Source organism: Streptomyces sp. AN091965 (genome assembly GCF_022698285.1).
In the GTDB taxonomy this organism is placed as follows: Bacteria; Actinomycetota; Actinomycetes; order Streptomycetales; family Streptomycetaceae; genus Streptomyces.
The window spans coordinates 803,310-858,703 of the sequence record NZ_JALDMY010000001.1 but is presented as its reverse complement, the minus strand read 5'-3'; the positions used below and the strand labels follow the sequence as shown (position 1 = coordinate 858,703).

Sequence of the window (55,394 nt, the reverse complement as noted above, 5' to 3'; positions counted from 1 at the left end):
AGGAGGTCGTCGGCAAGCTGGCCATCCCGGTCCTCCTCGCCGTGGCCACGGGATGCGGACGCACCCTGTGGCGACACCGCCGGGTGCGCCGCCGCGCCCACCGCGCCCTGAGCGGCGCGCCCGAGACGACCGTCGTGGTCCTGGACGACCGCGTTCCGTACGCGTACGCGCTGCCCGGCGGCAGGGCGCGCGACCGGATCGTGGTGTCCCAGGGCCTGCTGTCCTGTCTCCAGGCGCCGCAGCGCCGGGCCCTGTTCGCCCATGAACGGGCCCACCTCGCCGCCCGGCACCACCGGCATCTGCTCGCGGTACAGCTGGCCGCCCGCGCCAACCCCTTCCTGCGCCCGCTGCGGACGGCCGTCTCGTACACCACCGAGCGATGGGCCGACGAGGAGGCCGCCCAAGCCGTGGGAGACCGCAGGGCCGTGGCGCTCGCGATCGGCAAGGCCGCACTGGTCTCCAAGGGCGCCCCGGCCCCGACCCTCGCCGGGCTCGCGGCCCCGGGGCCGGTGCCGCGCCGGGTCGCGGCCCTGCTGCGCCCGGCGCCCGCGGCCCGCAGCTGGCCCTCGGTCTTCACCTCCGTCGGGCTCGCCGCGTGGACGGCGGCGGTGGGGACGGTGGCCTCGGCCATGTCCTCGGCGAACTCGACGGTGACGATGGTGCTGATCCTGCACGCGGCCACGCCCCTCTGACGGGCGCGGGGTCGCGCCGACGGGGGCCCGGTGCTGACGGGGAGGGCCCGGTGCGCCGCACCGAGTCCCCTCCCGCCGGGCGCTGGTCACCCTTCCTCTTCTTCCTCCCCTTCGAAGAAGTCCCCGACCTCGTCCACGACTTCGGCCGCGACCATGCCGCCGACGACGCCGACCGCGAGCCCGGCGGCTCCCGCGGCGACGACGGTGCCCATGCCCGGCCCCGCGCGGTGCTGCGAGCCGTGGCCGTGGCCGGTGTCGTGGAAGCCAGGGGCGGCGTGGGCGTCGTGGAAGGAGTGACTCCCGTACGAGGCCCGGTGCTCGACGAGTTGCCGCACCCAGCCGTCCACCACCGCGTTCCAGTCCTGGTGCTCGACGCCGTCGTGGCCGACGGTGAAGCGCGCGACCGCGTCGTGCCCGGAGGAGAGGAACCCGCCGCGCTTGTCGGCCTCGAGGACCACCTCCACGCCGCCGGGACGGGCGAGGAAGGTCACCTCGATCTCGTTGACCGTCTGGGCGTACCGCGGGGCGGGGGTCAGTTCGAGCTCCTGGTAGAAGGGGAGCCGCTGGCCGGTGCCGCCGATGTGCCCGAGCTCCAGATCGGCGGACCTGAAGCCGAAGCCGAGCTGCCCGAACGCTTCGAGGACCGCCTCCTGGACCGGCAGCGGGCCCACCGCGAGCGCGTCCAGGTCGCCCTTGTCCTTGCCGCCCGCCACCGCCAGCTCGGTCCGCACGCCGAGCACGATGCCCAGGTCCTGGCCGTACAGCTCCGTGACAGGTGTCTCCCACGGCAGGGTCAGGGAGAAGGGCACGCTGTGGTGCTGCCCCTCGCCGAGCCGGAAGCCGCCGCCGACCGTGCTCCGGTCGAACACCACGAAGCCCTCGTGCTCCCCGCCCTCGTGCTCGGCCTCCACCCGGGCCACCAGCTCCAGCGTGATGTGCTCGATGTCGAAGTCCGCCTTGCCGCCCTGGAGGTGGACCTGCCCGCGCACCGGTCCGCCGGGCCGTGCCGCACCGGGCTCCAGCACCGTGTCCACCGAGGGGCCGCCCACACCGAGCGAGCCGAGCAGTCGTTTGAACACCATCGCGGCGTTCACTCCTTCGCCTGAGTACCTGTGAGTATCCGTCAGAAGCCCTGCTCTACAGGGCTGTAGAGAGAATACGCGCAGGCGGGGGTTTCGGTGGCTCTCGGCGCGGTAGCTCGTGCAGACGTCCAGCAGCGCGTACGAAGGTGCTGAGCCGTCGGAAGAGGAGCGTGACGTGACCGAGCGCAGGAACGAGACACCGGGTGAGAGCGAGCAGCCGATTCCGCGAGACCTTCCCGATCAGCAGGCGGGTGCCGGGAGTGATCCGCTGGAGGACGACCGGGATCAGGTGGACCGCGAGGACGTGCCGAGCCCGGACGAGCCCGGGGCCCGGCGGAGCGGGGAGGAACGCTCCGACACCGTGCATCCGGAGCATCCCGACCCCGAGGAGCCGACGGACTGACCGACGGCTACGGCTACGGCTACGGCTACGGGTACGGCTACGGCTTCCGGGCCCGACTTCGGCGAGGCCTAGGGCTCCGCTCCTGCGAGGCCTTGATGGTGGCGAGGCCCCGAGGGCGACGAGGCCCCGATGGTGGCGAGCGGATTCACCGCCACGCGCCGCGCACCAGGCGCCACAGCCGTCGGTAGCGGCCCATGAGGTGGGCGCAGGGAGGGGTTCGGGAGCAGAGCTCCACGCCGGTCTCCTCGGACATGGCGCGGAAGAAGGCGCGTCCTTGGCGGGACTGCGTCGTCGTGTTCCAACGGTAGCCGGGTGCCTGTGCGAGGGCGGTGTGGAGGGCCTGCCTGCCGAGCCCTTGGCGTTGCCAGGTCTCGGTGATCCAGATCTGCTGGATGCGGCCCGTGCGGCAGGCGTGGCAGAGGCGGAAGTCGACCTGGCCGATGAGGGGGCCCCGCTCCAGGTGCAGGGCGATGGTGGAGGGCGCGTGCGGGGCCGGGGGCGCCAGGGCCGTCAGCCTCACCGCCTCGCTGTCCTGTGCGGGGGCGCCGTGGCCGAGGGGGAGCCACGCGCTCAGCGGGTTGGCACGCACGAACCATCCTTCCCAGGATCCCCGTTGGGCGACCGAGCCTCGGCATCGTGGCACACCTGCCCGCGCGCGGGCACCGGAATCCCGGTCGCGGTACTCCGTACGGGGGGCGGGCCGGAGTCGCGGGGGCGCGATGCGATCTCGTGCATCAATGCGACCGTCAGGGCGGCTTCGGCTGGAGGTAGCGGGCCAGCAGGTCGTCCAGGGTGACGAGGCCGGTCAGGCGGCCGGAGTCGTCGCAGACCACGGCCAGGGAGGCACGCCGCTGGCGGAGCTGTTCGACCGCGTGGGCGAGCGTGGTGTCCGCCGGAAGCTCGGGCAGCGGGCGGGCCAGCTCCCGCGCGCTGGTGCCGCGCCCCTGGGACTGGGCGACGAGGGCGTCGCGCGCGTGCACGGAGCCGAGGACCCGGGCGCCGTCGCGTACGAGCAGCCGGGTGCGGTCGTGCGCGGAGGCGATGCGCAGCACGTCCTCGGGTGTGGCCGAGGCGTCGACGGCCGTGATGGCGGCGGCCGGGGTCTGGAGGTCGCCCACCGGCGTCAGCGGTTCGGTCAGGGAGCGGGTGATCAGCTCGGAGTCGTCCCGGCTGATCAGACCGAGGCGCTGGGACTCGGCGACGAGGTGGGTGAGCTGCTCGCGGTTGTGCACGGACGTCAGCTCCTCGCGCGGTTCGACCCGGCACAGGCGCACCAGGGCGTTGCTGACCTTGTTCAGGATCCAGATGAGCGGGCGTACGGCCTTGACCGTCGTACGGAAGGCGGGGGTGAGCAGCATCGCGGAGCGCTCGGGGTGGGCGATGGCCCAGGATTTGGGCGCCATCTCGCCGATCACCATGTGCAGGAACACCACGATGATCATCGCGAGCGCGAAGGAGACGCCGTAGCTGACGCCGCTGGGCAGGCCGATGCGGTGCAGCAGCGGGTCGAGCTCGTGGGAGATGGCGGGCTTGGAGACGGAGCCGAGGCCCAGTGTGCAGACGGTGATGCCGAGCTGCGCGCCCGCCAGCATCAGCGACAGCTCGCGCATTCCGGCGAGCACGGCCTGGGCTCCGCGCCGGCCCTCCGCGGCGGCCTTCTCCACGCGGTGGCGGCGGGCGGCGACGAGGGCGAACTCGGCGGCGACGAAGAATCCGCTGCCGATCAGCAGCAGCACGGTGACGAACAGCGCCATGGGGAAGCTCATGAGCGGGTCTCCTCGGGGCGGGCCTGCTCGTCGGTGCCGGTGCCGGTGCCGGTGGCGGGCCGGAGCTCCAGGCGCACGCGCTCGGGGACGTGCCGGTCCAGGGTGCGGACGTCGACGGTCACGCCGGTGCCGTCGGGCAGCTCCAGGGTGAGGTGGTCGCCGATGGCGGGGAAGCGTCCGAGCCGGTCGACGACGAGACCGGCCACGGTGTCGTAGTCGTCTTCCTCGGGCAGGTGGATGCCGGTGGCGTCGGCGACCTCGTCGAGCCGGCGGCCCGCGTCCACGAGCCAGCCGTGGCCGTCGCGGACGGCGACCCGCACCACTTCGTCGGTCTCGTCGGCGATGTCCCCGACGAGTTCCTCGGCGATGTCCTCGTACGTGACGATGCCCGCGACCCCGCCGTGCTCGTCGAGGACGACGGCGAACTCGTCGTCGCGCTCGCGCATCTGCCGAACGGCGTCGGGCAGTTCGAGGGTCTCCGGGAGCAGCAGGGCGGGGCGGGCGAGGGTGTGGGCGGTCGCTTCCGGGAGGCGGTCGGTGGGGGTCCGCATGAGCTCGCGCACGCCCAGGACGCCGGTGACGTCGTCGGGGTGGTCGCCGAGCACCGGGTAGTTGGAGTGGCCGTGCCGGGCGATGAGTGCGACGGCTTCGGCGGCTCCGGCGTCTTTGCGGACGAAGACGGCGTCGACGCGCGGCACCAGGACTTCGCCGAGGGTGCGCTCGGAGAAGTCCAGGGCGCGGTCGAGGAGGGCGGCGGTGTCCTCGGGCAGCTCGCCGCGCTCGTGGGACTCGCCGATGAGGTGGCCGAGCTCTTCGAGGGTGGCGCCGTGGTGCAGCTCTTCGACGGGCTCGATGCCCATGCGGCGCAGCAGTCGGTTCGCGGCGCTGTCGAAGATCCGTACGACGGGGCCGACGACTTTCAGATAGGCGAGGGTGGAGGCGGCGAGGGACTTGGCGAGGCGCTCGGGGACGGCGAGGGCGAGGTTCTTCGGTGCGAGCTCGCCGAGGACCATCTGGACGACCGTGGCGAGCACGAAGGCGAGGGCGACGGAGGTGCCGGTGACGGCGCCGTCGGGGATGCCGATGCCGGTGAGGAGCGGCCTGAGCAGGGCGGACAGGGAAGGTTCGGCGAGGAAGCCGACGACCAGGCCGGTCACGGTGATGCCGAGCTGTGCGCCCGACAGCATGAAGGAGAGCCGCTCCAGCACCTTCAGGGCGCGGGCGGCGCGGCGGTCGCCCGCTGCGGCCTCGCGGGCGAGGGCGAGCCGGTCCGCGGAGACGTAGGCGAATTCCTGGGCGACGAAATAGCCGGTGCCCGCCGTCAGGACGAGGACGGCGAGCAGGCCGAGCGCGGCACTCATCGGACACCATCCCGCAGGGTGCCGCGGTCGGCCGGGGCGAGCGGCTGGTGCGCGGCGGCCGAGGTGGGGCGGGATGGTCCGGGACAGTGCCCCGGGGGGTCCGTCGGGCTGGCGGACAAGGGGTGGCTCCTCGTGCTGGGGTGTGTGCCAGTGCAACGATTGTCATCGCGCCCGGGTTCCCCCGCCAGCTGCCGACCGCCGGGACCTGCCCCTCCGTGGACCGGCCCACGCGGGATGCGCGTGGGCCGGTCCGGGGTGTTGCGCCACGGCCTGGGGTCAGACGTTGACGCCGAAGTCCGAGGCGATGCCGCGCAGGCCGGAGGCGTAGCCCTGGCCGACGGCGCGGAACTTCCATTCGGTGCCGTGGCGGTAGAGCTCGCCGAAGACCATGGCGGTTTCGGTGGAGGCGTCCTCGGAGAGGTCGTAGCGGGCGATCTCCTGGTTGTCGGCCTGGTTGACGACGCGGATGAAGGCGTTGCGGACCTGGCCGAAGCTCTGGCCGCGGTTCTCGGCGTCGTGGATGGAGACCGGGAAGACGATCTTGGTGATGTCGGCCGGGACGGTGGCCAGGTTGACCTTGACGGCCTCGTCGTCGCCCTCGCCCTCGCCGGTGAGGTTGTCACCGGTGTGCTCGACCGAGCCGTCCGGGCTCGTGAGGTTGTTGTAGAAGATGAAGTGCTGGTCGGAGATCACCTTGCCGGAGTCGTCGCACAGCAGAGCCGATGCGTCGAGGTCGTAGTCGGTACCCGTCGTGGTCCGCACGTCCCAGCCGAGGCCGACCAGTACGGCGGTCAGGCCGGGCGCCTCCTTGCTCAGCGAAACGTTGCCACCCTTGGACAGGGAAACACCCACTGCTCATCCTCCATCGCTTGTCGCGGCGCGCTGGTGTGCGTCGTCCTCCGGCAAGGACGCCGGTCGGCCCACCCGGGTTGCGTCCGACCGGCATGGAGCGCACTTCGTCCGATTACCCCGTGTCCTCGGGCCTCACCTCGGTCAGGCAGCCGAGGAGGAACGGCATGACACCCCGCTCCAGGAGGGCCATGTGCCAGGCGGTGCGGGCCTGTTCGATGGCGCGGTCGGGTGTGTGCCGACCGGCGCCCGCCGGTGCCGGGTGCCGACGTCGCGCGTGCCCGGACAGCCGGGCGAGATCCGGGAGGACCGACCCCACGGCCACGGTCGCGGCGATGAGGCCCACGGTCATGAAGGCCTCCGGGAGGTACTGCCGTTCGGTGAAGGCGGCCAGGGCCAATCCGGTGAGGAGGAGCACCTCGGCGGTGACGGCGGAGAGCACCGGGACCAGCGTGGAGAGGAGCGCGGCACCGCCGCCGGTCCGGCACGCCGTACCGGCGCATCGACTGCGGGGCCGGTGGGGAGCGGCCGTGGCCCGCGCCCGCAGGTAGCGGGAGTACTCCTCCTCCGCCTTCGCCAGGATCGCCCGGCGGGCCCGGCGGGCGCGCGTACGGAGCTGCACGGCGTTCGGGACGTTGTCGCTGCGTCCGGCCGCGGCCCTGAACTCGCGGGACCGAAGGGCCTGTTCGAGGGTGCGCTCAAGGGCGGCGGAACTCTCCGACATCTCGGCGTGAGGCAATGGCTTCTTCCTTCGACGTGCCCGCGTCCGGCCCCCGGCGAAGACGTCGCGCCGAGGGCTCCTTCCGGAGGGAGATCGCGAAGGAATCTACATCAGTGTAGAAGTGGTGAAGGGGTGGATCGCCGCTAATTCACCGTGATGAAGGGTCTGTCGGGGCCGTACGGGAACGAGTCGCGCCGGAACCCGGGCCTGACGGCGGGAGAACGGGAAGGGCGTGCTCCGGGCCGCCGACCGCACGGGCGCTGCCCGCATCCCAGCGGCACCCCGCGCCACACCGCCGTGTGGGAGCCGGTCGTTCCGTGTGTCGCATTCGGCCAGCCGTGCGCTCCTGCTGTGCCCGTGAATTCCGGTGCTGTCAGCGTCCGTTGCCGAGTTGGTCAGAGCAGTGCCCCGGTGGAGCACAGCAGTGACCCTGTGGAGGGTGGCACGCACAGTGACTTACGGCGGTACGGGATCCCGGCCGCCGCTCTCTCGCTTCTTCTCCTGACTTCCCTCGCCCCCGGCTCGGCGTCCGCCGAATCCCCGGGGCGGGCTCCGCTGTCCCAGGCCGACCTGGACCGCATGACGGGCCGGCAGAAGGCCGCGGTCCTCAACCCGCTGCGGCTCGTCGGCAGCACCGCGCAGCAGGTCGGCAGGGAACAGCGCCAGGACGTGTTCACGGGCGTACGCATCGGACCCGGCCACCGCACGGTGGAGCTGTTCCTCACCGACCCCGGTGAGAAGGACGCGTTCCTGGCCCAGGTGAAGCGGCGCGCGCCGAAGGCCGACCTCGGGCTCGTCGAGGTCAGGGCCGCACCGTCGAGCCGTACGGAACTCCTCCGGCACATCAACCGCCTCAAGGGCCTCGGATCCCGGCTTCCCTTCGAGATCCAGGGCATCGGGCACTCGGTGGACGGCACCTCGATCAAGGTCATGGCCGGCGACGCCGCCAAGGCGGACACGTACTTCGCCACCGCGCCCGCGGCCCGCCTGGCGAACGGCGACACCCCGCGCTACGACGTCCTGCAAGGCCAGCGACGGGGCTCGGACCCCCTGTTGTACACGCGTCAGGACGACTCCTCGCCCTTCTACGCGGGTGCGGCCCTGGACAACGCGGGCAACCCCCAGTCGCACTGCACCTCCGGCATCCCGGCGGTCAGCACCTGGGACGGCCTGGACGCGACCGGCTGCACGCGTTACCTCAACGGCGTGTGCAGCAACCTCGTCAACGACGAGGTGTGCCAGCTCGGTTGCAACTCCAAGGTGGTCTGCGGCATCCGCGTGACGAACGTGGAGTTCGACCACGGCGGGGTCATCACGACGGTCGGAGTCCAGAAGGACGGCGCCACGGCCGCACGCGGCGGCGACAGCGGTGGCCCCGTGATCACCATCAACCACCCCGACTCCCGCGAACTCAACGGAATCGTCCGCGGAGGATGGACGGGATACCCGACCTGGGTCGTCTGGGTCGACGTCTGGGACATCTTCAACGCCTTCGCCATCAAGCTCAACCCGTCCTGACCCGAGCCGCCACGACCCGCGGCCTCCCCCGGCTGGAACGGCCGGGGGAGGCCGACGCGCGGGCACGGTGCGGCAGCACGCTTCCGTCGGTCTCGGGCCGTGTCCATACTGCCCGCATGGAGTCCGCGTCATGGGTGGCCACCGCCCTGAGCATGCTGGTCGCCATCTCAGCCCTGGTGGTGTCGCTGTGGTCCGCCCGTCGGCAGGCCGCCGACGCCCAGAAGGCGGCCATCATGCGCTTGGTGGCCGAGTTCATCGTCAAGGTGCCGCACGGAAGACTTCCAGGCTGCCCAGCGGGCCGTGGTGGCGGCTTTCCGCAGGCGCACTTACGTCGCCTGAACCGGCCGACCGGCCGGTGCTCCTTTCCGCCGCGGACGCCGGGATAGGGTCCCGTGGGAGGTGAAGGCCATGAGTTTCCGGCTGGCCGCGTACGCCGTGTGTATGGAGGGGCGGCGGGTACTGCTCGCCCGGCACGTTTCCCCGGAGGGGGAGTCCACCTGGACGCTTCCGGGTGGGAGGGTGGAGCACGCGGAGGATCCGTTCGACGCGGTGGTCCGGGAGGTCGCCGAGGAGACCGGCTGCGCAGCGGTGGTCGAACGCCTGCTGGGCGTGGACTCCAGGGTGATCCCCGCGGCCGAAGCCCGCGTCGGCGTCGAGCACCAGAACATCGGTGTCTACTACCGGGTCCGTGTTGTCGGCGGCAGGCTCCGGCCCGAGCTGGAGGGCGACGTCGCCGAGTCGGTCTGGACACCGGTCCCCGACGTGGCTCGGCTGCGCCGGTCATCGCTGGTCGACGTCGGGCTGGCGCTGGCGCGGACCGCTCCGGCAACGGGCCACGTCGCTCCCGTACCGGTCGGCGGTCTGATCCAGCACTGAGCCACGCCCCATGGCCCCCCTCGCAGGCCCGGCAGCGAGGCCCCGCACACCGGGGCATCGCGCCGGGCGTGCCTCGTCGCTAGGCCCACGTCACCTGTGCGGTGGCCGGTGCTGAGCGGGTGCCGTCCGGGGATACGGCCACCAAGGCCAGGGTCGTGGCCGTCTCGGTGCCGTCGCGGGTGAGGGACTTGACGTAGTGGACGTCGTCGTAGACGCGGCCGAGGGGCTCCGGCGTGCCGTCGGCGCGCAGGCGCCACACGTCGTAGTACCAGACGCCCGAGTCCGCGAAGTCCCAGGCGAGGAAGGCCTCGGCCGTGGTGCGTGCCGCGTCCGGGTGGGCCTTCTCGACCGTGAAGCCGGTCGGCCTGGCGGGGGGTCGGGAGGAGCCTGCGGGGAGCAGGGCCAGTTCCCCGAGGTTGAGGCGGTACGCGTCCCCGGCCGGAGGTGAGACGCGCAGGTGCAGCGCCGCGACGGTCCGGCCCCGGAAGGCGTCCAGCGGCAGCGTGACCGTGGTCCAGCCGGAGGCCGCCGCGCGACCGGCCGCGAGCCACGACGTGCGGTCCGGGGCGTCCTCGAACACGAGCCCCAGTTCGAGACCGCTGTCCTGGCCCGGCCGGTCGGTGCGGAACACCAGGCGTGCGCTCTCCCCGCCCGTGACGCGCAGCCCCGTCTTGAAGAGCCGGACGGTGGTGGCGCGGGCGGCCCCGCGCGCCGCGGAGATCAGGAGGGAGGAGCCGCCGTCGTACGCCGTCGTAGGGTCGTAATCGACGGTGGCGGGCGCGCCGTCGCCCTCGCCGCGCACCCACCACTGCCAGGTGGGCAGCAGGTCCTGGGCCCCGGCGTTGTTCCACTCACGGTCGGAGCGGCGTACTCCGTCGAGGAAGAACGCCCGGCCGTGCCCGGTGTTGAAGCGGGTGACGAAGGGGAAGGCGCCGATCACCGACCGCTCGGCGATGTAGTGCGCGACACCGTCCCACTTGCGGTGGTTGTCGGGGTCGTTGGGCCGGCCGTTGTCGGGCCAGGGGACGTACTCGGTCCTGCCGGTCCGGGTGGGGTCCTCGTTGGGGCCCGACCAGTAGCGCCGCTCGCGCACGAAGGTGTTCTGCTGCTTGTCCGGGTCGCCGCGGTCGGGGTTGTTCGCCCAGGCCATGTGCGTGCCGAACAGGGCCCAACTCGCCTGCGCGCGGCCGCCTTCGGGGAACACGAGCCGGGTGTCGTAGGGCGGGTTGAAGCCGTACTTCTCGTTCTCGGTGCCGAGGTACACCACGTCGTGGACCTTCATGCCGAGCCGCTTCGCGGTGGCGACCGAGGCGGCCACCCGGGAGGCGTTCCAGGCGTAGTTGATGAAGATGCTGTGGTTGACGGGGGTGCCCTGGTGCCGCACCCAGGGGGCGTTGGCGTCGTTGAACTGGTTCTGGTAGGCGAGCTGGCCGCTCGTGGTGAGCGAGTCGTACCACTGGAGGTGGAACCCCGCGGGGGCCTTGGCCCGCAGATACTTCAGGAACGCCATCAACCGCGTCGCGTCCGGGCCGGATATGGACGCCTCCTGATTGATGAAGTAGCCGTCGAAGCCGAAGTAGTCGGCCATCTCCAGGAGCTTGTCGGCAACGGGGAACGAACCGTCGGACCGCTGCTCCAGATAGGCGGAGAAGGAGCCGTTCCGCGGCCAGAACCACCCCGCGAGCGACTTCACGCCGTTGCGGTGCGCGGCGTCGGTGTACGCAGGGTTGGGCAGGTTGATGAGCCCGTGCTCGGGGTCGGTCGTGGACGAGCCCGCCACCGGCATGCCGTGCCAGGAGCTGTACAGGTCGCTGTACTGCCAGAACCTGAGCAGCCTGCGCGCGTACTGGTCGTTGTGGCGGTAGGCCGTGAAGAAGGCGTTGTCGTAGTCGTAGGACATGTTCATGACCTGGGCCTCGGAGGCCAGGGCGGGGCGCGCCTGCGTCGCGGCGAAGGGGGCGATGCGGGAGGCGAGCGGCACCCGCGAGCGGAAGTACCGCGCGTACGGATCCGACGCGGGGGTCCAGGACTTGAGCCCGGCCGCGTTGTACCCGTGCATGTACGGCTGGTGGGGCGCGCGGACCCGGCCCTCCTCGGCGGCGTACGCGACCCCGGCCGCCCCGGCGAGCGACACCGTCCCGGCCAGGCCCACGGTCACCCCCGCGGCACCGAGCATCTTCAGGAAAGCGCGTCGCTCAACGGTCGCCGCCGTCGGTCTCTGTTCCATGGCCGTCTCTCCTCGCACCGCGGTGATGACAACGCTGTCAAATGGTGTGTCCGGAGTTCCTATCGCAGGCTGGGACGGACGTCAATCACGGGGTGGGGCGGGGCGGTTGGTCACGGGGCCGGGGCTGAGCGGGCCGGGGGGGGCTCAGGAGTCGGCGGCCATTCCCACGGGTCGCTCGCGGAGCCGTCGGCTGCCAGGCCGAACCGCAGATACGTCTCCTCCTCCGCGCCCCGCAGCCGAGCCAGCGCGAGCAGGGCCGAGGCCACTCGGACGTCGCCGGTGTCCGCCGCCATGAGGTACAGCTGTTCGGCTCGTTCGCGATCGCCTGCCGCTTCCTGGAGCCGGGCCAGGCTCGTCATGGCCTCGCTGTCGGCCTCGGCGTCGACGGCCTGCCAGTAGAGGGCCTCGGCGCGGGTGATGTCCCCGGCCGCTTCCCGCATCCGGGCCAGCTGGAGGAGCGCGGAGAGGTCTCCCGACTCCACGGCGGCCCGGAAGGACGACTCGGCCTTCGCCGGGTCGCCGGCCTTCTCCCACATGAAGGCGCGCAGGAACCAGCCCCGGTCGTCGCCCGCCGAAGCGGCGCGCAGATAGAGCTGTTCCGCGCGCTGCGGCCGACCCGACCGGCCCAGCATGTGGGCCACGCTGAGCAACGCCGAGGTGTCCCCCTCCTGGGCGAACCGGCACAGCTGCCGGTCCGCTTCCTCCTGCCGCCCGGTCTCCTCCCACAGGCACACCAGTTGGTGGAGCGCGTCCGTGTGCCCGGCGTCGGCCGCGCGCCGGTAGAGCTCGGCGGCCTCCTCCAGCGCGCCTTCGCGCCGCCGTGACTGCGCCATGAAGATGAGTACGTCGGTGTGGCCCGACCGAAGGGCCCGTTCGTACGCGGCCCACGCCTTGGCGGGCTCACCCGCCCCGTCCCACATCAGCCCCGCGTAGGCGAGGGCGTCCTCGACCCCCGCTGCCGAGGCCCGCAGATAGAGCTCTTCGGCTTGTTCCCAGCACCAGGCGTCCTCCCACAGGGCCGCCAGACAGAGGAGGCCGTCGGTGTTCCCGGCGTCGATGGCCAGGCGGTAGAGCCGCTCGGCCTCCTCCATGGCCAAGTCGTCCTCCCGCATCTGCCCGATGCGGATCAGGGCGTACGACTCCCCGGCGTCGGCCGCGGCGCCGTACAGCCGCACGGCGTGGGCGTACCGGGCCCTCCACCGTGCCGCGTCGCCGAGGCGGAGCAGTTCTTCGGGGTGGGTGAGGTGCTCGTGTGCCGCGCGCCAGAAGGAGTCGGGCGGGCAGCGGAACCGGCGGGCGTGGCGGCCGTGGTGCTGGAGGTAGTCCGCGAGGCGTGCCGTGCCGGGCAGCCTTCCCATGCCGGTCGGGTGGGGGACGTCCTGCAAGGGACTGGTGGTGTGCTTGATCAGGGTGCGGGCACGGGCCAGGGCGTGGCCGAACCAGTCGGGGCGGGCGGCGGCCCGCTCGGCGTCGGTGAGGTAGCCGACAGCCGCCGCTTCGAGGAAGGCGAGGGGGAGGGGGCCGACTCCGCCGAGCCGGTGGGCGTCCATGGCCGCGCTGATCAGCGCGCTGCCGTATGGCCCGTGGGGGCCCGCGGCCCGCTCGTAGTGGCGCACGAGGTCCGGGCCCGCGGCGAGCACCTGGGTCAGCTCGGCGGCACCGGCCGCCACGGCTTCGGCGAGCGAGGCGTCCTCGGCCGCGGCGGCCCGGGCCGCGTCCAGGTCCGCCGCGAACGTCCGGGGCAGGTCCACCCAGTGGGCCTGGGCGAGCAGGGCCCGCGCGTGGCGGTGCGCGTCCCCGGAGTGCGACGCCGGGCGGGTGAGCGCCTCCGCGTGCTCGGGCCACAGCGTGGCGATGACGAGGAGCGGGCCCTCGCCGTCGAGCCTGCGGAGCAGCGCGGCCGCCGCGGCTTCGCCCTGGGGGTCGGTGAGGTGGTGCTGGGCCTCGTTGAGCCACAGCACGGTCCGTGGCGGCAGCGCGTCCGCCGCGAGGGCCGCCAGCAGGCTGTCGGTGTCGGCGGGAAAGAGCAGGTCGAAGCCTTCCGGTACGGCCGCGTGGAGGGCTTCGTAGGCGGTGCGGGTCTTTCCCGTACAGGACGGTCCCTGTACGACCACCAGGATCGGCCGGGCCCCGTCGGTGACGGCCGGGGCGAGCAGGCGCCGCAGTCGTACGTCGTGCGGGCGGGGCACATAGCGGGGCAGGACGAATCCGCTGGCCCCTGCGCCTGTCGGGCTGTTGCTGTTGCTGTGGGTGGGGTCGGCGGCGGGGGCCGGGCTGCGGCCGAGGACGGGGGCGTGGCCAGAGGCGGGGGCGCGGCCGGGCACGGGGGCGCGGCCGGGGATGGCCGGGTGGACGCCCAACCGGCCGGCGGGCCATTGCCGTACCGGGCGGGGCCGGTCCGCGAGGGCCGCCTGGCGGGCTCGCACTCCGTCACGCTCCAGCGCGGCGCGCGCCCGCTGCCGCTCCGCCTCAAGGCGGGAGCGTTCGTTGCGGTGTCCGCGCTCGGCCTCGAAGGCGGCGCGCCAACGCTCCTCATCGAGTAACTCGCCGACGGTGTCCGCCCCCAGGGCGTCGGCCCGTGTGGCGAGGAGTCCTCTGCGGGCCGCCTCCGCCCGGACCTCGTCGAGGACGGCCAGGAGCGGATCGATGCGCTGCGGAAGCTGCCGCCCGTCGAGCCACGCCCCCGGTGTCCCGTGCGACACCCCGGCGGCTCGGGCGAGACGGCGGTCCGAGGGCTCGCCGTCCAGACGGCCGCGCTTGAGCACGCCGACCCGGCGCAACCGTGCGAACACGTCCTCCAACCGGCCCGCCCCATCCCGCCGTTGCCACCGCCGACCGGCCGGGCCGTCGCGAACGGCCACCACCGGATGTCCGAAGCCTAGGCTCCCCACCAGCGGGAGCGCAGCCGGGGCGGCCGATTCCGCGCGGATGGCAGCCGGACACGCCGTCCGACGCGCAGCGTTCCTCCCGACCGCGCCCCGCGAGACGGGGGCGCCGACGGAAGGACCATCCGATGGCCGCCACCCAACTCCTCGCGCTCCTCCTTGCCTTCTCCGCGGCGCTCCACCTCGGGGGCGCGGCCGCCTTCACCGCCTGGCGCGGCGGCACGCCGGTGGCGCACGCCCTCCTCATCGGCGGGGGAGCCACCGGAAGCGCCTGTGCGCTCTACGTCAGCGCGGTGGCGGCCTACCGCTGACGTGCCGTCGGCGATACGAGGCGCCGAGCCGGTGCCACGCGGTACGGGCCGGGCCTCACCCAGCGACGGCGAACCGCAGTTCGGGCCGCTCCCAGGTGATCTTCGGCAGCAGCGGAGCGACGGTCCCCACGCGCTCCGCTCCCAGACGGCGGTAGAACTCCTCCGCCGGGGGGTGGGAGACGACGCGCACATGGGTCAACCCGGCCGCCGCGGCCCGGCCCTTCATGTGCTCGACCAGAAGACGCCCGACACCCGACCCCTGCGCGGTGTCCGCCACGAACATCAGGTCCAGCTCCGGCGGTTCGAGCACCAGGGCGTAGAAGCCCAGGAGGCGCCCGGCCGCGTCGACGGCCGTGAACACCTCGTGCCGAGCGAGGTAGTCGGCGGTGACCCGGTAGCCCGACACCATGGGGGCGTACGGCCCCTGGTAGGCGCTTGAGCCCTGGACCAGGGCGGTCAGCGGCTCGGCGTCCTGCCCGGCCGCACGTCTGACGGTCGTCGACTGCATGCCCGCAGTATAGGGGTGAAGTGGTAGGTCAGGTATTACATATTCCCGTCGGGGTGCCGCGCGAGGTCACCCACCTCACTGTGAGTGGTGAGAGCCGGTGGAACCTTCCTGGCCGGGTCCACATCTACCCGCGCGACCGCCGTACATGATCACGCTCAGGAGAGCAGGCCATGGCCGACAGGGACGTTGACCGGACCGGTGGCCAGGGTTCCACCCCGAGGCCCTGGTGGGCGGACCTCGGGACGTGGGGAGCCGCCGTGCTGATCGCCTTCGGAGGCCTCGCGGCGGCATGGGTCTTCTTCCGACTGCCCGGCACCCCGCAGCAGCTGGCACCCGCCTCTTACGGAGTCGCCAAGGTCATCGCCATCGGCCTGGTGGCGGTGGAGCCTGCGTTGCTGAGCCGGCGGCGGAACCGGAGTTCATCGGCGAGAGCCTGGCTCGGCTCACCGGGGGTACGGACGATCTGCTCACGCGAACGTCTTCCGCTGCGTGGACGGCCACCACTACGGGCCTAGCCGCCGTGTGGATGCTGCGTGCCATCGCCCTCCTGACGCTCGTGCCACAACTGCCCTTATTAGCGGCGTACTTGAAGCCCGACATCGACCGGTGGCGGACGATGCCGATCGCGGGGGTGTGGCCGAGTGACACGGCCCGGGGAGCTCGCGGTATCGGCCAATTGCGGCGCAGCGCCGCCTTTGCGCGCGCCGAGGTCTTGATGAGACTGGGCGTTCGCGCGTTGATGGGTGACTGTTGATAGGTGACTTGGGTAACTGGTGACTTTCACGGGGAGGACCAGTGAGCTTCTCGGCGCTCCACAGCAGTTGCGTACCGCCCGAGCACCGCTTCGACTGGTGGTGCGAACTGATCAGCCAGGACGTCGCACCCACCCGGATCACCAGCGAGCACACCCGTGACTTCACCGCGGGCGCGGGGACCGTGGGGCTGGGCGTCGTCCAGGTGACCACGCTGTCCTTCCCCGCCATCCGCTCCGAGCGGACCCCCGCACTCATCCGGAGATCCGACCCTGACGTGTACGAGCTGATGCTCAACGCGGGCGGTGACATGTGGATCGCCCAGGCCCGGAACGAAGCCCGGATGAAGGCCGGTGACCTGGGCCTGTGGAACACCTCGCGGCCCTTCGACGCGCGCGGGCTCCGCGGAGCGGGCGACGGGATCTCCCGGGCCGTCATGGTGCACCTGCCCAGGGCGGAGCTGCCCTTCCCCGACGCGCGGACGGACCAGCTCCTCGCGAGCGCCACCGCGACGAACCGGGGCACGGCCGCGGTCTTCGCGCGGTTCCTGCGGCACTTGGTCGAGGAAGCGCCGGTCATGACCGACCAGGAGCGGGTCCGGCTCGGACCGGCCGTGTGGGAACTGGCCGTGGCCTACCTCGCCGACCGCCTCAACGCGCACGACCGCACGCCTCCCGAAGCCCGCACCCGGATGCTGCTGGCCCGCATCGACGCCTTCATCGACGACAATCTGGCCGACCCCGCCCTGACGCCGCCCGCTGTCGCGGCCCGGCACCACATCTCCGTACGCACGCTCCACACCCTCTTCCGGGCACGGGAGCGGACCGTGGCCGCCACGATCCGCCACCGCCGCCTGGAACGCAGCCGCGCGGAGCTGGCGAACCCGGCCCTGCGCCACATCCCGGTCCACACGATCGGCACCCGCTCGGGCTTCCCCAGCCCGTCCGCTTTCAGCCGCGCCTTCGCCACCGCGTACGGGGCTCCGCCCAGGGAATGGCGCCGGGCCGTGCTGGGGGATGACGAAGGATGCGTGGAGGGTGTAGTTCCCCGCGCAAGTGGTCTGTGCGACATCCCGCGAGTTCCCCCAGACCCCGATGAGTCCCTGATCCCGTGGCCAGGGGGTTCTTCTTCCTTCGAGTGCTCCGCAGCCTTGTGACGCAACTTCGGGATACTTGAAGTGTTCTCACTTCGTCCGGCCCATCCGCAGTCGGGCTGAAGGCGAGGAGGCTCGGGTTGGCGGCGTCGGCGGTCGTACGGGACCTGCGCGAGCACTGGGCGCCCGCGTCGGCCGAGGAGCTGGAGCGGTTCGAGACCGACGTGCTGTCAGGGTTCGTCCTCGCACGGGCCTCGGCGGGCCTGGCGGACGGCACCATCCGCGGGGACGTTGGGCACCTGGAGCAGATCCGCACCTGATTCGGCCGGCCGCTGTGGGGCCTGGGCCGCTTCGGCAAGCTCCACGTCCGCCACGGCAAGGGTGCCCGCGGCTCGGGCCCGCGCGAGCGGATGGTGCCGTTGATCAACGGTGCCGACCGCACGCTGCGGTGGTTCATCGAGGACGTGTGGGGCCAGTTCGACGACGATCACACTCGCCCTGGTGCCCCACTGTTCCCGAGCGAACGGAGGAACACTGACGGTTCCGCCCCCACGAGCTCGGCGCCGGCGCCCCGCTGGCCGGGAGCTCACGCAGCTGAAGGCGGGGTTGAGCCGGTACGCCGAGCATCGGGCGGCGGGTCCGTTGAAGGCCCGGTTCGTGGCGACGACGTGGGGCCGGCACATGAGCATCCTGTCGCTGTTCTACCGGTGGGCGATCAACGAGGAGTACGCGCCGGCCGAGCCGTTCACCTACCGCGCCGCGCGGGCCCTGTTCGCCGGGACCGGCCGGGAGGTGAAGGTGAACCTGGCGGTCCGCCGCACCCCGAAACCGCATGTGACGATCAAGTACCTGGAGCCGGACTTCACCGAGCTGTTTCGCAAAGGGCTGCGCGGGCTTGCCCCGGACGGCTCGCAGGACACCGGCTTCCACGGGCGGGAGCTGACCCGCAACGCGGCAGTCGGGGATCACGCGCTGGCCACCGGGATGAGGCTGCAGGAGTTCACCTACCTATCTGCTGCCCTGGGAAATCCCTGCCCTGTCGCCGGAGCCGACCGCAGTTACCCGACTGGGTGCAGGCCCTGGCGACAGTCGGACTTCACCAGCGATCAAACCGACGCATCTGCGGCCAGCGAAGGCACGGCGCACGGACGCAGGACCATGAGCGCGCCTTCCAAGGTCGCCGCCATGGCAAAGGGGAACCGGTCGAGCTCGAGGCAGAGCGCAACGTCATCAGGGTGTACTCCTTGACGCACTCCCTCCGTCAGCTCGGCGGCGGCGCGGGACTCGGCAGCGCGACGGAGGAACTCAGCAGCATCCGTCCCAGCCTCGGTGGCCCTCCGAGCGATGTATTGAGCACACGCCAGATCCTCATCGGCCTGCCCGCCCTCGCCAGTGACCACGAACGTGACACCGTCACTCTTGCGTGTCCGCAAGAGCCGAGCCGTTGCCTCCGCCACCACGAAGCTGGCGCACAGCACCAGCGACGCCTCCTTGACCGCAAGGGCGCCGACCGTCCCTGCCGTGGTCTTCTGAACAACGGTCCGTCCGCCAAGGTCAACAGACCGCAGCAGGCCCGGCGAGTTGACCATCTCGAACCCGGGCGCGGGCGGACCGTCTTTGAGCGCCGCCCAATCCGGATGGCGGGCCTTGAGCGCCAGGGCCTCGTCCAGCGACTCAGCAAGAATGATCTTTTCCGCCCCCTGGGCAAAAGCCCAGGCAGCCACGGTGAAAGCGCGCATGACGTCGACCACGACCGCCACGGACGGGGCTTCGGCCAGCTCAGAGATACCAAGGAAACGAGAGTCCATTCCGGTCATGATCGCGCATGCCCGACCCGAAGCACCTAGAGAGTGATCCGCATCACGTCAACGGTCTCGGAATGCAAGACCTCCGGCTACCTGTATCGCGAAAGCAGTCCGCAACCACACGCCTGCTCAATCGCCACACGGGGTCACCCGCACACGGCTTCTGCGGACACAAGGCATGTCTGCGCGTCCCAACTCTACGGAAACGGGCTGGACTTGCTCGCAATCCAGGAGGTTCTTGGACATTCCTGGATCGCCACGACGATGCGGTACATCCACGTGCAGCAGACCCGGGTCGAGGACGCCTGGGTCGCCGGGATGGAACGGGCCGCGAAGCGGCTGGAAGGACTGGCCCGACGAAGTGGAACCTGCGGCTGACCGCCGCGAACAAGGGTATCTGGAAGGCGTCCGAGCTCCAGCGGAGCCTGGCCGAGCACGGTCTGGTGATCTCGGCGGGCAAGATGTCCGGGCTGTGGTCCGGCCGGTCTCGCGGGCGAAATACCTCGCCCACCAGCTCGCCGAGGCCCGTGGCTGGGGACGCGGCATCCGCTTCGCCGTCAACTGCGGTCTGGCCCTCGTCCTCACCTGCATCAAGACGGTGCACGGCCACCAGCGCCACGACCAACTCGTCGCCCTGCGCTTGCTGTTCACCTGGGCCAAGCGGAACGGACTGATCTTCCGCAACCCCACCAGCCGGATCAAGGTCGGGCAATACGAGTACGCCGTGCTGCAACCGCTCGTCCCCGACCAGGTCGACCGCTGCGTCGCGGCCACCACCCCGGCGACGCGGCTCATCCTCGCCCTCGCAGCGGTCCACGCCGCCCGGGTCGCGCAGATCGCCAACCTCACGCTCGACGACGTCGACCTCGGCAACCGCCGACTGACCATCGCCGGGCGCGTCCGCCCACTCGACGATCTCACCCGGAATCTGCTGCTGGACTGGCTGGAGCACAGGCGCCGCCGGTGGCCGAACACCGCGAACCTTCACCTACTGATCAACAACCAGACCGCCACCAAGGCCAGCCGCGCCAGCAACCACTGGATCAGCGCCGCGATGCGCGGGCAGGGCGCAACGCTGGAATGGCTCCGCGTCGACCGGCAACTCGAAGAGGCCCTGGCCCACGGACCCGACCCGCTCCACCTCGCCGAGGTGTTCGGGCTCGACGAGAAGACAGCGATGCGCTACGCGGACTCCGCACGCGCCCGGCTGGAGCAGGCCGCCGAGGCCGGCCCCGCGAGTTGACTGCGAACCCACGGGTCCATCCCCCAGAATCGGTACACCACACCCTCGGGTTCGCGTTGAAGAACCTTCAGTTTCCGCGAACTCGCGGGCCTCAACGGCCTCGGGGAACATCGCTACAGCCGTTAACGCCAAGCCGGTGATCATGGTCCGGGTGTGAGCGTGCTGACCCTGTTCTCGTGCTCGCGGCGGGCCTTGCGCTGGGCAGGGACCGCAGGTACGCCCTGGCCCCCGTCGAGCGGCCGGCAGCGGGCGAGGAGCTGACGGTGTACGGCGGGGACGGCGGTGACGCGCAGGGTGTAGCCCTGTCCGTGCCGTACGGTCACACCCTGGTCGAGCGCGGCCCGCTCGGCGGTGGACTGCTGGTCGGTCGAGCCCCGCTTGGTGGGAGGCCGTACGGCGGTGCGGAAGCGGTGGGTGGTGCATTCGTCGACCCTTGACGGCCTCGGTCTCCTGTCCCAGACCCGGGGGGCAAAGCAGGCGTCTCAGCTCTGGGCGGGGCGGCGGGCTGGTCTGCTTGCCGGGAATCGGATCGCCATCAACGGGGTTGGTGGGGGATGAGCCGTTATTGGAGGGGTCATGAGAGCGATTCAGGTGTACGAAGTGGGCGGTCCCGAGGTGCTGCGGGAGGCCGAGGTGGACCAGCCGCGGCCGGGTCCGGGCGAGGCGGTCGTGGAGGTCGCCGCATCCGGGGTCAACTTCCTCGACGTCTACCACCGCGAAGGCCGGTACAGCCTCCCGTTGCCCTTCACCCCGGGCGCAGAGGGTGCCGGCACGGTCGTCGACGTCGGACCCGGCGTCGCTGACGTCGCAGTCGGGGACCGGGTCGGTTGGGTGGAGATTCCCGGCACGTATGCCGAGCGGGCCGTCGTGGACTCCTCCCGGCTGGTGCCGCTGCCCGACGACATCGGCTTCGAGACAGCCGCCGCCGTGCTCCTCCAAGGCATGACCGCGCACTATCTCGTCAAGGACGCCTACCCGGTTCAGGGGGGCGACACGGTGCTCGTGCATGCGGCTGCTGGTGGCATGGGGCTGCTTTTGACCCAGCTCATCACCCATCTCGGCGGCAGGGTGATCGGCACGACGTCGACCACGGCGAAGGCCGAGCTGGCGAAGCGTGCCGGGGCCGCTGAGGTGATCCTCTCCTCCGCGGTCGACGATCTCGCAGCCGAGGTGAGGCGGCTCAACGGCGGTCAGGGACTGCCGGTTGTCTTCGACGGCGTCGGCGCGCACACCTTCGATGCGAGCCTCGCCAGCCTGCGAACCCGCGGCCATCTCGTGCTCTTCGGCGCGGCAAGTGGTGCCGTGCCTCCGTTTGATCCGATTCGGCTCGCCCACGGCGGTTCGCTGACCCTGATCCGGCCCAGCCTCGGGGACTTCATCGCCGATCGGTCCGAATTGCTCCGACGGGCCGCCGACGTGTTCGAGTGGGTGCGCTCCCAGGCGCTTGAGGTCACCGTGACGGGCCGCTACGCATTGTCCGAGGCCGCCCGGGCCCACAGCGATCTGGAGGCTCGGCGTACCACCGGCAAGCTGCTCGTCGTACCCGATGCGGCCGCTATCGGACGCCGCGAGGAGACACAGAGCTGATCGCGGGTGACGAGGTCGGGGATCTTGGCGACTGAGGTGTCGAGGGCATGGCCGACCGTCATCGCCAAGATCCCCGACAGCGTCAGGCACTCAACAGGCCAGGATCAAGTTCTGGCGGGTTTCTGGCGTATCCGGGTCACACCCCTTCGAGATCCCTCGGCCGAGACCTGGCTCACCCGTCCACAACTCCCGGGACAGAACACCTAGTCCACCACAAGGCGAGCCAACGATCGCCACGCAGGTGAAGTACCTGACCACGTTCGCCAAGAAGGTCGGCAAGGAGCGGTTCGACGCCGAGTTCGCCAAGGTGATCAAGGGCAGTGACATCGCCCCGCGCCCCCCCGGCAGCGGTGCGCGACGGCCGCGAAGCGGCTGGCCAAGGCGAGGGCTCGCGAGCTCGTCACCGCGCTGGTCGGCCACGAGTAGTCCGGCTGGCCCCCCGTTGTCGTCCTCGTCCAGCTCCGGCGCGTCCGGGGCGCGCAGTGGGCGCAGGGCGCCGAGTTGCACGGCCAGGTGCTCGACCACCGGCCACGGCATCGCGAGCGGGACCTCCAGGAACAGCCCTACGTACTGCACCGTGCACATCTGGAGCGCGGAGCCGAGCCGGTGATGCCCCGTCAGGGCGTTCGGCCTCAGCCAGGGGCAGCGACGCGGCCTGTCCGACTACTGGCGCCTGATGATCGTCAGGCGGCCCGGGCGACGTCCAGCCGTTCGGGCGACGGCTCGTATCCGGCCGCCCTGTAGGTGGCGACGGCGGCAGTGTTCGAGGTCGGGGTGGAGACGAGTGCGCTTGACGCGCCCAGTTCACGCAGCGCCGCCGCAGCGGCGAGGCTGATCGCCGTCCCATAGCCGCGACCGCGATGGTCGGCGTGCACGCCCACCGGCTCCAGCAGACCGGGCCTGCCGGGCCCGGCCGACCAGACGGTCGCCGCGGCCACCGCGTTGTCCTGGTCGTCGTAGCCGATCAGGCAGCGGGCGTCGGCATAGACCGGCCCGGCCGCGAGGACGTGCCAGGTCTCCTCGGTGAACTTCGGGCTGCCGAACGCCGAGCGGTGCACTGAGGTCCGCACCCCTGCCGTCTGCGGACCGGCCACCTCGATGCGCAGGCCGGAGTCCTCCACCGGCTCGGAGAGGTCACGGCGCAGTGGCGTCCACGGCTCGTCCGGATGCCAGCCCGCCTCCAAGAGGACCTCGCGGAGCAGGGCGCCGTTGGGGATTTCGAGGCCGACCTTCCCGGGCGGCAGGACCCCGCGCTGCGGATCATTGAGGTCCGCCAGCAGCCGGCGCGCCAGATCACCGTCCTGTCGCAGGTCCGGCGCGGTCGTCAGGCGCAGCACATCAGGGCCGTCCAGGTATCCGACGGCAATGATCCGTCCGTCCACGCTCCAGGTACGGACGGCCGCGGCCAGCTTCTCCGCGCCCAGCGCCCAGGCCCAGCCGAGGTCTCCCGGATGGAGTTGCAGCGGTGTGCGGTCGTCCTGCCATCCACGAAGGGCATCCACGGCCCCGGCCAACCCGTCGACGCCGGGCTTGTTCAGAACGATCGTCATGTCCCGCATCTCACACCATCGTGGCGACCGGCCGCACCTGGTTTTGCTCAGCCAGTCAGATCGACAGGACACGCCCCGGATCCCGCCGGGCCGCAGGCCGCTCTCGCCGACAGCGGTCCGACCGTCCAGGCCGGTGCTCGCCTCAGCTCACCGCTCCAGGTCGGCGCGGACGAGTCGGAACGCGGACGCCGGGTCCGCGGCACGGGTGACCGTTCGGCCCACGACGACATGTGACGCACCGGCGGCGACGGCAGCGCGCGGTGTGCCGGGCCGGGCGTGTTCCCCTACGGACTCACCAGGAAGCACGACCCCCGGCGTGACGATCAGGGGGCCGGTTCCCAGCACATCACGCAGTGGCCCGGCTTCCTGTGGTGATGCGATCACCCCGTGGCAGCCGGCGCTTTCCGCCAGCCGGGCCAGCCGCAGCACCTGGTCCTCGGTCGAGGCTGAGCCGGAGATGCCGATGTCGGCGAGATCGGAACTCGTCATGCTCGTGACGACGGTCAGCGCCAGCACGCGAAGGCGCGGAAAGTCGCGGGCCGCGCTGACAGCGGCAGACATGATGCCGGTGCCGCCCATGCTGTGGACGGTCACCATGGAGACGCCCAGGGCGCCGGCGGCGCGAACCGCCCCGGTCACGGAGTTCGGTATCTCGAAGAGCTTCAGGTCCAGGAAGACCTCCTTGCCCTTGGCGACGAGCTGCTCGATCAGGTCCGGTCCTGCTGCCGTGAGCAGTTCCATCCCTACCTTGTAGAAGCGACACTCCTCACCGAGCCGGTCGACGACTTCGTCAGCCGCCCGGCGGTTGTCGAAGTCCAAAGCAACGATGATCGAACTGGTTGGCTCCACGGCGTCATTGTCACCCACGCGGCGTTCGAGGCGTCAGCCGACCGTGTCGCAGGCCTCGCGCCAGCCACGCTGTCCGTCGAACGCGGTGAACCCCCATGCCTGAGGGGGTGTCGAACCCGTTGGGCACGGCTCAGGTGCTGACCACCTCCCGTACCGCCGCCAGGAACTCCTCCGTGCGGGGGTGCGTGGGGTGGGACGGGTGGGCGAGGTAGACCGTGGCGGCGGGGGCGTCGTCGATCGGGACGAAGCGCACCCCGGGGTGGCTGTGGCTCTCCGCCGTGCCCGCGGCGCCGACACCGAACGCGCCGCCCGTGGCGATGAGGTTGAGCCACTCGTCGACGTTGCGCACCTCGACCGTGCGGTGCGGGCGCTGGGCCGGGGGCCAGAGGTCCACGGACGCGGTGCCGGTGTCCGGCCACAGGGCCAGCGGGAGCGCCGGGCCGGAGGTGAGCTCCGCCAGGCGCACCCGGTCGCGGGCCGCGAGCGGGTGGTCGTCGGGCAGGGCGGCGACCCGGTCCTCGGTGTACAGGGCCTCGGTGCGGATGCGCGGGTCGGCGGGCACGGTGCGCAGCACCGCCACGTCGGTGTCGCCGGTGGCCAGGCCCGCGGTGCTGTTGTCCTGCCGGACGACTTCGAGCGGCGCGTGCGGCTGCCCCCGCCGCCACGAGCGCAGCAGCGGGACGGTCTGCTGCCCGAGGACCGCGCACGTGTAGCCGAGCCGCAGCGGCCGGTCGACGGCCCGGGTGTCGGCGAGGGCCGCGTCGAGGTGGGCGAGGATGGCGCGCCCGTGCCCGAGGAGGGTCGCCCCGGCCGGGGTGAGGGCCAGCTGCCGGGAGGAGCGGTCGACGAGCCGGACCCCCACCCGCGCCTCCAGCTGGGCGAGCGTGCGGGACAGGGCGGGCTGCGTCATGTGCAGCCGGGCGGCCGCGGCGGTGACGGTGCCCGCCTCGGCGATGGCGGTCAAGGCCTTGAGGTGACGCAGCTCCACATCCATGCGTACGAAGCATAGTCCCTGCCCAGACGGCATTTCCGGGCGCGGAGCGCGATCCGTAGCGTCGGGTCCGCCGGGTGGTTCACCGTTCACCCGGCTTCCCTGGGGGTGCACCCCGGGGCCCCCGGTATCTGCGGTCTGCGTATCGCTGGGTCTGCGGATCTGCGGATCTCGGTTCACCGGGGGGATTCGTCTTCGAGGCATTGGATGGTGGACTGTGAGGATTCTTCTGGTCGGCGCGGGCGGCACGCTGGGCTCCGCGGTACGCGAGGCGCTCACGGGGCGCGGCCACGAGGTGATCGGCGTCGGCCGCACGGGCGGCGACCTGATCTGCGACGTCACCGATCCGGCGGCCGTGGCCCGGCTGTACGCGCAGGCCGGTCCGCTGGACGCGGTGGCCGTCGCGGCGGGCGACGCCGTGTTCAAGCCGCTGGCCGACCTGACCGCGGACGACGTCACGGCGACGTTCCGCGGCAAGGCCGTCGCCCAGCTGGAGCTGGTCCGCCAAGGCGCCGGGCACGTGGCGCCGACCGGCTCGTTCACGCTGGTCAGCGGGGTCCTCACGGAGGAGCCGATCGTGGCGGGCGCCGCCGCGTCCGCGGCCAACGGCGCCGTCGAGGCCTTCGTACGGGCCGCCGCGATCGAGCTCCCGCCGCAGCGGATCAACGCGGTCAGCCCCACGGTGGCCGAGGAGTCCCTGGCCGCGTACGGGCCGTTCTTCGCGGGCATGGAGCCGGTCCCCGCGGCGCGCGTCGCGACGGCGTACGTCCGTGCGGTCGAGGGGGCGCAGACAGGGCAGGTGTACCGGGTGCGCTAGGCGGTGCCGTGACCGAGGGCCCCGGCCCCGCGCCAGGGCCGGGGCATCGAGCCGTCTGCGCGAGGCGCGCGCAACGGGAGGCATCGCGGGCAGCTGAAGGTGCCGCGCGGAACGGGAGGCATCGCGTGCAACAGAAGGCATCGCCCAGCGCGGCAGGCATCGCGCCTTGCGGACACAAGCTGACCGCGATTCCTGGCACTGTGATCACCGACCGAAGGACGCGTGATCCCGAAGCGAGGGCGAACCAGTGACGTCGTATCCGCACGGCCGTACCGGAAACCGGCGCCCGGAGGTGGCCCGGTGACCGTGCTCGACGCCCGCGCGCTGGGGCGCGCGACGCTCGCCCGGCAACTGCTCCTCGACCGCGCGGACCTACCGGCCCTCGACGCGGTCGCGCACCTCGGCGGACTCCAAGCACAGGAGCCGCAGGAGCCGTTCGTCGGACTCTGGTCACGGCTGCGCGCCTTCGCGCCGGGGGAGCTCTCCGACCTGCTCGTCGAGCGGCGCGTGGTGCGCACGCACCTGATGCGCCGCACGGTCCACCTCGTCACCGCCGACGACGCCCTGGCCTGGCGGGCACGGCACGACGCGATGCTGCGCCAGCGGGTGCTCGGGGTCTACCGCGGAGAGCTCGAAGAGGTGGACCTCGACGAACTCGCCGCGGCGGGCCGGGCGGTGCTGGCCGACGGCGAGCCCCGCACCATGGCCGAACTCACCCGGGCGGTCGCCGACCGCTGGCCGGACACGGCACCCCGCGCCCTGGGGGAGATGCTGATCGCCGCGCTCGTGCCCATGGTCCAGGTGCCGCCGCGCGGGCTGTGGCGCACCAGGGCGGGCGTGCGCAACCTTCCGCTCTCCGCCTGGCTGGGGCGCGACGCCGCGCCGCCGTCGCCCGCGGGATCCGATCCGGTGGGTGAGGCGCTGGTACGCCGCTATCTGGCGGCCTTCGGCCCGGCCGCCACGGCCGACCTGCGCGCCTGGAGCGGCCTCGCGGGGCTTCCGGCCGCGGTCGCCGCCGTCCGCGGGGAACTGGTCGCCTTCCGCGACGAGCGCGGCCGGGAGCTGCTCGACCTCCCCGACGCGCCCCGACCGGACCCCGGCACGCCCGCCCCGGTGCGCTTCCTGCCCGCGTTCGACAACGCGATCCTCGGCTACCAGGACCGCGGCCGGATCATCGACGACGACCACCGCGGCCTGTCGGTCGCCGGTGCCCGCGTCGTCCTGCTCGACGGCCGGGTCGCCGCGACCTGGACCGTGCGGGACGACACCGTGACGGTCACCCCGCTGCGCCGCGTCTCGCGGGCCGAGCGCACCGCCGTCGCCGAAGAGGGCAGGACGCTGTCGGCGTTCCTCTCCGACGGGGCCGTCGAGCGCGTACGCATCGCGGCGGACTGAGCGCCTCCCGCCGACGGACAGGGCCCGTCGCCCGCCGCCCCGAAGGGCCCCCGTACGCCACATCGCGCCGTTCGCCGATGCCCGTCGCGCGCGGCTGTGCCGCTCGGCCGACCGCCGCGCACCGACCGGTCAGCACGTGTCAGCCGTGAGGCGCGTGAGGGGCAAGTGCCCCTGGGACACGACAGATTGAGGCCATGGGGGTCGACGGCGTCTTGCTCGCCCGGTCGCGGCCCCCACATGCTCGCTCCTCGTGAGAGCGCTCCCGACAGGTGGGCGTTCGCAAGGGGAGCGGGGTGTCACGTCATGAGGCTCAGTCGATGGAGCGGTGTCCTGGCCACGGCGGTGGTCGGTGTCGCGCTCGGCACCGGTCCCGCACGCGCCGACATACCCATCGGCCAGCCGATGTCCGGCAAGGCCACGTACTACGGCGACAAGGGCTACGGAGCCTGCGGCACGCCCATCGACCCGACCGCCCAGGACCTGGCCGCCGTGTCCGCCGCCTGGTGGACGAGCCCGAACCCGAACAGCGACCCGCTGTGCCAGGGCGTCGCGGTGCAGGTGACGTACCAGGGCAGGACGATCACCGTCCCGGTGCGGGACAAGTGTCCGTCCTGCGCCTCGACGCACATCGACCTCAGCGAGGCCGCGTTCCGCCGCCTCGCGCCGCTGGAGACCGGTGTGATCACCGGCCTCGCCTGGAAGTTCGTACGGTAGACGGCGGCGGGGGCGCGAGTCCGCCCGGTGGACGGAAAACGCGGTGCGGGCGCCGGAGCGGCTTGCTGGCGTCCCCCGCATGAAGCGCGCCGAGATGACGACGACGCCGGAGAGCATCCCGGCGCGCTGACAGACGTCCTGATCCGAAGCCCCGGGGTGAGTGCCCCGGGGCTTCGTCCTGTGGTCACCCGCCCCTTCCGTCCGCGAGGAGACCGCCATGCCCGATCTCCGCAGACTCGGCCGCGAGCTCGGCCTGTTCGACACCGACCCGCTCATCGGCGCGGGACTCCCGTACTGGCTGCCCGACGGCGCGGTCCTCCGGCACACCCTGGAGGAGTACGTCCGCGACGCCGAGCGCCGCGCGGGCTACCGGCACGTGTACTCACCTGTGCTCGGCAAGCGCGAGCTGTACGAGATCTCCGGGCACTGGGCGCACTACAGCGACGACATGTTCCCGCCGATGGACCTCGGCGGCGAGCAGGTCGTGCTGCGCCCGAGCCTGTGCCCGCACCACGCGGTGATCTACCGGTCCCGCTCCCACAGCTACCGCGAACTGCCGCTGCGCATGGCGGAACTGGGCGGCATGTACCGCTCGGAGCTCTCCGGCGTGCTCGGCGGACTGACCCGGGTGCGCGCCATCCAGCTCAACGACGCGCACGTCTTCTGCACCCTCGACCAGGTCGAGGAGGAGGCGCACGCGGCCCTGGACATGATCCGCCGGGCGTACGAGGCGCTCGGCATCACCCCGACCCGTTTCCGCCTCTCCCTGCCCGGCGCCGGAGGCAAGTACGTGGCCGCCCCCGAGAAGTGGGAGCGTGCCACCGCCCTCCTCACCGACGTACTCGACCGCTCCGGGCTCAACTACGAAGCGGTGGAAGGGGAAGCCGCCTTCTACGGACCCAAGATCGACGTCCAGGTCACCGACAGCGCGGGACGCGAGTCCACCCTGTCCACCGTGCAGGTGGACTTCCACCAGCCCGAGCGGTTCGACCTGCACTACGTCGGCGCGGACGGCTCCAAGCACCGCCCGGTCATGGTCCACCGCAGCGTCATCGGCAGCATGGAGCGGGCCGTCGCCCACCTCGTCGAGCAGCACGGCGGCGCCTTCCCCGCCTGGCTCGCCCCCACCCAGCTGGTGATCCTGCCCCTCACCGACGCCGAGGTGCCGCGCGCTCGGGCGTTCGCCGGGCGCTGCGCCGAACGGGGCCTGCGCGCCGAGGTCGTGGGCCCGGAACACGGCAGCCTCGGCGCCCGCGTCCGACAGGCCCGCCTGGTGCCCTACCAGGCCGTCATCGGCCCCAAGGAGGCCACCGACGGCCACGTCGCCCTGCGCCTGCGCGACGGACGGCGCCTCGACCCACGGCCGGACGGCGACGTGCTCACCCGTGTCGATGCGGTCGTCCGGGCCCGGAGCACCGGCCTGTGGGACGACGGGACTTCCTGATTCCGGGGCACGGGCCGGCGGGCTGTCGCCCACCGCTCGTGCTCCCCTACAGTGCGTGAAGACCGCACCCGCCCGTGTCGGCGTACCACCGCTGAACAGGAGCAGCCCCGTGGCCACCCAAGCCCGCCCAGGCCCGTCCCCGACCGGCCGCCGGATCCCCGAGCTCGACCCCGCCGCCGTCCGGGACTGGCGGGCCCGGGGAGGGGAACTCGTCGACCTCCTCGCCCGGGCGCGCGACCAGCTCGGCGGCGTCGCCGCGGTCGGGCTCGGCCCGCGCCCGACCGTCCTGGTCACCGAGCCCCAGGCCGTGCAGCACGTGCTCGCGCTCCACCCCGACCGGTACGTGAAGCGCTCGCACCGCGCCCGGCTCCTGATCGGCGACGGCCTCCTGGCCGCCACGGGCGACGCGTGGCAGCGGCAACGGCGGCTGCTCCAGGCCCAGTTCACCGGCCGCGGCATGCGCCGCTACGAGCAGCGGATCACCGAGGCCGCCCGGACCGCCGCCGCCCGCTGGGCCGCGTACGCCCGCACCGGTGAGGTCTTCGACGTCGGCGACGAGATGCGCCGCTTCGCCCTGGACACCATCTGGCGGTCCCTGACCGGGCACCCCCTCGACCCCGGCACGGAGCGCGAACTGACCTCCGTGCCCGCCGTGGTGGCCGCGCTGCCCAGCCTGCCCGCCGACGGCGCCGACCCCCAGGGGGCCGTCGCCGCCGATCTCGCCCGCATCGACGCCGTGGCGAGCCGGGCCATCACCGCCGCCCGGGACGACGAGCCCGGCCCCGACGGTCCCGGCCTGCTGCACGTCCTGGTCGAAGCGGCCGGAACGCGCCCGGAGTACACCGACCGGCTGATCCGCGACGAGCTGGTCACCCTCCTCGTCGCCGGTCACGAGACCACCGCCACCACCCTGACCTGGCTCCACCTCCTGCTCGACCGCAACCCGGACGCACGGGAGCAGGCCCTCGCCGCGGGCCCGGAAGGCTCTGCCGCGCGGCGGGAGGCCGTCCAGGCGCTCGTCCACGAGACGCTGCGCTTCTACCCCTCCGCCTGGATCCTGCCGCGCCGCGCCGCGCAGGACGACGTCCTCGCCGGGTACGCGGTGGCGGCGGACACCGACGTACTGGTCTGCCCCTACCTCACCCACCGGGACCCCGGGCTCTGGGAGGACCCCGAGCGCTTCGACGCCGGGCGCTTCACTACCCCCGGACGGCGTCCCGCCCACCCCGGCGGCTACTACCCCTTCGGCCTGGGGGCCCGGGCCTGCCTGGGCCTGCAGTTCGCCCTCCGGGAGTCGACCGCGCTCCTCGAACACCTGCTGCCCGGCCCCGTCCCGCGCTTCCACTCCGTCCCGGAGAAGTCCGCGTACAGCATCACGGTCCGCCCCGACGGCCCGACCCCGGCGTCGCTCGACGGGTAGCGCACGACGGGGCTCTGCGGTCTAGTGCACCTGGCGCACCGCCACCGCGTTGTACTCGGTCGTCGGCGTGGGCTCCTCGCCGAAGCGGGAGTTGGGCAGGTACAGGCGGTCGCCGAACGCGGCGGCGGTGGTGGGGATGCGGAAGCGGGGGTCGGTGATCCGCGCGACCGCCGTGCCGCGTAGGCCCGAGGCGTCCAGGTGGAACACGTCCACGGCGTTCTGGATCTGCTGGACGACGTAGAGCGTACGGCCGAGGAGTAGCGCGCCGTCGCCGTCGGGGAGCTTGTTGCCGCCGAGGTCGACCCGGCGGGCGTCGCCGCTGCGCACGTCGACGCGGTAGAGACTGCCGCCGTGGGCGTGGACGTTGATGACGAGCAGCCCGCGCCCGTCCGGCGTGCGCGCGAGGCCGTTGGTGGTGAAGCCCTCGGCCGGGGCCTCGATCCACTCGCCGCCCAGCGGCAGCGTCACCACGTCACGGGCGGCGGGCAACTCGCCCTTGGGCCCCAGGGGCAGGCCGTACAGCTGCTGCTGGGTGGAGTCGGTGAACCAGGCCGCCCGGGGCGTGAGGACGACGTCGTTGACGAGGCTGGCGGGCCTGCCGACCTCGTACGTGGCGAGGACGCGGCCGCTGCGGCCTTCGACGACGCGCAGCTGGCGTGAGCCTCCGCCGGCGATGAAGAGGCGGCCGCGTCTGTCGCTCTTGAGGCCGACGCTCATCGCGTCCGTCCCCGTCGAGATGGTCTCGCCGCGCCCGGTGGCGAGACTCGCGCGGTACAGGTCCCCGCCGCCGAGCGAGCCGAACCAGGCGTACGGGCCGGGACCGGTGGCGATGCCCTCGGGCCGGAAGCCGTCCGGGAGCGGGAATTCCGTGGGCCAGGAGGCCTTCGCGGGCGCGGCGTCGGCCGCCGTCGCGAGCGGCCCGAGCGCGGCGAGCGCGCCCAGGGCGGCGCCCGCGCCCAGAACCCTTCGACGTGAAGTACCGGAGACGTGCTCTGCCATGGCGTACGTCCTTCCGCGAGGGGATCGACCGGCTGCGGCGCGGCCGACGGGTTTACGGAACCACAACCGACCCCGCAGCGGTCGACGACGGCGGGACGGTCCCGCAGAATTCCGCCAGGAGCAGATACCCGGCCGCGTCGCCGTCGCCGGCCCAGTCGGTGTTGAAGTTGGCCACCAGCCGGTGCCTGCCGTCCCGGGTGGTGTAGGCCATGCTCTGCGAGCCGGGCATGAAGCCGGTGTGGCCCCAGATCACCTTGCCGCAGGGCAGTTCGGCGCGGAAGATCCCCAGGCCGTCGTCCTGGCCGTCGCCGAAGTCGGGGGAGGGAACGGTGGTCGTCATCTCGTCGAGCTGGGCCTTGGGGAGGAGCTTTCCGCGCATCAGGGCGGCGAGGAAGCGGTCGAGGTCGGCGGTGCTGGTGACGATCTCCCCGGCGGACCAGGCCCAGGACGGGTTGAACTCGGTGATGTCGTGGACCTCGTGCCGGGGGGCGTCGGCGAACTTGGTGTACATGCGCCCGCTCGGCGCCGGAAGCCGGGAGCGCGTGCCGGGCAGGGTGGTGGCGTGCAGCCCGAGCGGCTGGAAGATCCGCCGCTCGGCCTCCGCCGCGTAGCCGTGGCCCGTCGCCCGCTCGATGACCATCGCGGCGAGGACGTACTCGGTGGTGGTGTAGCCCCAGCTCGTCCCGGGCGCGAAGTTCGGCTTGTGCTTCATGGCGAGCGCCACGAGCTGCTCGGGGCGCCAGGTGTCGTAGCGGTGGGCCAGATACTGCTTGCCCTGGAGGTGCAGGCCCGGGTCCTCGGTGTAGTCGTAGACGCCGCTGGTGTGGTTGAGGAGCCGGCGGAGGCTGATCCGGCGGCCGTCGTGCCCGTGGCCGCGCACTACGCCCGGCAGCCACTTCTCCACGGTGTCCGAGAGGCGCAGCCTGCCCTCCGCCTCCAGCTGGAGGAGGACGGTCGCGATGAACGTCTTGGAGATGCTGCCCGCCCGGAACCGGTCGCCCGGCAGGGGCGCGCGCCGCGTGGTGAGGTCGGCGACCCCCGCGTCGCCGTGCCAGGTCCCGTGCGCGTCGTGCGCCTGCGCCAGGACGCCCGGGATCCCGCCCGCGACGGCGGCGTGCACGGCGGCCCGGGTCTGTACGTGTCCCCTGTCCGCTCCGGTGGGTGCCGCCGCCTGTGCTGACGGGACGGCGAGGCCGGTCGCCGCGGCCGCCACCACGGCGGCCAGTGAGATTCGTACCGTGCGCATTGCCATGAGACCTCCCTCTCGCCAGGAAGACTCATGCTTCCCCGGCGAGGGTTGGCTCCCCGGCGGGGGCGAGCGGAGCAACCCGGCCGGGTGGAGGCCGACCGGCGCACCGGGAGAGGGCGCGCACGCGGGCGCAAGCGGCCGCGGCGGCCGGGTCACGACGTGGCGCGGCGGCGGTTCCCGTCGGCGTCGCAGGGCAGTTCGGACGCGGAGTGGTGGATGAGGAAGTCCCGCTCGGCCTGGCGCTCGGCCTCGCTGATCGCGGTCGGCTCCACGTCGATGATGCCGCCGAAGGGCCGGTCGACGTCCCGGATGATGCACAGCGTCGTCGTCAGGAGGGCCGTGATCAGAGCGAGGGTGATCAGCTGGCCCCGGTTGTTCCTGCGCGGCAGGCAGATGCCGAGGGCCACGACCGTGAGGGTCAGGGTCGCCAGGAGGAACCAGAAGATGGCGCCGGGAATGCTGGCCGTGGCCTGGGTGAGGCGTTCTTCGCGCTCCTCCGACCGCTTGTTGTCCGCGGCGACCAGCATGCCGAACACCGGCTTGCCCTGCACCTCGCCGAAGGCACGGCGGAAGTCGGTCGACCACGTGCTCGGCGCGGCCGACCCCTTCCCTTCCGCCATCGCGGGCCACTCCTGGTGGCGCACGGCGCGCGCGTAGCAGACGGCGTCGGCCTGGACCTGGGCCCGCTGCGCCGCGGGCGCGTACTCCGCGGTCTCGACGAGCTGGTCCAGTGCGCGGGCCTCGCCGCGGGCGGCGACCTCGGCCTTCCCGTACGAGCCGGACGCGGTGACCAGGACGAACGCGAGCAGCAGCACCGTCAGCGTCAGGAGGGGCCCGACCAGGTCCTTGACCGCCATGCCTTCGTTGTCGTCGGCGGTGAGCAGCCTGGGCCGCAGATAACGGTTCGCCAGGAGGCCCGCGAGCAGGGCGAGAACGGCGACGACGATGACGAGAACCACGGACGCGTACCTCCGGGACGAGCCCGGAACCGGATGCCCGGGGCGTGATGATCATGTCCGGGCCCGGAGGGCAGGCGAACCGCGAAGCGGGCGCCCCCGTCGAACGGGGTACGCCGCTTACGCCGAAGGGACCGGCGCGCGGCCGGGAACGCGAGGGGGCGGCCGGCGGGCGCGCGCCGACTGCGCCCCCGAGCCGACGCGGCCGTGCCCCGGGGTGTCAGGGCAGGATCACCTCGCACGCGTTGAGCGCTCCCGTGCCGTCGGTGCCGGTCCAGAAGACGACCAGGCGGCTGCGCCCGCTGTCGACGTCGATCTGCACTTCCACGGCGGGGGCGGCGATGCTGTTCTCGGGGAGCGTGTACACCGCGCCGATGGGGTCGCTCCCGGCCCGGACCGCCGCCAGGTCGACGGGGGCGATGTTGAGGCGTCCGGCGCCGTCGATGCCGGTCCAGGCGATGTAGAGCGCGTTGCCGTACGGGAGGAGACGGGACGGCTCGCAGATGCTCGACTGCGCCGATCGGGCCACCGTCGGCGATTCCGTCGTCGGCACGGGGGACCGGGTGAGGGCGAAGCACAGCGCGCCGTCGGCCGCGGTCCACGCCCACAGGGCGCCGGGCTCGTTGAGACCCCGGTTGCGGACCGGGCCGCGCGGGCTGCCCAGAAAGGGCAGGGGCAGCGCTTCGTCGAACGTCATGTCCCTGGCCTGGGCGAAGGCGACACGGCCGTTCTCGTCGAGCACGTTGACCCGGTGGCGCTGGAGCCACGACAGGTCGGGGCCGCTCGTCGCGTTGAGCTGCCCGCTGCCCATCAGGGTCCGCCCGGTCATCTCGCCGGTCAGCCGCAGGTCGTCGGTGAGGGCGAAGTCACCGACGTGCACCAGGCGGCGCTGTTCGAGGCCGGTCCAGGCGAGTCGGGCGGTGCGTTGGGGCGACAGCTGCGGCAGGAAGACCGGGGCGTAGTCGGACGCCGCGCCCAGGATCGTCTTCTGCAGGGTCGATCCGGCGAACTGGAGCCGCGGGCCGATCACGTTGGCGAGGGTGATGTTGCGGCTGTTGCGGTTGCCGCGCCAGGCGAGGAGCGGGACGTTGTTCGGCTGGTACACGGCCGGCGCGGCCGTGCTCGTGGCGTCCCACCACGTCATCTTGTCCCGTACGCCGGCCGCTACGAGCCGCGCCCGCCCGCGGCGCGACGGTCGGCGCGGTGTGGGGGAGGGCGCCGCGGTGGCGGGAGCGGCCAGTGCGATCGGGCCCGCGGTGAGCACGGCGGCGCCCGCTCCTCTCAGCAGCGAGCGGCGGGACGGTGAGCGAGGTGTCACGAGGTTCCCCCGTTGTCTGGGTGGCGTGTGCACACAGCATCTGCGGGGGTGGCACGGGGGACAAGGGAGTGTTCCGCTCAGCGGACCGGCGCGTCCAGGAGCCGGAGCGCGTCCACGGCCGCCGGTGAGAGCGCGGAGGGCCGAAGGTCCGCCAGCGGCAGCCAGCGCGCGGCGTCGGTCGAGCCGTCGGCCTCCGCGACCGTGGTGGCCCCGGGCTTCAAGGTGACGGCGTAGAAGAGCCCCACGAGGTGCCAGTCGACGCCCTGGCGCCGCACCGCGTACGAGCGGGCGTCGAGCAGCCGGGCGTCCAGGAGGTCCCGCCCGGTCTCCTCCCGCAGCTCCCGCGCGAGCCCCTGGACGGGCTGCTCGCCGGGGTCGATGCCACCACCGGGCAGGTGCCACAGCCCCGGGGCGAAGACCGGTGAGGAGTCCGACAGGCGGGCCAACAGCATCCGGTCGTCCTCCACCACGACGGCGTAGGCGGAGACCCGGGTCTGCGGGAGAGAGTTCATGATGCCCTTTCCGATGCTGTTTCCTGACCGTTCCTGCTCCGGCGTCCTGGACCGGGCGAGAACTCTAACCCTGGCCAGGATCAGGCGTGGGCACATCGGGTGGAGGCACCCGGCTCCGCTCCGCCGCCACGAGCGCGCTCGCCGTGAGGCGGTTCGCGGGGTCGGACGCGGCGGCCATGAGTCGCGCGGCGGTGGCGGCGGCGGTGTCGGGCGGGACGACGAGCAGGTCCCAGCGGCGGAAGTTGTGGGAGAAGAGCCGGATCGTGTGCGGGTCGCACCCGGAGACGAGCCGGGCGACTCGCACGGTACGGCCACGGACGCGGAGCTCGCGGGGCGCGGCCGACCAGGTCTCGCGAGGGGCGGCGACGCGGGCCACCCGCTCCTTCTCCGGAGCGAACTCTTCGATCAGGCCGGGAAGTTCGACGGCCAGGTCATCGGACCGCGGCCACCACGCGCCGCACACGGGCCCGGGCGGAAAGCTCGGCGGGCACAGAGCGAGACGGGCGGGCGGGGGATGGTCGCGGGCGTTGGGCGCGTCCATGGCGCGGTCCCTGTCCCCGGGCGGCCGTGTGGCGGCCCGGCATCGGCGTGCCGCGGAAGCGGTGCCGACGGAGCGGCACACGGTGAACTCCCGGTCACCCTACGGTACTCCGCGCGGCGGGCGACCCCGTGACGCGTGATCCGTGCCCGCGGCCCGGGCAGGGGAGCGCGGCCGGGGGACAGAGGGCGAGGGGGGCGGCTCAGGCGGGGGCTGTCTCGTCGGCGTGGGTGCGTCGTGCCTGCGATCTGCTGTCGGTCAGCCAGGTGTGCGGGGCAGGATGCGGCCGCAGGGTGTCGACCGTCAGATGGAGGCGGATGCCCTCGCCGTCGTCGCCGGTGGGGTAGCTGCGCGGTTCGTCGCAGACGAGGCGCTCGCGCAGGACCCGCGCCACCTGCCGGGCCGCTTCGGGGTCGTCGGAGACGATGCGGACCTGGACGCTCCCGTCGGCCATCGGGCGGGTGCCGGTGCCGCTCATGGCGTCCGCCCGGTGGCGGCCCGTGTGTCCCCGAGCCTGGGGCGCGGTCGCTCACGGCGCGGTCCCGCGGAGGGAAGGGGCATCGGAAGTCGTGCGGTGATCACCCTCATGGTGAGACCCGTCCCCGAACCCTCAGCTGCCGAGCCCGGTGCTGTGGCCGAGAGAGCGACCGGCAGGGGAGGCGGTCGGGAAACGCTCTCAGTCCCTGTGAGCCTACTCCTGGGATCGCCTCCACCACGACTGCACGCACGGCCCTGCCGGGCGGACGACGCCCGCTGTACGCACGCTGACCAGGAGTAGGCTGGAAAGACCGAGGTGTCCTCGCCGCTCGGTGACCATGGGTGAGCACAGTGTGCCGCGGTGGCCGCCGCTCCTGGGAGGTGTGCCATGAGTGACGATCCGGCCGGTCCGGTCGAGCTCCCGGCGGAAACCGGAACCCCTCACGGGGTGCTCGGCGCGACCCTGCTCAGAATGGCGACGACACCCCGGCGCGACGGCACCTTCGACGGGGCGTGGTGGCCCAGGTCCCGGAACCTCGCGGTGCAACTGCCCGGTCTGATCCGCGCGTTGACGGAGAAGCTCGGTTCGGTCGCCCGGATAGGCCTGGACTCCGGCGCGTGGGACGTGCATCTGCGCTCCTTGGCCGTCGACGGCAGCCTGGTGCGGATCGACTGGTCCGAGATCGACGACCACACGATGCTCGTCACCCGTGGCCACCAGGACATCTTCTCCTTCCTGATGCTCCCGTGGTACGCCGACGAGACGGCCGCCCGTGCCGCCATGACCCTCGCGGTACAGGACGGCAACAGCGCCTCGGCCGCGGAGATCCTCGCCGCCACCGGCATTCCCGCCCGCTGACGGCGAACGCCGCTCACTCCAGCTCGTCGAGGCGCCAGTGCTGGCTGGTGTCGTCGGTGTCGTCCTGCTGGACGATCTTCGCCCCGTCCGCGGTGGAGCCCGACGCGACGCCGAGCACCTTGCCGCTGTGGACGTTGACGAGTTTCACGTGGCCGCCGCCGACATCGGTGAGGCGCCACTGCTGGTTGGCGCCGCGTGTGGCGGGCCACTGGATGACGGGGGCGCCGGAGCTCGTGGACTCGCTGTGGACGTCGATGTGCTGCCCTGAAAGGGAGTTGGCGAAGGTGGTGAGCCCGTGGGAGAGGGTGGTGCGGCGCCACTGCTGGTTGGCCTTGCCGTGGCAGGGCCACTGGATCAGCTGGACGCCCTGGGAGGTCGACTCGTCGGGCACGTCGAGGGCCTTGCCGCTGCGCCGGTTGGTGAGGACGTACGTGCTCTGCAGGACCCTGGAGAAGCCGATGGGCTCGGGCGTCGTGCGGTGCAGGTCGAAGACGACGATCTCGTTGCGGCCGGCCCTCAGCCAGGGCGCGGGGCAGTACAGGCGCTGCTGCGGGCCGACGGACCAGTAGCGCCCGAGGTGGTGCCCGTTGACGAAGACCACGCCCTTGGTCCAGGCGGACAGGTCCAGATAGGTGTCGCCGGTCTCGTCGAGGGTGAGGGCGGCGCGGAAGAAGAGGCCGCCCCTGGCGCGGTCGCTGATGACCGGGCGCAGGGCGGCCACGAACTTCTCGTCGACGGGCAGGGAGTACGTCTGCCACCGCGTGAGCGGGCCGTCGAGCGGACCGGCACCGGACAGGGACACCTGCCCGGTGATGCCCTTGCGGTCGACGTAGTGGCCGAAGTTGACCCGTCCCAGGCCCTCCACGAGGACGTCGAGCGTCGGGGACGCGTCGGCGTCGCCGAGCGGGAGGCTGCTCCCGGTGGTGACCTTCAGCGGTCCGGCGTACGCGGGCCAGAGGGCGACCCGGCTGAAGCCGCCCTGGTAGGCGCCGTCGAGGAAGACGGTGGCGTAGTCGTGCACCCCGGTGACGTGCAGGGTCGCGCCGCCGTAGCCGGACAGCGGACGGCGGTAGAGGATGAAGCCCACGCTCTGGCCGTAGGTCTCCATCGGCTGGGCGGTGACCGTCCGGGACGGGGGCAGGGCCGGGGGGAGGTTGTCCCACAGCGAGGCGTACGCGGTCGGTGTGACCGGGCCCGGAGCGATGGTGGCGACGGGATCGGGCAGTGGGGGCAGCGGTTCGTCCAGATAGCTGCCGATGAGGGTGCGGTACGCGGTGTGGCTCGCGGTCGGGCGGCCCTGCTCGGTGATCGCGGCGCTGTAGTCGTAGCTGGTGATGTCGGGGGTGTAACTGCCGCCGTCGTCCGCGGAGTTGGCTCCGGCCCAGTAGCCGAAGCTGGTGCCCCCGTGAATCATGTAGATGTTGAACGACAGCTTGGAGCGCATGAGGCCGTGCAGGACGGGGGACTTGTCCTTACCGATGCCGCCGAATCCGCTGTCGCCCCACGCCGTGAACCATCCGGCCCAGGACTCGCCGATGAACGCGGGAACCGCGGGGAAGGCCCGTCGGCACTCGGCGATGGCCGCGGCGTCCCCGTCGGACAGCCCGATGGCTCCGCCGGGCACGTTGGTGCGGTTCGCCTTGACCTGGGCGAGGCCGTCCTGGGTGTAGAACGGGCCGGGGACGCCCGCGTCCAGCCACGCCTGGCGGAGCTCGTCGAGGTAGGCGGCGTCGTTGCCGAACGAGCCGTACTCGTTCTCGATCTGCACCATGAGGACGGGGCCGCCGGCCGCGACGAGGAGCGGTTTGACCACCGGAGCGATCCTGGCGATGTAGCGGCGGACCGCCGCCATGTAGTGCGGGTCGGCCGCCGACCGGACGCGGATCCTGGCCGCGGGGTCCTTGAGCAGCCAGGCGGGCAGACCGCCGAGGTCCCACTCGGCGCACACATAGGGCCCCGGGCGAAGCAGCACCCACATGCCCTCGTCCTGGCACAGCCGGACGAACGCGGCGAAGTCGCGCCGGTCCGTGGTCAGGTCGAAGACGCCGGGGCGCTCCTCCAGGTAGTTCCACATCAGGTACACGCCGATGGTGTTCAGGCCCATCGCCTTGGCCATGCGGATGCGGTGGCGCCAGTACCGCACGGGGATGCGGCACGGGTGCAGCTCGCCGCTGCGGATCTGGAAGGGCCGCTCGTCGAGCAGGAACTGGCTGCCGTCCGCGGAGAAGCCGAACGTGTGCCGCGCGGCGGCCGCGTGGCCCTCGGTGGCCCAGGTGGCGGCGAGCGGGGTGAGGGCGCTGATGATCAGGAAGTCGCGTCGATCCATGGGGCGCTCCAGGGGGTGAGGAGAAGTCTCTGGCCCGGCGAACGTGGAGTGACGTCAGCTGCCTGTCGGCAGTGTGGGATTACGGTAGGGCGTGTTCGAGTGTGTTGGAAGGGGTGCGGTAATGGTTGTGTGTCGTACCGTCAGATTCCTTCAGGGCGCGGCGAGTTGACGGGGCGCCACCTCGGCGGACGCCGCGCGGCGACGGCCTGGCGGCGACGGCCCGTACGGCCTGCGCTCGTGCCCTCAGGGCGTGTTCGGCGGGTCCTCGCGCCGGCCCCCGCCGGGGCCCTCCGGATCGCGGCGGTGGACCAGGACTTCGTCGACCCCCGTGATGTGGAGCACCCGCCGGACCGGCTTCGAGGCCTCGATCACGGTGATGCGGCCGCCCGCGACGCGGCAGTGCCGGTGGTGCGCGGCGAGGGCGTTGATCCCGGACGAGTCGATGAAGGCGACGTCGGTCAGGTCGAGCTCCACGCGACGGTGCAGCAAGGGGGCCAGGGCCGCCCGCAGGGAGGGCGCGCTGGCGATGTCCAGATCTCCGTGTACGCGTACCAAGGCGGGGTCGAACCCCGAGACGATGTCCACGCGCAGGGACGAGGGAGAGGCGGCGGCCATGGTGGTGCCTTCCGGAGGTACACGGCAGTGCCGGTCAAAGACCATGCATACGGTAGTGATACCCACCAGGCCCGAGCATTTCCTTGGCGCAGACGTACCGGAAAGGTGCAAGTGAAGGGACTGAGCGGACGCGTGACTGAACTGTCTTCGAACGGCTTTCCGGTCGTTCGAAGGTCGAGCGACGGCGAACCCCGGGCGGTGCCGCGGCGCCGCCCGGGGTCTCCCGGGGGCGGGCGCCGCGGCACCGTGTGCGTCAGATCCCGTCGTCGGGTCGCTTGTGGATCTTCAGGCTCTTGGGGATGGCGGGCAGCAGCCGCTGCTTCGACGACACCTCGCGGAGGGTGCGGGGATCGGTGAACGTCTCCTGGCGCGCGGGGCGGAAAGTGAGGGCCGGACCGCCCTTGCGCAGGTTGCCGCCCTTGGGTGCGGGCCCGTCGAGGGCGGGGAGGCGGTAGGAGGGGGCCTTGCGCAGGGCCTGCTCCAGGAACGCGGCGGTCAGCTGCGCGGCCTGGGCGCGGGCGGCGGCCGGGGACGCCACCTTGGAAGCCTTGCAGGGGCCGATCCCGCCGCCCTTGTCGGTGGGGGCGAGGTTGGTGTTGATCATCCGGTGGCCGGTCCCCGCGAGCAGGACGTCCGCCGCGACCCGGGTCGAGCCGGACCGTGCGAGGGCCTTCATCGTCGCACGCCCGGCCTGCGGCTCGACGTCCTCGTCGCAGGCGCCCCGGATGTTGAGGACGGGCACCTTGTGCGGCGCGGGCTCGGCGTTCTCGGCGGGCTCGATGGCCACGGCGCCGAAGAGCCCGGCGCGCTGGGCCGCCTTGGGGGACAGGACGTAGCCGCCGCCCCTGCTGTGCCCGACGAGGCCGACGCGGGAGGTGTCGATGCGCCCCCTCACCCCGGGGAGCTTCAGGCCGTGGTCGACGCCCTTGTTGAGGTCGGAGAGGAGCCGCAGATGGGCGCTGACCAGATCGGTGTAGCCCTTGGTGGGGTCGGTCTCGCCGCCCCACCAGATCTCCGGGGACACGACGTCGATGGACACGGCGACGAAGCCCTTGCGCGTGAGCGCCTGCACCACGTGCGACAGGCCCGCGTTCTGGCGCAGATAGTCCGGCCCGAGGCCGCGCTCCGGCTTGCCGGGCTTGGCGCAGACCAGCGGCCAGTGGGCCTTGACGGGGTTGCGGGCGACGACGTCGGACGCGTCCTTCGTGGTCACGCAGTTGTGGTGGGTGCCGTGCAGCACGACGACGACCGGGTGGGGCCCCTTGCCCTTGGGCATCCCGAGCACGCCGTGGACCTGGGAGGGATTGCCCGCCGTCCTGCCACCGGTGATCTTGAGGAGCCCGGGGGCGAGGCGATAGCTGGTCAGGCTCGCCGCGTTGCCGGTGGTCCCGGCGGCGGCGGTCGGCCGCGGGGACGCGGGGTCGCCGGGGGCCGCCGCCCGGGCGGCGGCGGTGCCGCAGGTGAGCGTCAGGGCGAAGGCGGCGGTGGCGGCCGTGAGGTGCGCCGCCCGGCGGGTTGCAGTGGTCATGGCTGAGAGGACGGTGGAAAGGGAGGGTGCGTTCCCCTTTTCGCGGCGCCATGCCGCCGGAATCGGTCGCCACCGCCACGACTCCGTACCTGGTCAGCGGCATGATCCCGCATGACGCTTGACCCTCCTTGGAGAGCTCTCTAAATTTAATCCACTCTCTAACTCTTCCGGAAGGGGCGTGGGCGGATGCGGCCGGTCGAAGGGGGACTGCGCGAGCGGCACAAGGCCCAGCGGCGGGCCCGGATCCTCGAAGCGACGCGCGAACTCCTCCGGGAAGGCCCGGAGTCGGTCATCAGTACCGAGCGGATCGCCGAGCGCGCGGAGGTCGCCCCGGCCACCGTGTACAACCTGATCGGCCCGCGCGAGAGGATCTGGGAGGCGCTCGCCGAAGGCTTCACGGACGAACTGGAGCACCGCCTGGCGGCGGCGGAGGACGGCGGCCCGAGGGAGGTCGTCCGGTCGACCGTCGAGCTGTTCGTGGACGACCCGGTGGTGTCGCGGCGCATGGTGCGCGCCTGGGAGGCGAGCGGCCTCGTGTTCGCCCGCAGCCCGCTCGGCCAGCTCCGCCGGGCGATGGCGGACGCCCGGGCGCGGGGCGTGCTGCGCGCCGACGTCGACACGGACGCGCTGGCCTCCGCCGTCGGCACTTCGTGCGTGGGCGCGCTGCACCAGTGGGTCGCCGCCCTGATCGACGACGACCGGTTCCTCGCGCGCTCCCTGTTCGCACTGGACGTGGTGCTCGCCGCGGCCGCCGCGGACACCCACCGCGACCGGCTCCTCGCGCCGCTGCGGCCCCGGGGCGCGGTGTGACGGCCGGCGCCCTGCCGCGGCCCCGGCGGTTCACCGGCCGCGACGGGATCCGGCTCGCGGCCGACGTCTGGGGCGAGGCGTGCGCGCCGCCCCTCCTGCTGCTGCACGGCGGCGGCCAGACACGGCACGCCTGGGACCGGACAGGACCCCGCCTCGCCGCGCTGGGCTGGCGGGTCGTCGCCCCCGACCTGCGCGGCCACGGCACCAGCGGGTGGTCGGCCGACGGCGACTACGACCTCGACCTGTTCGCCGACGACGTACGGGCGCTCGTCGCCGAGCTCGGCGAGCGGCCGGTGGTCGTCGGCGCCTCGCTCGGCGGCCTGAGCGCGCTGCTCGCCGCCGGCGAACCGCCCGGGGCGGCGCTGCGCGCGCTGGTCCTCGTCGACGTCGCCCATCGGCCCGACGACCGAGGGGTCCGCCGGATCGTCGCCTTCATGCGCGGCAGACCCGACGGGTTCGCCAGCGTCGAGGAGGCGGCCGAAGCGGTGTCCGCCCACCTGCCGCACCGCCCCCGCCCCGACGACCCCGACGGGCTGCTCAAGAACCTGCGGCGCCACGGCGACCGCTGGGTCTGGCACTGGGACCCCCGGATCCTCGACAGCTTCGAGGGCCGGACGGACCCGCCCGGCCGGGCGGAACGCGTCCTCGCCGCCGCGCGCCGCGCCGAGGTGCCGATCCTGCTCGTGCGCGGCGGCGTCAGCGACGTGGTGCGCGAGGACATCGCCGAGGAGTTCCGCGCCGGGGTCCCGCTCGCGCGGCGCGTCGACGTGGCGGGCGCGGGCCACATGGTGGTGGGCGACCGCAACGAGCACTTCATCGATGCGGTCGTCCCGTTCCTGGAGGGGCTCGCCTGACGGGGCATCCGCCCGGGCGGCCCCCGGCGGGACTACCGTGGAAGCCCACCCCCCTCGATCGGTGCACGGTATGGAACCTCTGGCCGAGCTGGACGCCCGCGTCACGCGGTGCGCGGCCTGCCCGCGCCTCGTCGCGTGGCGCGAGGAGGTCGGGCGGGTGAAGCGCGCCGCGTTCCAGGACTGGACGTACTGGGCCCGGCCGGTGCCCGGGTTCGGGCCGCCGGACGCCTCGCTGCTCGTCATCGGGCTCGCGCCCGCCGCGCACGGCGGCAACCGGACGGGCCGGATGTTCACCGGCGACCGCTCCGGCGACGTCCTGTACCGGGCGCTGTACGACCTGGGCCTCGCGTCGAGCCCGCTGGCGGTGTCCCTGGACGACGGGCTGACGCTGCGCGGCGTCCGCGTGACCTCGCCGGTGCACTGCGCGCCGCCGGAGAACAAGCCGACGCCGGGGGAGCGGGACACCTGCCGGCCCTGGCTCATGCGGGAGCTGGAGCTGCTCGCGCCGCGGCTGCGGGCGGCGGTGGTCCTCGGGGCGTTCGGCTGGCAGGCGGCCCTGCCCGCGTTCGCGGCGGCGGGCTGGCGGGTGCCGAGGCCGCGCCCGCGCTTCGGGCACGGCGCCCGCGTCACCCTGGAGCGCGCAGCGCCGCTCGCGGACGGCCCGGGCCCGGTCACCCTGTACGGCTGCTTCCACGTCAGCCAGCGCAACACGTTCACCGGCCGACTGACCCCGGACATGCTCCGGGACGTCCTGCGGACGGCGGCGGGCGAGGCGTGCGTGCCGCCCTACGCCCCGCCCGATTCCCCGCCGTACGCGCGCGGTTGACCGACGTCAGGCGCCGACGTACGCCGCCAGGTGCTCACCGGTGAGCGTGCGGCGGGCGGCGACGAGGTCGGCGGGCGTGCCCTCGAAGACGACCTGTCCGCCGTCGTGCCCGGCGCCGGGGCCGAGGTCGATGATCCAGTCGGCGTGCGCCATGACCGCCTGGTGGTGCTCGACGACGATGACGGTCCTGCCGGAGTCGACGAGCCGGTCGAGCAGGCCGAGCAACTGCTGGACGTCGGCGAGGTGCAGGCCCGCGGTCGGCTCGTCGAGCACGCAGACGACGCCGTCGCCGCCCTTGTCGGCCAGGTGAGCGGCCAGCTTGAGCCGCTGCCGCTCGCCGCCCGAGAGCGTGGTCAGCGGCTGGCCGAGGCTGATGTAGCCGAGCCCGACGTCGACGAGCCGCTCAAGGACCTTGTGCGCGGCCGGAGTACGGGCCTCACCGGCGCCGAAGAACTCCTCGGCCTCGGTCACCGACATCGCGAGCACCTCGCTGATGTCGCGGCCGCCGAAGCGGTACTCCAGGACCGAGGCGTCGAACCGCCTCCCCTCGCACTCCTCGCAGGTCGTGGAGACACCGGCCATCATCGCCAGGTCGGTGTAGATCACCCCGGCGCCGTTGCAGTGCGGGCAGGCGCCCTCGGAGTTGGCGCTGAAGAGCCCCGGCTTCACGTCGTTGGCCTTGGCGAACGCCTTGCGGATCGGGTCGAGCAGCCCCGTGTACGTCGCCGGGTTGCTGCGCCGCGAGCCCCGGATCGGGCTCTGGTCGACCGACACCACGCCCTCGCCCGCGGGGATCGACCCGTGCACCAGCGAGCTCTTGCCGGACCCGGCGACGCCCGTGACGACGGTGAGCACCCCGAGCGGCACGTCGACGTCGACGTCCCGGAGGTTGTGCGCGTTCGCGCCGCGGATCTTCAGCGCCCCGGTGGCCTCGCGCACCGTCTCCTTGACGGCGGCCCGGTCGTCGAGGTGGCGGCCGGTGACGGTGCCGGCGGCGCGCAGGCCCTCGACGGTGCCCTCGAAGCAGACGGTGCCGCCCTCCGCACCGGCGCCCGGGCCGAGGTCGACGACGTGGTCGGCGATCGCGATGGTCTCCGGCTTGTGCTCCACGACGAGGACCGTGTTGCCCTTGTCCCGCAGCCGCAGGAGCAGCTGGTTCATCCGCTGGATGTCGTGCGGGTGCAGACCGATGGTGGGCTCGTCGAAGACGTACGTGGTGTCGGTGAGCGAGGAGCCGAGGTGGCGGATCATCTTGACGCGCTGCGCCTCGCCGCCCGAGAGCGTGCCCGAGGGCCGGTCGAGCGCCAAGTAGCCGAGGCCGATCTCCACGAACGAGTCGAGGGTCTGCTGGAGCGCCGTGAGCAGCGGCGCCACGGACGGCTCGTCGAGGCCGCGGACCCAGGTGGCCAGGTCGCGGATCTCCATCGCGCACGCGTCGGCGATGCTGAGCTTCTTGATCTTCGAGGATCTGGCCCCCTCGCTCAGCCGGGTGCCGTCGCACTCGGGGCAGGTGGTGAAGGTGACCGCCCGCTCCACGAAGGCGCGGATGTGGGGCTGCATCGACTCCTTGTCCTTGGCCAGGAACGACTTCTGGATCTTCGGGATCAGCCCTTCATAGGTGAGGTTGACCCCGTTGACCTTGACCTTCGTCGGCTCGCCGTAGAGGAAGTCCCGCATCTCCTTCTTGGTGAACCTGCGGATCGGCTTGTCCGGGTCCAGGAAGCCCGACTGGGCGTAGAGCCCCACGGTCCACACGTTGTCCGACTTCCAGCCGGGGATGGTGAACGCGCCCTCGGCGATCGACTTGGAGTCGTCGTAGAGCTGGGTGAGGTCGATGTCGGAGACGGAGCCGCGGCCTTCGCAACGCGTGCACATGCCTCCGGTGCGATTGAAGGTCGCCTTCACGGTCTTGGTCCTCGCGGCGCCGCGGTCGACGGTGATGCCGCCGCTCGCCCGCACCGAGGCGACGTTGAAGGAGTACGCGCTGGGCGGGCCGATGTGGGGCTTGCCCAGTCGGCTGAAGAGGATCCGCAGCATCGCGTGGGCGTCGGTGACCGTGCCGACCGTGGAGCGCGGGTCGGAGCCCATCCGCTGCTGGTCGACGATGATCGCCGTGGTCAGACCGTCGAGCACGTCGACCTCGGGCCGGGCCAGGGTCGGCATGAAGCCCTGTACGAAGGCGCTGTAGGTCTCGTTGATCATCCGCTGTGATTCGGCGGCGATCGTGTCGAACACCAGCGAGCTCTTGCCGGAGCCGGAGACCCCGGTGAAGACCGTGAGCCGCCGCTTCGGCAGCTCGACGCTGACGTCCTTGAGGTTGTTCTCGCGCGCGCCGTGCACGCGGATCAGGCCGTGGCTGTCGGCGACGTGCGGTGCGGGCGACTGCGCGTGCGTCCCGGTGGCCTTGCTCATCGTGTCTCCCTGTGTGTGCGGGCCGCCCGCGCGGCCTCCCCCGTGTCGCCCGGCCTGATCCGCTCGGCGGAGCCCTCCGCGGCACTGGGCCGGGACCCTACCGCAGGGGGCTTCGAGCAGGTCCTACTGCTTGCGGGGCCGGTGGAAGCGGACCATGTTGCCCGCCGGGTCGCGGAAGGCGCAGTCGCGCACGCCGTAGGGCTGGTCGATGGGTTCCTGGAGCACGTCGGCGCCCGCGGCCCGCACGCGTTCGAAGGTCGCGTCGACGTCGTCCGTCGTGAAGATCACGCCGCGCAGCAGGCCCTTGGCGAGCAGCTCCGCCATCGCCTGCCGGTCGGCCGGAGCGGCGTTGGGGTCGGCGAGCGGCGGCTCCAGGACGATCTCCACGTCCTGCGCGGGCGACCCGACGGTCACCCAGCGCATCCCCTCGAAGGCGACGTCGTTGCGGACCTCCAGGCCGATGACGTCACGGTAGAAGGCGAGCGCCTGGTCGTGGTCGTCGACGGCGAGGAAGCACTGCGAGAGCTTGATGTCCATGCCTCGACGCTACGAGGCGCCGGTCGAATCCGCTTCTCCGATCGTGACCGGTTTCCCGGCGACCCCCGATGAGCCGTTCCCGCCCGCTCCCCGCTCGCCGGTCCGCTGCCCGGACCCCTCCGGCGCCAGGGCCGGTCCCCCGTTCTTGACCGGCCGCGTGTGGATCTTGGCGACACACGCCGGGATCCCGGCGCCCGCCCCGTGGTCCCGGGCCCGGTACGCGCTCGGGGACTCGCCGACCAGCTCGGTGAAGCGCGAGCTGAACGACCCGAGCGACGTACAGCCGACCGCGAAGCACACCTCGGTCACGCTCATGTCGCCGCGCCGCAGCAGCGCCTTCGCCCGCTCGACGCGGCGGGTCATCAGGTAGTTGTACGGCGTCTCCCCATAGGCCGCGCGGAAGCTGCGCGAGAAGTGGCCGGACGACATGAGGGCGACCTTCGCGAGCGCCGGGACGTCCAGCGGCCGCGCGTAGTCGCGGTCCATCACGTCCTTGGCGCGGCGCAGCCGCACCAGGTCCTCCAGGTTCATGGCCACAGCATCGCACGGGCGGTCGATCCACCGCCCCGACCTGCGACGCCCCGGGGCCGCGCGGGTTGTGCGCTGCCGTGCCAACTCCTGGGCGCGGGACGAAAAGCCGGGCGTCCCGGCCGGTCGTAGCTTCCTGGTGTGCCGAGCCGCGGACGCGGTCGGCGCGCTACCGAACCGCCTGTGAAAGGACCCCTCATGTTCGACGTCACCAAGGTGCAGGCCGCCCCGAGCTCGGACCTCCTCACGCCCGACAACGCGGTCATGCTCTTCGTGGACCACCAGCCGCAGATGTTCTTCGGCACCGGGAGCGGCGACCGCTCCTCGATCATCAACAGCACCGTGGGCCTGGCCAAGGCGGCCCGGGCGTTCGACGTGCCGGTCGTCCTGACCACGGTCGCCGCCGAGTCCTTCTCCGGGCCCCTGCTGCCGCAGCTCGCCGAGGTGTTCCCCGGGCACGACGTGGTCGACCGCACCTCCATGAACGCCTGGGAGGACGAGGCGCTCGTGGCCGCGGTCAAGGCGACCGGACGCAAGAAGATCGTCCTGTCCGGCCTGTGGACCGAGGTCTGCCTGGTGCTGCCCGCGCTGTCCGCCCTGGAGCAGGGCTACGAGGTGTACGTCGTCTCCGACGCCTCCGGCGGCGTCAGCCCGGCCGCCCACGAGCACGCGCTCCAGCGGATGGTGGCCGCCGGAGCCGTCCCGGTCACCTGGGTCCAGGTCCTCCTGGAGCTCCAGCGCGACTGGGCGCGCCAGGAGACCTACGGCGCCGTCATGGACATCGTCAAGGCCCACGCGGGCGCGTACGGCCTGGGCGTCGTGTACGCGCAGAGCATCCTCGGCGCGCACGCGGCGGGCTGACCGCCTTGGACACCGGCATTCTCCTTCTGCGCCTCCTCGCGGGCCTGCTCGTCGCGGGCCACGGGGTGCAGAAGATCAGCTCCCACCTCGGCGGCAAGGGTCTTGAGGGCGGCACCGAGGAGTTCCGTGCCGACGGCTTCCGCGGCGGCGCCCTCACCGCCCTCGCGGCGGGCGGCGGCCAGATCGGATCGGGCCTGCTGCTCGCCGCGGGCCTGCTGACCCCGCTCGCCGCGACCGGGGCCATCGGGGTCATGACGGTCGCCCTCACCGTGAAGTGGCACAACGGCCTCTGGGTGCAGAACGACGGATACGAGTACCCGCTCGTCCTCATCGGCACCGCCACCGCCCTCGCCGCCACCGGGCCCGGCGACCACTCCCTCGACGCGGCCGTCGGCCTCACGCCGTACCCGCTGTGGTGGGCGGCCGTCGCGCTCGTGGCCGGTCTCGGCAGCGGGCTGCTCACCCGGCTCGTCCTGCACCGCCCGGCCCCGGCGACGCCGGTGCCCGCCGCCCGCGCCGAGGGCTGATCCCGCCCCACAGACCGGGCCCGGCCGCTCCGCGACCCCCGACCGGACGGCCGGGCCCTCCCTCCTCCTTCCCGACCAGGAGCACCCCATGGACACCGCGACCACCGCGTCCCCGCGCGGCGGCGGACAGCCGCTGCTGCACCAGAAGGGCGCCGAGACCCAGGCCTTCGGCACGCTCAAGCAGCTGCCGATCGGCCTCGGCCACGACACCCGCGGATACGCCTGCCGGCGCCTGAACCGCGTACTGGCCGACACACAGATCCTGTACTCCCTCTACAAGAAGCACCACTGGCTGATGCGCGGCGCGACCTTCTACTCGCTGCACCTCATGCTCGACCGGCACGCCGAGGCCCAACTGGCCCTCGTGGACGAGCTGGCCGAGCGGGTCCAGAGCCTCGGCGGCGTCGCGGTCGGGGACCCGCGCCACGTCGCGGAGCTGACCACGATCCCCCGGCCGCCGGACGGCGTGGAGGAGGTCCCCGTCATGCTGTCGCGGCTCCTCGACGCGCACGAGCGGATCCTCATCGACGCGCGGGACGCCGCCGCGCGGCTCTCCGCCGAGGGCGACGAGGGCGGCGCCGACCTTCTCGTCTCCGGCGTCATCCGCACCGGCGAGGCACAGGTGTGGTTTCTCGCCGAACACCTCGTCGACACGCCGCTGGTGCGCGGCTGATGGAGGACGCGTACGACGTCGTCGTGGTCGGCGGCGGTCCCGGCGGCGAGGTCGTCGCCGACCGGGCGGTCCGGGCGGGACTGACCGCCGCCGTCGTCGAGGCCGGGGCGGTCGGCGGCGAGTGCTCCTACCGCGCGTGCGTGCCGAGCAAGGTCCTGCTGCGGCCCGGCGCCGCCCGGGAGGCCGCGCGCTCCGTCGACGGGGCCCGGCAGTCGGTCACCGGGGCGCTCGACGCGGCGCGCGTCCTGGCCCGCCGGGACCGCTTCACCGCCCGCGGCGACGACTCGGGCCAGGCCGACTGGCTGAGCGGCGCGGGAATCCCCCTCGTCCGCGGGCACGGACGGCTCGCCGGGGAGCGCCGGGTGGAGGTGACCGGGGCCGACGGCACGGTCCGCACCCTGCGCGCCCGGCGCGCGGTCGTGCTCAGCCCCGGCACGGATCCCGCGCTGCCGCCGGTCGAAGGCCTCGACCGGATCGGCGTGTGGACCAACCGGCAGGCCACGACGTCCGACGCGGTGCCCGAGCGGCTCCTCGTCATCGGCGGCGGAGTGGTGGCCTGCGAACTGGCCACCGCCTGGCGCTCCCTCGGCTCCGCCGTGACCCTGCTCGTCCGCGGCCGGTCCCTGCTGAGCGGCTGGGAGCCGTGCGCGGGCGAAGAGGTCGCCCGGGGCCTGACCGCTCTGGGCGTGACGCTGCGCTTCGAGGCAGCGGCCACCCGGGTCACCCGCGACGCGGCCACCCGCGCCGTGACGGTCGAGACCGACGACGGCGCCGTCCTCGGCTGCGACGAGGTCCTCGTCGCCGTCGGCCGCCGCCCGCGCACCGAGGACCTCGGCCTGCACACCGTCGGCCTCACGGCCGGTGACTGGCTCCCGGTCGACGACACCTGCCGGGTCACCGCCGTCGACGGCGACTGGCTCTACGCCGTCGGCGACGTCAACCACCGCGCGCCGCTGACCCACATGGCCAAGTACCAGGCCCGCGCCTGCGCCGCGGCGATCGCCGAACGGGCCGCGGGCCGCCCCGCCGACACCGGGGGATGGCCGGCCTGGGACGCGCGGGCCGGCCACGCCGCCGTCCCGCAGGCCGTCTTCACCCGCCCCGAGGTCGCCAGCGTCGGCCTCACGGAACGCGCGGCCCGCGCCGCGGGCCTGGCGGTCCGCGCGGTGGAGTACCGCGTCGACGACGTCGCGGGCGCCGCGCTGTACGCCGACGACTACCGCGGCCGCGCCAAGCTCGTCGTCGACGAGAGCCGGGGAGTCGTCGTCGGCTGCACCCTCACAGGACCGCTGGCGACCGAACTCGTCCACACCGCCACCGTCGCCGTCGTCGGAGAAGTCCCCCTGGAACGGCTGCGCCACGCCGTCCCCGCCTTCCCGACCGTGAGCGAGGTCTGGCTGCGGCTCCTTGAGGCGTACGGCCTCTGAGGCACCCCGCCCACCCCCGGGGAACGCGCCGCGCGCCCGCGCCCCACCCGCACATCCGCAAAGGAGAACCCCCGATGCCGAACCCGCCGACCCCCGCACCCGCCGCCCCGCGCCAGGAGCACGCGCGGGCCGACCTTCTCGTGCGCAACGCGAAGGTGCACACCGGCGACCCCGGGCGCCCCGAGGCCCGCGCCGTCGCGATCCGCGACGGACGGATCGCGGCCCTCGGCGACGACCACGACCTCGCCCACCTCGTCGGGCCGGGCACCAAGGTCGTCGACGCCCTCGGCCGCCGGGTGATCCCCGGCCTGAACGACTCGCACCTGCACGTCATCAGGGGCGGCCTGAACTACGTCCTGGAGCTGCGCTGGGACGGCGTGCGCAGCCTCCGCCACGCCCTGGCCATGCTGCGCGAGCAGGCCGGCCGCACCCCCAAGGGGCAGTGGATCCGGGTCGTCGGCGGCTGGACCGCCGAGCAGTTCGCCGAGCGCAGGATGCCGACCGTCGCCGAGCTGAACGCCGCCGCCCCCGACACACCGGTGTTCGTCCTGCACCTCTACCAGTCGGCCCTGTTGAACCGGGCCGCCGTACAGGCCGCCGGATTCACCCGCGCGACCCCCGACCCGCAGGGCGGACAGATCGTCAGGGGCCGCGACGGCGAGCCCAACGGCGTCCTCCTCGCCGCGCCGAGCGCCCTCGTCCTCTACTCGACCCTGGCCAAGGCGCCCGCCCTCGACGAGGCCGACCGGAAGACCTCGACGCGGCACTTCCTGCGCGAGCTGAACCGCTTCGGACTCACCTCCGCGGTCGACGCCGCGGGCGGCTTCCAGAACTTCCCCGACAACTACGCGACGGTCACCGACCTCGCCGCGTCGGGCGAGCTGTCCCTGCGGATCGCCTACCATCTGTTCCCGCAGACGGCCGGTCAGGAGCTCGCCGACCTCAAGCGCTGGATCGGGACGGTGAAGCCCGGGGACGGGGACGAGTGGCTGCGCCTCAACGGCGCGGGCGAGAACCTGACCTGGGCCGCAGCCGACTTCGAGAACTTCTCCGAACCCCGTCCCGCGCTCGCCGAGGGCTACGAGACCGAGTTCGAGCACGCCGTCCGGCTCCTGATGGAGAACGGCTGGGGCTTCAGGCTGCACGCCACGTACGACGAGACGATCCGCCGCGACCTCGCGGTCTTCGAGAAGCTCGCCGCCGAGGGCCTCTTCCCCGGCGACAACCGCTGGCTCTTCGACCACGCGGAGACCGTCTCGGCCGACAGCCTGGACCGGATCGCGGCCCTGGGCGGCGCCCTGTCCGTGCAGAACCGCATGTCCTTCCAGGGCACCGCCTTCCGCGAGCGCTACGGCGCCGAGGCCGCCGCCCACACCCCGCCCGTCCGGGCCATGCTCGACCGGGGCCTGACCGTCGCCGCGGGCACGGACGCCACCCGCGTGTCCTCCTACAACCCGTGGGTGGCGCTCCACTGGCTGGTGACCGGGCGCACCGTGGGCGGCACCGCGCTCTACCCGGCGGGGAACCTGGTCGACAGGGAGACCGCGCTCGGCCTCTACACCCGCGGCGGCGCGCGCCTCACCGGTGAGCAGGACGTCAAGGGGATCCTGCGGGAGGGCTACTACGGCGACCTGGCGATCCTGTCCGACGACTACTTCACCGTGCCCGACGCCGTCATCCCCGACATCGAGTCCGTGCTCACCGTCGTCGGCGGCCGCGTCGTCCACGCGACGGCGGAGTACGAGGGACTCGACGAGGCCGTCCCGCCGGTCAGCCCCGAGTGGAGCCCCGTGGCCCGCTTCGGGGGCTACCAGGCCGGTGCCCGGCAGGCGGCGCTCGTCGCCGAGGCCGCGGCCGAGTCCGAGGAGCACCGCCAGTGGCGGGTGGCCCGCGGCTCCGCGCCCGACACGCCGCCGTCGTTCCTCGACCCCTGCTTCGAGCACTGAACGAGAGATCTCCACGATGAGTACTGCTTCCTCCACCCCCGTCGACGGGACCGACGACGGGGCGGACGGCCCTCCGGACGCTCCGCAGGGACGCCGTTTCGAGCCGGACCTCCGGCCGATGACCCGGATCAATCTGCGCCCCATCGCCTCACCCATGCCGCTGGGCTTCTTCACGGTGGCGATCGCCTCGGTGATGACCGGGTGCCTCCAGCTCGGTGTCTTCGACCCCGAGGCCCGCGGCGCCGTCGCCCTGTGCGTCCTGCCCGCCTTCGCGCTGCAGTTCCTGGTGAGCGTGCTGTCCTTCGGCGCCCGTGACGTGATCGCGGCGACCCTGATGGGCACGTTCGCGGGCAGCTGGCTGGCGTACGCCCTGGTCATGGTCAGCGGCGCGGCCGAGGGCCTGCGGGTCCTCGGCGTGTTCAACCTGGCGTTCCTCTGTTTCGGGGCGCTGATGACGGCCGTGACGCCGCCCAAGCGCGCGATGTGGCTGGTCCTGGTGGTGTCCCTGCCCCGCTGGGCGGCCACCGGCCTGTCGGGCCTGACCGGCGCCGAGTGGCTCACGCGCACCTCCGGCGTCCTCGGCCTCCTGGTGGCGCTCGTCGCGATGTACGCGGCCTTCGCCCTGATGCTGGAGGACATGCGCGGCGAGGAGGTCCTGCCCATCGGCCGCAGCGGCCCCGCCCACACCGCGGTGACGGGTGACCTCACCGTCCAGCTCCGCAACCTCGAACGCCACGCGGGCGTGCGCCGCACCCTCTGACCGCGCCCACCGCGCCCACCGCGCCCACCGCGCCCACCGCGCCCACCGCGCCCACCGCGCCCACCGCGCCCACCGCGCCCACCGCGCCCACCGCGCCCCACGCAACCCCACCCACGCACCCAGGAGTTCCCCCGTGCCCCGATCCACCGGCCCCACCGTCGTGCTGGTCCACGGCGCCTTCGCCGACGCCTCAAGCTTCGCCCGCGTCATCCCCGAACTGACCGCCGCGGGCCTTGAGGTGCTGGCCCCCGCCGTGCCCAACCGCGGTCTGATCGACGACGCCGCGTACCTCGCCTCGGTGATCCGCGCCGTCGAAGGCCCCGTGATCCTGGTGGGCCACTCCTACGGAGGCGCCGTCATCACCCTCGCCGGCGCGGAGGACAACGTCCGCGCGCTCGTCTACCTCGCGGGCTACGCCCTGGAGGAGGGCGAGAGCCTGGGCGAGCTGCAAGGCCGCTTCCCCGACTCCGGCCTCGCCGACGCGCTCGTCCAGACTCCGTTCCCCCTGCCCGGCTCCGCCGGGACGGGCACCGACGTCACGGTCGACCCCGAGCGGTTCCCCGCCCTCTTCGCCGCCGACGTCGAGCCCGCACTCGCCGCGGTGCTCGCCGTCTCCCAGCGCCCCCTGGCCGCGCGGGCCTTCACGGAGGCGGCCCCCGTCGCCGCGTGGCGGACCAAGCCCTCCTGGGGCCTGGTCGCCGCCGCCGACCGGACCATCAATCCCGACGTCGAGCGCTACGGCTACGAGCGCGCGGGGATGACCACCGTCGAGGTCGACTCCTCGCACCTGGTCATGCTCGCCCGGCCCGATGCCGTCGCCGCCCTCATCCAGGAGGCCGTCCGGTCCATCACCCGCTGACCTGCGCCTCCGCCGTGAAACACCGGTACCGACCCCGCCTCCGTGTGGGGTCGGCACCTCCACGCCGACCTCGCGGGTCGAACGATTGGTCGATGACGTCCGTGCGCTGATAACTTCTGCTCGCCCCCAGGAACGCTC

Annotated in this window: 53 protein-coding genes and 2 pseudogenes (1 of these 55 only partly in view); 28 read left to right on the top strand and 27 right to left on the bottom strand. The window is 72.8% G+C overall.

Features of this window, described 5'->3' with window-relative positions:
• Positions 1-692, top strand: the 3' portion of a protein-coding gene (locus MQV74_RS03310) for a M56 family metallopeptidase (RefSeq protein ID WP_242714495.1). Its footprint begins 244 nt before the window's first position; only the last 692 of its 936 coding nucleotides appear in the window; its start codon lies off the left edge, out of view; its stop codon occupies positions 690-692.
• An 86-nt stretch (positions 693-778) separates the two neighbouring features.
• On the opposite strand, the gene MQV74_RS03305 is transcribed toward MQV74_RS03310, so the two are convergent.
• Complete coding sequence (locus MQV74_RS03305) at positions 779-1,774, bottom strand: sporulation protein (protein ID WP_242714494.1); 996 nt, start codon at positions 1,772-1,774, stop codon at positions 779-781.
• A 175-nt stretch (positions 1,775-1,949) separates the two neighbouring features.
• On the opposite strand from MQV74_RS03305, the gene MQV74_RS03300 reads away from it, so the two are divergent.
• Positions 1,950-2,177 carry a hypothetical protein gene (locus MQV74_RS03300; RefSeq protein ID WP_242714493.1) on the top strand — a complete coding sequence of 76 codons (228 nt, stop codon included), beginning with the start codon at positions 1,950-1,952 and terminating at the stop codon, positions 2,175-2,177.
• Between the two features lie 145 nt (positions 2,178-2,322).
• On the opposite strand, the gene MQV74_RS03295 is transcribed toward MQV74_RS03300, so the two are convergent.
• The 5 genes from MQV74_RS03295 to MQV74_RS03275 form a co-directional block, all read right to left on the bottom strand.
• On the bottom strand, positions 2,323-2,766 hold the full coding sequence (locus tag MQV74_RS03295; protein WP_242714492.1) for a GNAT family N-acetyltransferase: 444 nt from the start codon (positions 2,764-2,766) through the stop codon (positions 2,323-2,325).
• Positions 2,767-2,923: 157 nt separating this feature from the next.
• Complete coding sequence (locus MQV74_RS03290) at positions 2,924-3,943, bottom strand: hemolysin family protein (protein ID WP_242714491.1); 1,020 nt, start codon at positions 3,941-3,943, stop codon at positions 2,924-2,926.
• Complete coding sequence (locus tag MQV74_RS03285) at positions 3,940-5,304, bottom strand: hemolysin family protein (RefSeq protein ID WP_242714490.1); 1,365 nt, start codon at positions 5,302-5,304, stop codon at positions 3,940-3,942. The genes MQV74_RS03290 and MQV74_RS03285 overlap by 4 nt, the downstream gene beginning before the upstream one ends.
• 276 nt (positions 5,305-5,580) lie before the next feature.
• On the bottom strand, positions 5,581-6,156 hold the full coding sequence (locus MQV74_RS03280) for a TerD family protein (RefSeq protein ID WP_242714489.1): 576 nt from the start codon (positions 6,154-6,156) through the stop codon (positions 5,581-5,583).
• A gap of 112 nt (positions 6,157-6,268) precedes the next feature.
• On the bottom strand, positions 6,269-6,892 hold the full coding sequence (locus MQV74_RS03275; protein ID WP_242714488.1) for a hypothetical protein: 624 nt from the start codon (positions 6,890-6,892) through the stop codon (positions 6,269-6,271).
• 561 nt (positions 6,893-7,453) lie between these two features.
• Here MQV74_RS03275 and MQV74_RS03270 point away from each other — a divergent pair.
• The 3 genes from MQV74_RS03270 to MQV74_RS03260 all read left to right on the top strand — a co-directional run bounded on the left by MQV74_RS03270 (position 7,454) and on the right by MQV74_RS03260 (position 9,268).
• Positions 7,454-8,392 (top strand): hypothetical protein, encoded by a 939-nt coding sequence (locus MQV74_RS03270; RefSeq protein ID WP_242714487.1) that lies wholly within the window; start codon positions 7,454-7,456, stop codon positions 8,390-8,392.
• A 116-nt stretch (positions 8,393-8,508) separates the two neighbouring features.
• A complete protein-coding gene (locus MQV74_RS03265) occupies positions 8,509-8,778 on the top strand; it encodes a hypothetical protein (RefSeq protein WP_242714486.1) in 270 nt (89 codons plus the stop codon).
• 22 nt (positions 8,779-8,800) lie between these two features.
• Entirely contained in the window at positions 8,801-9,268 is a 468-nt protein-coding gene (locus MQV74_RS03260) for an NUDIX hydrolase (RefSeq protein WP_242714485.1), read from the top strand.
• Positions 9,269-9,347: 79 nt separating this feature from the next.
• Here MQV74_RS03260 and MQV74_RS03255 read toward each other — a convergent pair whose 3' ends face one another.
• Together MQV74_RS03255 and MQV74_RS03250 are read right to left on the bottom strand one after the other, a co-directional pair.
• On the bottom strand, positions 9,348-11,495 hold the full coding sequence (locus MQV74_RS03255; RefSeq protein ID WP_242714484.1) for an endo-beta-N-acetylglucosaminidase: 2,148 nt from the start codon (positions 11,493-11,495) through the stop codon (positions 9,348-9,350).
• Positions 11,496-11,605: 110 nt separating this feature from the next.
• Positions 11,606-14,287, bottom strand: a complete 2,682-nt coding sequence (locus MQV74_RS03250) for a tetratricopeptide repeat protein (protein WP_242714483.1) — start codon at positions 14,285-14,287, stop codon at positions 11,606-11,608.
• 221 nt (positions 14,288-14,508) lie between these two features.
• On the opposite strand from MQV74_RS03250, the gene MQV74_RS03245 reads away from it, so the two are divergent.
• Positions 14,509-14,691 carry a hypothetical protein gene (locus MQV74_RS03245; RefSeq protein WP_242714482.1) on the top strand — a complete coding sequence of 61 codons (183 nt, stop codon included), beginning with the start codon at positions 14,509-14,511 and terminating at the stop codon, positions 14,689-14,691.
• A 55-nt stretch (positions 14,692-14,746) separates the two neighbouring features.
• Here the strand turns inward: MQV74_RS03245 and MQV74_RS03240 are convergent, their stop codons facing one another.
• Positions 14,747-15,199 (bottom strand): GNAT family N-acetyltransferase, encoded by a 453-nt coding sequence (locus MQV74_RS03240; protein ID WP_242714481.1) that lies wholly within the window; start codon positions 15,197-15,199, stop codon positions 14,747-14,749.
• A gap of 795 nt (positions 15,200-15,994) precedes the next feature.
• On the opposite strand from MQV74_RS03240, the gene MQV74_RS03235 reads away from it, so the two are divergent.
• The gene (locus MQV74_RS03235; RefSeq protein WP_242714480.1) at positions 15,995-17,107 is read left to right on the top strand and encodes a helix-turn-helix domain-containing protein; all 1,113 of its coding nucleotides are present in this window, start codon (positions 15,995-15,997) and stop codon (positions 17,105-17,107) included.
• Positions 17,108-17,184: 77 nt separating this feature from the next.
• Positions 17,185-17,364 carry a hypothetical protein gene (locus tag MQV74_RS03230; RefSeq protein ID WP_242714479.1) on the top strand — a complete coding sequence of 60 codons (180 nt, stop codon included), beginning with the start codon at positions 17,185-17,187 and terminating at the stop codon, positions 17,362-17,364.
• Between the two features lie 786 nt (positions 17,365-18,150).
• Here MQV74_RS03230 and MQV74_RS03225 read toward each other — a convergent pair.
• On the bottom strand, positions 18,151-18,852 hold the full coding sequence (locus MQV74_RS03225) for a 2-phosphosulfolactate phosphatase (protein ID WP_308402228.1): 702 nt from the start codon (positions 18,850-18,852) through the stop codon (positions 18,151-18,153).
• Positions 18,853-18,894: 42 nt separating this feature from the next.
• Between MQV74_RS03225 and MQV74_RS03220 the strand changes: the two genes are divergently transcribed.
• The 4 genes and pseudogenes from MQV74_RS03220 (at position 18,895) to MQV74_RS03205 (ending at position 21,679) form a co-directional block, all read left to right on the top strand.
• Entirely contained in the window at positions 18,895-19,227 is a 333-nt protein-coding gene (locus tag MQV74_RS03220; RefSeq protein ID WP_242714477.1) for a tyrosine-type recombinase/integrase, read from the top strand.
• A pseudogene (locus tag MQV74_RS03215) lies at positions 19,155-19,334 on the top strand (hypothetical protein); the annotation flags it as partial. The gene MQV74_RS03220 and the pseudogene MQV74_RS03215, both read left to right, overlap by 73 nt.
• The gene (locus tag MQV74_RS03210) at positions 19,322-20,092 is read left to right on the top strand and encodes a tyrosine-type recombinase/integrase (RefSeq protein WP_242714476.1); all 771 of its coding nucleotides are present in this window, start codon (positions 19,322-19,324) and stop codon (positions 20,090-20,092) included. The pseudogene MQV74_RS03215 and the gene MQV74_RS03210, both read left to right, overlap by 13 nt.
• 576 nt (positions 20,093-20,668) lie before the next feature.
• Complete coding sequence (locus MQV74_RS03205) at positions 20,669-21,679, top strand: quinone oxidoreductase family protein (RefSeq protein ID WP_242714475.1); 1,011 nt, start codon at positions 20,669-20,671, stop codon at positions 21,677-21,679.
• A 483-nt stretch (positions 21,680-22,162) separates the two neighbouring features.
• Here MQV74_RS03205 and MQV74_RS41340 read toward each other — a convergent pair.
• The 4 genes and pseudogenes from MQV74_RS41340 to MQV74_RS03190 all read right to left on the bottom strand — a co-directional run.
• Positions 22,163-22,297: pseudogene (locus MQV74_RS41340) on the bottom strand (DUF4158 domain-containing protein); the annotation flags it as partial.
• Positions 22,298-22,362: 65 nt separating this feature from the next.
• Positions 22,363-23,229 carry a GNAT family N-acetyltransferase gene (locus MQV74_RS03200; RefSeq protein ID WP_242714474.1) on the bottom strand — a complete coding sequence of 289 codons (867 nt, stop codon included), beginning with the start codon at positions 23,227-23,229 and terminating at the stop codon, positions 22,363-22,365.
• Positions 23,230-23,376: 147 nt separating this feature from the next.
• A complete protein-coding gene (gene pyrF, locus MQV74_RS03195; RefSeq protein WP_242714473.1) occupies positions 23,377-24,078 on the bottom strand; it encodes an orotidine-5'-phosphate decarboxylase in 702 nt (233 codons plus the stop codon).
• Between the two features lie 130 nt (positions 24,079-24,208).
• On the bottom strand, positions 24,209-25,072 hold the full coding sequence (locus MQV74_RS03190; RefSeq protein WP_242714472.1) for a LysR family transcriptional regulator: 864 nt from the start codon (positions 25,070-25,072) through the stop codon (positions 24,209-24,211).
• Between MQV74_RS03190 and MQV74_RS03185 the strand changes: the two genes are divergently transcribed.
• The 5 genes from MQV74_RS03185 (at position 25,071) to MQV74_RS03165 (ending at position 30,859) form a co-directional block, all read left to right on the top strand.
• Positions 25,071-25,886 (top strand): short chain dehydrogenase, encoded by an 816-nt coding sequence (locus tag MQV74_RS03185; RefSeq protein ID WP_278194073.1) that lies wholly within the window; start codon positions 25,071-25,073, stop codon positions 25,884-25,886. The genes MQV74_RS03190 and MQV74_RS03185 overlap by 2 nt on opposite strands.
• Before the next feature lie 300 nt (positions 25,887-26,186).
• The gene (locus tag MQV74_RS03180; protein WP_242714470.1) at positions 26,187-27,281 is read left to right on the top strand and encodes a winged helix DNA-binding domain-containing protein; all 1,095 of its coding nucleotides are present in this window, start codon (positions 26,187-26,189) and stop codon (positions 27,279-27,281) included.
• 303 nt (positions 27,282-27,584) lie between these two features.
• Positions 27,585-27,995: a cysteine/serine endopeptidase inhibitor gene (locus tag MQV74_RS03175; RefSeq protein ID WP_242714469.1), complete on the top strand. Its 411-nt coding sequence runs from the start codon at positions 27,585-27,587 to the stop codon at positions 27,993-27,995.
• Positions 27,996-28,173: 178 nt separating this feature from the next.
• Positions 28,174-29,439, top strand: coding sequence for a threonine--tRNA ligase (thrS, locus tag MQV74_RS03170; RefSeq protein WP_308402373.1), 1,266 nt, complete (start codon positions 28,174-28,176; stop codon positions 29,437-29,439).
• 109 nt (positions 29,440-29,548) lie between these two features.
• The gene (locus MQV74_RS03165) at positions 29,549-30,859 is read left to right on the top strand and encodes a cytochrome P450 (protein WP_242714467.1); all 1,311 of its coding nucleotides are present in this window, start codon (positions 29,549-29,551) and stop codon (positions 30,857-30,859) included.
• A 21-nt stretch (positions 30,860-30,880) separates the two neighbouring features.
• Here MQV74_RS03165 and MQV74_RS03160 read toward each other — a convergent pair whose 3' ends face one another.
• The 7 genes from MQV74_RS03160 to MQV74_RS03130 all read right to left on the bottom strand — a co-directional run bounded on the left by MQV74_RS03160 (position 30,881) and on the right by MQV74_RS03130 (position 36,909).
• On the bottom strand, positions 30,881-31,858 hold the full coding sequence (locus MQV74_RS03160) for an SMP-30/gluconolactonase/LRE family protein (protein WP_242714466.1): 978 nt from the start codon (positions 31,856-31,858) through the stop codon (positions 30,881-30,883).
• Between the two features lie 52 nt (positions 31,859-31,910).
• A complete protein-coding gene (locus tag MQV74_RS03155) occupies positions 31,911-33,104 on the bottom strand; it encodes a serine hydrolase domain-containing protein (RefSeq protein WP_242714465.1) in 1,194 nt (397 codons plus the stop codon).
• Positions 33,105-33,259: 155 nt separating this feature from the next.
• Positions 33,260-34,066: a bestrophin-like domain gene (locus MQV74_RS03150; protein WP_242714464.1), complete on the bottom strand. Its 807-nt coding sequence runs from the start codon at positions 34,064-34,066 to the stop codon at positions 33,260-33,262.
• 217 nt (positions 34,067-34,283) lie between these two features.
• Complete coding sequence (locus MQV74_RS03145) at positions 34,284-35,381, bottom strand: hypothetical protein (protein WP_242714463.1); 1,098 nt, start codon at positions 35,379-35,381, stop codon at positions 34,284-34,286.
• A 77-nt stretch (positions 35,382-35,458) separates the two neighbouring features.
• A complete protein-coding gene (locus MQV74_RS03140; RefSeq protein ID WP_242714462.1) occupies positions 35,459-35,893 on the bottom strand; it encodes an NUDIX hydrolase in 435 nt (144 codons plus the stop codon).
• A 64-nt stretch (positions 35,894-35,957) separates the two neighbouring features.
• A complete protein-coding gene (locus MQV74_RS03135; RefSeq protein ID WP_242714461.1) occupies positions 35,958-36,434 on the bottom strand; it encodes a DUF5994 family protein in 477 nt (158 codons plus the stop codon).
• Between the two features lie 199 nt (positions 36,435-36,633).
• The gene (locus tag MQV74_RS03130; RefSeq protein WP_242714460.1) at positions 36,634-36,909 is read right to left on the bottom strand and encodes a hypothetical protein; all 276 of its coding nucleotides are present in this window, start codon (positions 36,907-36,909) and stop codon (positions 36,634-36,636) included.
• 471 nt (positions 36,910-37,380) lie between these two features.
• Here MQV74_RS03130 and MQV74_RS03125 point away from each other — a divergent pair, with 471 nt between their 5' ends.
• Complete coding sequence (locus MQV74_RS03125; RefSeq protein ID WP_242714459.1) at positions 37,381-37,767, top strand: DUF5994 family protein; 387 nt, start codon at positions 37,381-37,383, stop codon at positions 37,765-37,767.
• A gap of 13 nt (positions 37,768-37,780) precedes the next feature.
• Here MQV74_RS03125 and MQV74_RS03120 read toward each other — a convergent pair whose 3' ends face one another.
• The 3 genes from MQV74_RS03120 to MQV74_RS03110 form a co-directional block, all read right to left on the bottom strand.
• Positions 37,781-40,093: a beta-galactosidase gene (locus MQV74_RS03120; RefSeq protein WP_242714458.1), complete on the bottom strand. Its 2,313-nt coding sequence runs from the start codon at positions 40,091-40,093 to the stop codon at positions 37,781-37,783.
• Positions 40,094-40,336: 243 nt separating this feature from the next.
• Positions 40,337-40,708 carry an STAS domain-containing protein gene (locus tag MQV74_RS03115; protein ID WP_242714457.1) on the bottom strand — a complete coding sequence of 124 codons (372 nt, stop codon included), beginning with the start codon at positions 40,706-40,708 and terminating at the stop codon, positions 40,337-40,339.
• Positions 40,709-40,961: 253 nt separating this feature from the next.
• On the bottom strand, positions 40,962-42,236 hold the full coding sequence (locus MQV74_RS03110) for a dienelactone hydrolase family protein (protein ID WP_242714456.1): 1,275 nt from the start codon (positions 42,234-42,236) through the stop codon (positions 40,962-40,964).
• 186 nt (positions 42,237-42,422) lie between these two features.
• Between MQV74_RS03110 and MQV74_RS03105 the strand changes: the two genes are divergently transcribed.
• From MQV74_RS03105 to MQV74_RS03095, 3 genes are all read left to right on the top strand, one after another.
• Complete coding sequence (locus MQV74_RS03105; protein WP_242714455.1) at positions 42,423-43,046, top strand: TetR/AcrR family transcriptional regulator; 624 nt, start codon at positions 42,423-42,425, stop codon at positions 43,044-43,046.
• Positions 43,043-43,900: an alpha/beta fold hydrolase gene (locus MQV74_RS03100; protein WP_242714454.1), complete on the top strand. Its 858-nt coding sequence runs from the start codon at positions 43,043-43,045 to the stop codon at positions 43,898-43,900. Before MQV74_RS03105 ends, MQV74_RS03100 begins: the two co-directional genes overlap by 4 nt.
• Positions 43,901-43,970: 70 nt before the next feature.
• Complete coding sequence (locus tag MQV74_RS03095) at positions 43,971-44,726, top strand: uracil-DNA glycosylase (protein ID WP_242714453.1); 756 nt, start codon at positions 43,971-43,973, stop codon at positions 44,724-44,726.
• A 6-nt stretch (positions 44,727-44,732) separates the two neighbouring features.
• Here the strand turns inward: MQV74_RS03095 and MQV74_RS03090 are convergent, their stop codons facing one another.
• From MQV74_RS03090 to MQV74_RS03080, 3 genes are all read right to left on the bottom strand, one after another.
• Complete coding sequence (locus MQV74_RS03090) at positions 44,733-47,138, bottom strand: ATP-binding cassette domain-containing protein (protein WP_242714452.1); 2,406 nt, start codon at positions 47,136-47,138, stop codon at positions 44,733-44,735.
• A gap of 123 nt (positions 47,139-47,261) precedes the next feature.
• Complete coding sequence (locus MQV74_RS03085) at positions 47,262-47,675, bottom strand: VOC family protein (RefSeq protein WP_242714451.1); 414 nt, start codon at positions 47,673-47,675, stop codon at positions 47,262-47,264.
• A gap of 9 nt (positions 47,676-47,684) precedes the next feature.
• On the bottom strand, positions 47,685-48,206 hold the full coding sequence (locus tag MQV74_RS03080; RefSeq protein WP_242714450.1) for a helix-turn-helix transcriptional regulator: 522 nt from the start codon (positions 48,204-48,206) through the stop codon (positions 47,685-47,687).
• A 195-nt stretch (positions 48,207-48,401) separates the two neighbouring features.
• On the opposite strand from MQV74_RS03080, the gene MQV74_RS03075 reads away from it, so the two are divergent.
• From MQV74_RS03075 to MQV74_RS03045, 7 genes are all read left to right on the top strand, one after another.
• Positions 48,402-49,064, top strand: coding sequence for a hydrolase (locus MQV74_RS03075; RefSeq protein WP_242714449.1), 663 nt, complete (start codon positions 48,402-48,404; stop codon positions 49,062-49,064).
• 5 nt (positions 49,065-49,069) lie between these two features.
• Positions 49,070-49,591, top strand: coding sequence for a DoxX family protein (locus tag MQV74_RS03070; RefSeq protein WP_242714448.1), 522 nt, complete (start codon positions 49,070-49,072; stop codon positions 49,589-49,591).
• A gap of 88 nt (positions 49,592-49,679) precedes the next feature.
• Positions 49,680-50,264, top strand: a complete 585-nt coding sequence (locus MQV74_RS03065) for a Dps family protein (RefSeq protein WP_242714447.1) — start codon at positions 49,680-49,682, stop codon at positions 50,262-50,264.
• Entirely contained in the window at positions 50,264-51,691 is a 1,428-nt protein-coding gene (locus MQV74_RS03060; RefSeq protein ID WP_242714446.1) for a dihydrolipoyl dehydrogenase family protein, read from the top strand. The genes MQV74_RS03065 and MQV74_RS03060 overlap by 1 nt, the downstream gene beginning before the upstream one ends.
• A 74-nt stretch (positions 51,692-51,765) precedes the next feature.
• Positions 51,766-53,637 (top strand): amidohydrolase, encoded by a 1,872-nt coding sequence (locus MQV74_RS03055; RefSeq protein WP_242714445.1) that lies wholly within the window; start codon positions 51,766-51,768, stop codon positions 53,635-53,637.
• Between the two features lie 16 nt (positions 53,638-53,653).
• Entirely contained in the window at positions 53,654-54,397 is a 744-nt protein-coding gene (locus tag MQV74_RS03050) for an acetate uptake transporter family protein (protein WP_242714444.1), read from the top strand.
• A gap of 133 nt (positions 54,398-54,530) precedes the next feature.
• Positions 54,531-55,256 (top strand): alpha/beta fold hydrolase, encoded by a 726-nt coding sequence (locus MQV74_RS03045; RefSeq protein ID WP_242714443.1) that lies wholly within the window; start codon positions 54,531-54,533, stop codon positions 55,254-55,256.
• The last annotated feature ends 138 nt before the right edge of the window (positions 55,257-55,394 follow it).

Excerpts from the sequence above, each read along its gene's own strand:
- MQV74_RS03185 (WP_278194073.1), top strand. The coding sequence starts at position 25,071 with ATGCGTACGAAGCATAGTCCCTGCCCAGACGGCATTTCCGGGCGCGGA.
- MQV74_RS03125 (WP_242714459.1), top strand. The coding sequence starts at position 37,381 with ATGGCGACGACACCCCGGCGCGACGGCACCTTCGACGGGGCGTGGTGG.
- MQV74_RS03075 (WP_242714449.1), top strand. The coding sequence starts at position 48,402 with ATGTTCGACGTCACCAAGGTGCAGGCCGCCCCGAGCTCGGACCTCCTC.
- MQV74_RS03225 (WP_308402228.1), bottom strand. The coding sequence starts at position 18,852 with ATGGACTCTCGTTTCCTTGGTATCTCTGAGCTGGCCGAAGCCCCGTCC.
- MQV74_RS03095 (WP_242714453.1), top strand. The coding sequence starts at position 43,971 with ATGGAACCTCTGGCCGAGCTGGACGCCCGCGTCACGCGGTGCGCGGCC.
- MQV74_RS03050 (WP_242714444.1), top strand. The coding sequence starts at position 53,654 with ATGAGTACTGCTTCCTCCACCCCCGTCGACGGGACCGACGACGGGGCG.
- MQV74_RS03115 (WP_242714457.1), bottom strand. The coding sequence starts at position 40,708 with ATGGCCGCCGCCTCTCCCTCGTCCCTGCGCGTGGACATCGTCTCGGGG.
- MQV74_RS03290 (WP_242714491.1), bottom strand. The coding sequence starts at position 3,943 with ATGAGCTTCCCCATGGCGCTGTTCGTCACCGTGCTGCTGCTGATCGGC.
- MQV74_RS03265 (WP_242714486.1), top strand. The coding sequence starts at position 8,509 with ATGGAGTCCGCGTCATGGGTGGCCACCGCCCTGAGCATGCTGGTCGCC.
- MQV74_RS03160 (WP_242714466.1), bottom strand. The coding sequence starts at position 31,858 with ATGGCAGAGCACGTCTCCGGTACTTCACGTCGAAGGGTTCTGGGCGCG.
- MQV74_RS03090 (WP_242714452.1), bottom strand. The coding sequence starts at position 47,138 with ATGAGCAAGGCCACCGGGACGCACGCGCAGTCGCCCGCACCGCACGTC.
- MQV74_RS03105 (WP_242714455.1), top strand. The coding sequence starts at position 42,423 with ATGCGGCCGGTCGAAGGGGGACTGCGCGAGCGGCACAAGGCCCAGCGG.
- MQV74_RS03205 (WP_242714475.1), top strand. The coding sequence starts at position 20,669 with ATGAGAGCGATTCAGGTGTACGAAGTGGGCGGTCCCGAGGTGCTGCGG.
- MQV74_RS03060 (WP_242714446.1), top strand. The coding sequence starts at position 50,264 with ATGGAGGACGCGTACGACGTCGTCGTGGTCGGCGGCGGTCCCGGCGGC.
- MQV74_RS03260 (WP_242714485.1), top strand. The coding sequence starts at position 8,801 with ATGAGTTTCCGGCTGGCCGCGTACGCCGTGTGTATGGAGGGGCGGCGG.
- MQV74_RS03190 (WP_242714472.1), bottom strand. The coding sequence starts at position 25,072 with ATGGATGTGGAGCTGCGTCACCTCAAGGCCTTGACCGCCATCGCCGAG.
- MQV74_RS03130 (WP_242714460.1), bottom strand. The coding sequence starts at position 36,909 with ATGAGCGGCACCGGCACCCGCCCGATGGCCGACGGGAGCGTCCAGGTC.
- MQV74_RS03305 (WP_242714494.1), bottom strand. The coding sequence starts at position 1,774 with ATGGTGTTCAAACGACTGCTCGGCTCGCTCGGTGTGGGCGGCCCCTCG.
- MQV74_RS03140 (WP_242714462.1), bottom strand. The coding sequence starts at position 35,893 with ATGAACTCTCTCCCGCAGACCCGGGTCTCCGCCTACGCCGTCGTGGTG.
- MQV74_RS03175 (WP_242714469.1), top strand. The coding sequence starts at position 27,585 with ATGAGGCTCAGTCGATGGAGCGGTGTCCTGGCCACGGCGGTGGTCGGT.
- MQV74_RS03135 (WP_242714461.1), bottom strand. The coding sequence starts at position 36,434 with ATGGACGCGCCCAACGCCCGCGACCATCCCCCGCCCGCCCGTCTCGCT.
- MQV74_RS03080 (WP_242714450.1), bottom strand. The coding sequence starts at position 48,206 with ATGAACCTGGAGGACCTGGTGCGGCTGCGCCGCGCCAAGGACGTGATG.
- MQV74_RS03120 (WP_242714458.1), bottom strand. The coding sequence starts at position 40,093 with ATGGATCGACGCGACTTCCTGATCATCAGCGCCCTCACCCCGCTCGCC.
- MQV74_RS03240 (WP_242714481.1), bottom strand. The coding sequence starts at position 15,199 with ATGCAGTCGACGACCGTCAGACGTGCGGCCGGGCAGGACGCCGAGCCG.
- MQV74_RS03285 (WP_242714490.1), bottom strand. The coding sequence starts at position 5,304 with ATGAGTGCCGCGCTCGGCCTGCTCGCCGTCCTCGTCCTGACGGCGGGC.
- MQV74_RS03255 (WP_242714484.1), bottom strand. The coding sequence starts at position 11,495 with ATGGAACAGAGACCGACGGCGGCGACCGTTGAGCGACGCGCTTTCCTG.
- MQV74_RS03110 (WP_242714456.1), bottom strand. The coding sequence starts at position 42,236 with ATGACCACTGCAACCCGCCGGGCGGCGCACCTCACGGCCGCCACCGCC.
- MQV74_RS03245 (WP_242714482.1), top strand. The coding sequence starts at position 14,509 with ATGGCCGCCACCCAACTCCTCGCGCTCCTCCTTGCCTTCTCCGCGGCG.
- MQV74_RS03055 (WP_242714445.1), top strand. The coding sequence starts at position 51,766 with ATGCCGAACCCGCCGACCCCCGCACCCGCCGCCCCGCGCCAGGAGCAC.
- MQV74_RS03200 (WP_242714474.1), bottom strand. The coding sequence starts at position 23,229 with ATGACGATCGTTCTGAACAAGCCCGGCGTCGACGGGTTGGCCGGGGCC.
- MQV74_RS03270 (WP_242714487.1), top strand. The coding sequence starts at position 7,454 with ATGACGGGCCGGCAGAAGGCCGCGGTCCTCAACCCGCTGCGGCTCGTC.
- MQV74_RS03085 (WP_242714451.1), bottom strand. The coding sequence starts at position 47,675 with ATGGACATCAAGCTCTCGCAGTGCTTCCTCGCCGTCGACGACCACGAC.
- MQV74_RS03155 (WP_242714465.1), bottom strand. The coding sequence starts at position 33,104 with ATGCGCACGGTACGAATCTCACTGGCCGCCGTGGTGGCGGCCGCGGCG.
- MQV74_RS03065 (WP_242714447.1), top strand. The coding sequence starts at position 49,680 with ATGGACACCGCGACCACCGCGTCCCCGCGCGGCGGCGGACAGCCGCTG.